This is a genomic window from Porphyromonas sp. oral taxon 278 str. W7784 (assembly GCF_000467855.2).
Taxonomy (GTDB): Bacteria; Bacteroidota; Bacteroidia; order Bacteroidales; family Porphyromonadaceae; genus Porphyromonas.
The window spans coordinates 124,108-181,778 of the sequence record NZ_KI259221.1 but is presented as its reverse complement, the minus strand read 5'-3'; the positions used below and the strand labels follow the sequence as shown (position 1 = coordinate 181,778).

The 57,671-nt window shown below is 55.3% G+C and carries 42 protein-coding genes and 3 tRNA genes (1 of these 45 running past the window's edge); 40 read left to right on the top strand and 5 right to left on the bottom strand.

Annotated features, from left to right (window positions below; translation table 11 throughout):
• The 10 genes from clpX to HMPREF1556_RS00715 form a co-directional block, all read left to right on the top strand.
• A protein-coding gene (gene clpX, locus HMPREF1556_RS00760; protein ID WP_021666252.1) for an ATP-dependent Clp protease ATP-binding subunit ClpX crosses the window boundary here: on the top strand, positions 1-845 show its 3' portion. 406 nt of this gene lie to the left of the window's left edge; only the last 845 of its 1,251 coding nucleotides appear in the window; its start codon lies beyond the left edge, outside the window; it ends in the stop codon at positions 843-845.
• A 105-nt stretch (positions 846-950) separates the two neighbouring features.
• Complete coding sequence (gene recQ / locus HMPREF1556_RS00755) at positions 951-3,128, top strand: DNA helicase RecQ (RefSeq protein WP_044125025.1); 2,178 nt, start codon at positions 951-953, stop codon at positions 3,126-3,128.
• 44 nt (positions 3,129-3,172) lie between these two features.
• On the top strand, positions 3,173-4,570 hold the full coding sequence (locus HMPREF1556_RS00750; RefSeq protein WP_021666250.1) for a peptidylprolyl isomerase: 1,398 nt from the start codon (positions 3,173-3,175) through the stop codon (positions 4,568-4,570).
• Positions 4,570-6,603, top strand: coding sequence for an OstA-like protein (locus HMPREF1556_RS00745; protein ID WP_021666249.1), 2,034 nt, complete (start codon positions 4,570-4,572; stop codon positions 6,601-6,603). Before HMPREF1556_RS00750 ends, HMPREF1556_RS00745 begins: the two co-directional genes overlap by 1 nt.
• Positions 6,600-6,854 carry a hypothetical protein gene (locus HMPREF1556_RS00740; protein ID WP_021666248.1) on the top strand — a complete coding sequence of 85 codons (255 nt, stop codon included), beginning with the start codon at positions 6,600-6,602 and terminating at the stop codon, positions 6,852-6,854. The genes HMPREF1556_RS00745 and HMPREF1556_RS00740 overlap by 4 nt, the downstream gene beginning before the upstream one ends.
• Complete coding sequence (gene mutL, locus HMPREF1556_RS00735; protein ID WP_021666247.1) at positions 6,851-8,782, top strand: DNA mismatch repair endonuclease MutL; 1,932 nt, start codon at positions 6,851-6,853, stop codon at positions 8,780-8,782. Before HMPREF1556_RS00740 ends, mutL begins: the two co-directional genes overlap by 4 nt.
• A 365-nt stretch (positions 8,783-9,147) precedes the next feature.
• Complete coding sequence (locus tag HMPREF1556_RS00730) at positions 9,148-11,184, top strand: transketolase (RefSeq protein ID WP_021666244.1); 2,037 nt, start codon at positions 9,148-9,150, stop codon at positions 11,182-11,184.
• 29 nt (positions 11,185-11,213) lie between these two features.
• Positions 11,214-11,651 carry a ribose 5-phosphate isomerase B gene (gene rpiB, locus HMPREF1556_RS00725; protein WP_021666243.1) on the top strand — a complete coding sequence of 146 codons (438 nt, stop codon included), beginning with the start codon at positions 11,214-11,216 and terminating at the stop codon, positions 11,649-11,651.
• A gap of 177 nt (positions 11,652-11,828) precedes the next feature.
• Positions 11,829-13,022, top strand: coding sequence for an AI-2E family transporter (locus HMPREF1556_RS00720; protein WP_021666242.1), 1,194 nt, complete (start codon positions 11,829-11,831; stop codon positions 13,020-13,022).
• Positions 13,023-14,282 (top strand): FtsX-like permease family protein, encoded by a 1,260-nt coding sequence (locus HMPREF1556_RS00715; RefSeq protein WP_021666241.1) that lies wholly within the window; start codon positions 13,023-13,025, stop codon positions 14,280-14,282.
• A 73-nt stretch (positions 14,283-14,355) separates the two neighbouring features.
• On the opposite strand, the gene HMPREF1556_RS00710 is transcribed toward HMPREF1556_RS00715, so the two are convergent.
• From HMPREF1556_RS00710 to HMPREF1556_RS00700, 3 genes are read right to left on the bottom strand one after another with little or no spacing between them, the layout of a single operon-like run.
• A complete protein-coding gene (locus HMPREF1556_RS00710) occupies positions 14,356-14,805 on the bottom strand; it encodes a DUF2141 domain-containing protein (protein WP_021666240.1) in 450 nt (149 codons plus the stop codon).
• Positions 14,806-14,844: 39 nt separating this feature from the next.
• Positions 14,845-16,959 (bottom strand): TonB-dependent siderophore receptor, encoded by a 2,115-nt coding sequence (locus tag HMPREF1556_RS00705; RefSeq protein WP_021666239.1) that lies wholly within the window; start codon positions 16,957-16,959, stop codon positions 14,845-14,847.
• Positions 16,960-17,016: 57 nt separating this feature from the next.
• Complete coding sequence (locus HMPREF1556_RS00700; RefSeq protein WP_021666238.1) at positions 17,017-17,436, bottom strand: DUF2141 domain-containing protein; 420 nt, start codon at positions 17,434-17,436, stop codon at positions 17,017-17,019.
• A gap of 546 nt (positions 17,437-17,982) precedes the next feature.
• Between HMPREF1556_RS00700 and argS the strand changes: the two genes are divergently transcribed.
• The 17 genes from argS (at position 17,983) to HMPREF1556_RS00615 (ending at position 40,882) form a co-directional block, all read left to right on the top strand.
• Complete coding sequence (gene argS / locus HMPREF1556_RS00695; RefSeq protein ID WP_021666236.1) at positions 17,983-19,779, top strand: arginine--tRNA ligase; 1,797 nt, start codon at positions 17,983-17,985, stop codon at positions 19,777-19,779.
• Positions 19,780-19,885: 106 nt separating this feature from the next.
• Complete coding sequence (locus HMPREF1556_RS00690; RefSeq protein ID WP_232299018.1) at positions 19,886-22,162, top strand: bifunctional (p)ppGpp synthetase/guanosine-3',5'-bis(diphosphate) 3'-pyrophosphohydrolase; 2,277 nt, start codon at positions 19,886-19,888, stop codon at positions 22,160-22,162.
• Between the two features lie 36 nt (positions 22,163-22,198).
• Positions 22,199-24,172, top strand: coding sequence for a fructose-bisphosphatase class III (locus HMPREF1556_RS00685; protein ID WP_021666234.1), 1,974 nt, complete (start codon positions 22,199-22,201; stop codon positions 24,170-24,172).
• 313 nt (positions 24,173-24,485) lie between these two features.
• A complete protein-coding gene (gene pta, locus HMPREF1556_RS00680) occupies positions 24,486-25,502 on the top strand; it encodes a phosphate acetyltransferase (RefSeq protein WP_021666233.1) in 1,017 nt (338 codons plus the stop codon).
• Positions 25,503-25,533: 31 nt separating this feature from the next.
• Complete coding sequence (locus HMPREF1556_RS00675; RefSeq protein WP_021666232.1) at positions 25,534-26,787, top strand: acetate/propionate family kinase; 1,254 nt, start codon at positions 25,534-25,536, stop codon at positions 26,785-26,787.
• A 195-nt stretch (positions 26,788-26,982) separates the two neighbouring features.
• On the top strand, positions 26,983-28,482 hold the full coding sequence (gene gltA, locus HMPREF1556_RS00670; RefSeq protein WP_021666231.1) for an NADPH-dependent glutamate synthase: 1,500 nt from the start codon (positions 26,983-26,985) through the stop codon (positions 28,480-28,482).
• A 147-nt stretch (positions 28,483-28,629) separates the two neighbouring features.
• Positions 28,630-28,702, top strand: a tRNA-Pro gene (locus HMPREF1556_RS00665).
• Positions 28,703-28,856: 154 nt separating this feature from the next.
• On the top strand, positions 28,857-29,462 hold the full coding sequence (locus HMPREF1556_RS00660) for a riboflavin synthase (protein WP_021666230.1): 606 nt from the start codon (positions 28,857-28,859) through the stop codon (positions 29,460-29,462).
• 12 nt (positions 29,463-29,474) lie between these two features.
• On the top strand, positions 29,475-30,740 hold the full coding sequence (locus HMPREF1556_RS00655; protein WP_021666229.1) for a type IX secretion system plug protein domain-containing protein: 1,266 nt from the start codon (positions 29,475-29,477) through the stop codon (positions 30,738-30,740).
• Between the two features lie 285 nt (positions 30,741-31,025).
• On the top strand, positions 31,026-32,813 hold the full coding sequence (gene lepA / locus HMPREF1556_RS00650; RefSeq protein ID WP_044125023.1) for a translation elongation factor 4: 1,788 nt from the start codon (positions 31,026-31,028) through the stop codon (positions 32,811-32,813).
• 15 nt (positions 32,814-32,828) lie between these two features.
• Complete coding sequence (dnaB, locus tag HMPREF1556_RS00645) at positions 32,829-34,400, top strand: replicative DNA helicase (RefSeq protein WP_021666227.1); 1,572 nt, start codon at positions 32,829-32,831, stop codon at positions 34,398-34,400.
• A 24-nt stretch (positions 34,401-34,424) separates the two neighbouring features.
• Positions 34,425-35,591 (top strand): Xaa-Pro peptidase family protein, encoded by a 1,167-nt coding sequence (locus HMPREF1556_RS00640; RefSeq protein WP_021666226.1) that lies wholly within the window; start codon positions 34,425-34,427, stop codon positions 35,589-35,591.
• A gap of 8 nt (positions 35,592-35,599) precedes the next feature.
• Positions 35,600-36,091, top strand: a complete 492-nt coding sequence (gene coaD / locus HMPREF1556_RS00635; protein ID WP_021666225.1) for a pantetheine-phosphate adenylyltransferase — start codon at positions 35,600-35,602, stop codon at positions 36,089-36,091.
• Positions 36,092-36,094: 3 nt separating this feature from the next.
• Complete coding sequence (locus HMPREF1556_RS00630; protein ID WP_021666224.1) at positions 36,095-36,427, top strand: translation initiation factor; 333 nt, start codon at positions 36,095-36,097, stop codon at positions 36,425-36,427.
• A 356-nt stretch (positions 36,428-36,783) separates the two neighbouring features.
• Positions 36,784-37,281 (top strand): HU family DNA-binding protein, encoded by a 498-nt coding sequence (locus HMPREF1556_RS00625; RefSeq protein WP_021666223.1) that lies wholly within the window; start codon positions 36,784-36,786, stop codon positions 37,279-37,281.
• A 239-nt stretch (positions 37,282-37,520) separates the two neighbouring features.
• On the top strand, positions 37,521-39,065 hold the full coding sequence (locus HMPREF1556_RS00620; RefSeq protein WP_021666222.1) for a DUF4301 family protein: 1,545 nt from the start codon (positions 37,521-37,523) through the stop codon (positions 39,063-39,065).
• Positions 39,066-39,097: 32 nt separating this feature from the next.
• The gene (locus tag HMPREF1556_RS00615) at positions 39,098-40,882 is read left to right on the top strand and encodes an aminopeptidase P family protein (protein ID WP_021666221.1); all 1,785 of its coding nucleotides are present in this window, start codon (positions 39,098-39,100) and stop codon (positions 40,880-40,882) included.
• A gap of 118 nt (positions 40,883-41,000) precedes the next feature.
• Here HMPREF1556_RS00615 and HMPREF1556_RS00610 read toward each other — a convergent pair whose 3' ends face one another.
• On the bottom strand, positions 41,001-41,690 hold the full coding sequence (locus HMPREF1556_RS00610) for a BT1926 family outer membrane beta-barrel protein (protein ID WP_021666220.1): 690 nt from the start codon (positions 41,688-41,690) through the stop codon (positions 41,001-41,003).
• Between the two features lie 470 nt (positions 41,691-42,160).
• Here HMPREF1556_RS00610 and HMPREF1556_RS00605 point away from each other — a divergent pair, with 470 nt between their 5' ends.
• From HMPREF1556_RS00605 to HMPREF1556_RS00590, 4 genes are read left to right on the top strand one after another with little or no spacing between them, the layout of a single operon-like run.
• Positions 42,161-43,075: a DUF4919 domain-containing protein gene (locus HMPREF1556_RS00605; protein WP_044125021.1), complete on the top strand. Its 915-nt coding sequence runs from the start codon at positions 42,161-42,163 to the stop codon at positions 43,073-43,075.
• Positions 43,076-43,097: 22 nt separating this feature from the next.
• The gene (gene recJ / locus HMPREF1556_RS00600; RefSeq protein ID WP_021666218.1) at positions 43,098-44,861 is read left to right on the top strand and encodes a single-stranded-DNA-specific exonuclease RecJ; all 1,764 of its coding nucleotides are present in this window, start codon (positions 43,098-43,100) and stop codon (positions 44,859-44,861) included.
• 9 nt (positions 44,862-44,870) lie between these two features.
• Complete coding sequence (locus HMPREF1556_RS00595; protein WP_021666217.1) at positions 44,871-46,964, top strand: ATP-dependent DNA helicase RecQ; 2,094 nt, start codon at positions 44,871-44,873, stop codon at positions 46,962-46,964.
• 33 nt (positions 46,965-46,997) lie between these two features.
• The gene (locus HMPREF1556_RS00590) at positions 46,998-47,651 is read left to right on the top strand and encodes an MBL fold metallo-hydrolase (RefSeq protein ID WP_021666216.1); all 654 of its coding nucleotides are present in this window, start codon (positions 46,998-47,000) and stop codon (positions 47,649-47,651) included.
• Between the two features lie 118 nt (positions 47,652-47,769).
• On the opposite strand, the gene HMPREF1556_RS00585 is transcribed toward HMPREF1556_RS00590, so the two are convergent.
• Complete coding sequence (locus HMPREF1556_RS00585; protein WP_021666215.1) at positions 47,770-49,008, bottom strand: hypothetical protein; 1,239 nt, start codon at positions 49,006-49,008, stop codon at positions 47,770-47,772.
• Positions 49,009-49,757: 749 nt separating this feature from the next.
• Here HMPREF1556_RS00585 and HMPREF1556_RS00580 point away from each other — a divergent pair.
• The 9 genes from HMPREF1556_RS00580 to HMPREF1556_RS00535 all read left to right on the top strand — a co-directional run bounded on the left by HMPREF1556_RS00580 (position 49,758) and on the right by HMPREF1556_RS00535 (position 57,666).
• Positions 49,758-49,832 (top strand) — tRNA-Val (locus tag HMPREF1556_RS00580).
• Between the two features lie 366 nt (positions 49,833-50,198).
• Positions 50,199-50,879 carry a CDP-alcohol phosphatidyltransferase family protein gene (locus HMPREF1556_RS00570; RefSeq protein ID WP_021666213.1) on the top strand — a complete coding sequence of 227 codons (681 nt, stop codon included), beginning with the start codon at positions 50,199-50,201 and terminating at the stop codon, positions 50,877-50,879.
• A gap of 7 nt (positions 50,880-50,886) precedes the next feature.
• Positions 50,887-51,312, top strand: coding sequence for a GtrA family protein (locus tag HMPREF1556_RS00565; protein ID WP_021666212.1), 426 nt, complete (start codon positions 50,887-50,889; stop codon positions 51,310-51,312).
• Positions 51,313-51,338: 26 nt separating this feature from the next.
• Positions 51,339-52,670, top strand: a complete 1,332-nt coding sequence (locus HMPREF1556_RS00560) for a glycoside hydrolase family 3 protein (protein ID WP_021666211.1) — start codon at positions 51,339-51,341, stop codon at positions 52,668-52,670.
• A gap of 13 nt (positions 52,671-52,683) precedes the next feature.
• Positions 52,684-54,087: a serine hydrolase gene (locus HMPREF1556_RS00555; protein ID WP_021666210.1), complete on the top strand. Its 1,404-nt coding sequence runs from the start codon at positions 52,684-52,686 to the stop codon at positions 54,085-54,087.
• A 30-nt stretch (positions 54,088-54,117) separates the two neighbouring features.
• Complete coding sequence (gene udk / locus HMPREF1556_RS00550) at positions 54,118-54,750, top strand: uridine kinase (protein ID WP_021666209.1); 633 nt, start codon at positions 54,118-54,120, stop codon at positions 54,748-54,750.
• A 48-nt stretch (positions 54,751-54,798) separates the two neighbouring features.
• Complete coding sequence (gene mnmE, locus HMPREF1556_RS00545; protein ID WP_021666208.1) at positions 54,799-56,223, top strand: tRNA uridine-5-carboxymethylaminomethyl(34) synthesis GTPase MnmE; 1,425 nt, start codon at positions 54,799-54,801, stop codon at positions 56,221-56,223.
• Positions 56,224-56,303: 80 nt separating this feature from the next.
• Positions 56,304-57,128, top strand: coding sequence for a TIR domain-containing protein (locus tag HMPREF1556_RS00540; RefSeq protein WP_021666207.1), 825 nt, complete (start codon positions 56,304-56,306; stop codon positions 57,126-57,128).
• Positions 57,129-57,581: 453 nt separating this feature from the next.
• Positions 57,582-57,666: transfer RNA gene (locus HMPREF1556_RS00535), tRNA-Ser, on the top strand.
• The last annotated feature ends 5 nt before the right edge of the window (positions 57,667-57,671 follow it).

Here is a 57,671-nt window from a genome sequence, read left to right as displayed (position 1 = left end):
CTCGTCTGCTGAAGGTGCCCTTCACGATCGTCGATGCTACTGTGCTGACGCAGGCTGGCTATGTGGGCGAGGATATCGAGAGTCTGCTGACACGCCTCCTGCAAGTAGCCGACTACGACGTCGCTGCCGCAGAGCGTGGGATCGTCTTCATCGATGAGATCGACAAGATCGCACGTAAGGGGGACAACCCTTCCATCACGCGCGACGTCAGTGGCGAAGGGGTCCAGCAGGGACTCCTCAAGCTCCTCGAAGGATCAATCGTCAACGTCCCCCCTCAGGGCGGACGTAAGCACCCCGACCAGAAGATGATCCAGGTAGACACCAAGCAGATCCTCTTCATCTGCGCCGGAGCCTTTGATGGCATCGAGCGCAAGATTGCTCATCGCCTCAATACCCGTGTCGTGGGCTACAACAGCCCTCGCTCTAAGATGGGTAAGTACGAGGAGGAAGAGCTCCTCAGATATGTAGACGCTCGTGACCTCAAGAGCTTCGGGCTCATCCCTGAGATCATAGGCCGTCTACCGATCATCACCTTCCTACACCCACTCCATCGGGATACCCTGAGGATGATCCTCACCGAGCCCAAGAATGCCCTGGTGCGTCAGTACACCAAGATCTTCGAGCTCGATGGTATCCACCTGACCTTCACCGACGAAGCGCTTGATGCCGTCGTCTCCAAGACGATGGAGCAGAAGCTCGGAGCACGTGGCCTCAGGGCGATCATGGAGCAGGTGATGGTAGAGCCCATGTATGAGCTCCCCTCCCAGGGGATCACGGAGTTCGTCGTGGATGCCTCCTATGTAGAGCAGCAGCTCCAGAAGGGGGGCGGCTTGATCCCTAACTAACCCCTCTCTCCAGAGAAAACCTATCATCCGTGTCATAGTCAATACCGCAGTCACTCCCTAGAGTGACAGACACAGCGAGTGGAGAGCACTAACGAAGCGTACGCCATGGGTAGTATCGACCTTACAAAAGCCCTTAAGAAGCACTTTGGCTTCGACCAGTTCAAGGGGAACCAGCGGGAGATCATCGAGAGTATCCTCGCAGGTCATGATACCTTTGTCCTCATGCCTACTGGCGGAGGGAAGAGTCTTTGCTATCAGCTCCCAGCCCTTCTGATGGAGGGTACGGCCGTGATCATCTCTCCACTGATCGCCCTGATGAAGAATCAGGTCGATGCCGTGCGTGGCTTCTGCGAAGAGGATACCATAGCTCACTTCCTCAACTCCTCCCTCTCACGGGCTAAGCTCGAGGAGGTCAAGGAGGACGTCCGACAGGGCAGGACGAAGCTCCTCTACGTAGCACCTGAGTCGCTCCACAAGAAGGAGAATGTCAAGCTCCTGAGTGAAGTGCCTATCTCCTTCTACGCTGTAGACGAGGCCCACTGTATCTCCGAATGGGGGCACGACTTCCGTCCCGAATATCGGCGCATCCGCTCCGTGGTGATGGAGATCGCTCCCCGCCCGATCATGGCCCTCACCGCTACGGCTACACCCAAGGTCCAGCATGACATCATGAAGAACCTAGGGATGGAGACAGCTGTTGTCTTCCAGAGTTCGTTCAACAGACCGAACCTCCTCTATAAGATACAGCCCAAGACTCCTGAGATGGAGCGGGAGATCGTCCGCTTCATCCTCAGCAACCCCAAGAAGAGTGGGATCGTCTACTGCATGCGCCGTACGCAGGTGATGAACTTCACCGAGGTGCTCCAGGCTAATGGGATCAAGGCCCTGCCCTACCATGCAGGGCTCGACACCAAGGAGCGTGCTGAGAACCAAGATGCCTTCATCGAAGAGCGTGTCGACGTCATCGTCGCTACCATCGCCTTCGGTATGGGTATAGACAAGCCCGATGTGCGCTACGTCATCCACTACGATATGCCTAAGAGTCTCGAGGGTTACTACCAAGAGACCGGGCGTGCCGGACGTGATGGTGGCGAGGGTATCTGTATCGCCTACTACGATCATGACGACCTAGAGAAGCTCGAGCGCTTCACCAAGGGTAAGTCCGTAGCAGACCAAGAGATAGCCCGAGCACTCCTACGTGAGACAGCTGACTATGCTGAGACTAATATCTGTCGCCGATCCTTCCTCCTCAACTACTTCGGGGAGCGATATGAGGCGGAGAACTGCGGTAACTGTGATAATTGTTTAGTACCTAAGAATAAAGTGGAAGCTAAAGAATTGCTAGTAAACCTCCTCGAGGTAGTAAGTACCCTCAAGGAGAAATTCAATACAGACTACGTCATCTCCATCCTTAGAGGAGAGACCAACTCTGATATCGAGTCCTTCCATCACGAAGAGCTGGACTGCTTCGGATCTGGACAAGATCATGAGGAGTCTACATGGACGACGATCGTCCGTCAGGCTCTAATCGCTGGCTACCTAGCCAAGGATGTCGAGAACTATGGACTACTCAAGCTTACCCCCGCAGGTAAGAAGTTCATGAAGAAGCCCACCAGCTTCAAGATCACCGACTCCGAGGAGGAGGGTGAGGATCAGCCTGCACCATCAGGTGGCGGAGGCTCGGGTGAGTCTACTGACCCCGTACTCTTCGCTATCATGAAGGATCTGCGTAAGAAGATGGGACAGCAGAATAATGTCCCTCCCTACGTTATCTTCCAGGATACCTCCCTTGAGGCTATGGCTACGCTCTACCCCATCACCATGGATGAGCTACAGAATATCCCTGGGGTAGGTGCGGGTAAGGCTGCACGCTACGGGCAGAAGTTCCTCGATGTCATCCGTCGCCATGTCGAAGAGAATGATATCGACCGCCCAGCAGATATACGTGTGCGTACCCGCCCAGATAAGTCGAAGCTGAAGATCAATATCATCCAGCAGATCGACCGCAAGGTAGCCCTCGATGATATCGCTATAGCCCTCGGGCTGGACTTCGATGTCCTCATCGGAGAGGTCGAGGCGATTGTCTACTCCGGTACGCGTATCAACATCAACTACTTCATCGAAGAAGTGATTGACGAAGACCGTATCGAGGATATCTACGAGTACTTCAAGGAGTCCACGACAGACGATATCAACGAAGCTCTCTCGGAGCTCGGTAATGACTACTCCGAAGAGGAAGTACGCCTGGTGCGCATCAAGTTCCTCTCCGAGCTAGCCAACTAAGCCCTACCTATGTACCCCCCTCTCCCCTAGATTCCCTTCCCTAGATGAAACGAAAGACAACAATAGTCCTCCTCAGTCTCTTTGCCCTCGGGTCCTTGACCCTAGCGCAGACCAAGCGAGGTGAGCCCCAGAAGAAGACCACTGTCGACGAGGTCGTATGGATGGTCGGTGACGAACCTATCCTACTATCGGATATAGAGTACCAGAAGCTCTTCGCACGTAGCCAGGGATTGACGATCAGCGGAGATCCCGACTGCGTCATCCCCGAGCAGATGGCGATACAGAAGCTCTTCCTCAACCAAGCTAAGATCGACAGCGTCCAGGCTAATGAGACTCAGGTAGCCCGTATGGTAGACATGTGGGTGCAGAATGTCATCTCGGAGCTGGGCTCTAAGGAGAAGCTCGAGGAGTACTTCAATAAGAAGCTCTCACAGATCCGTGAAGAGCGTACCCTGCAGGCTCGTAATGAAGCCATCGTCGAGATGATGAAGTCGAAGATCTCGCAGGGAGTACAGGTCACCCCCTCGGAGATCAGTGCCTTCTACAAGCAGCTTCCTAAGGACAGCCTTCCCTTCATCCCTAAGACCGTAGAGGTTCAGATCATCGCCCTACAGCCTCAGGTACCTCTGGCAGAGCTCGACCGAGTCAAGAGTACCCTTCGTGGCTATGCCGAGGATGTGAACTCCGGCAAGCGAGAGTTCTCTACCATCGCCCGCCTCTACTCCGAGGACAAGCGCACGGCTTCACGTGGGGGCGAATATGGCTTCGTCGGGAAGGCTTACCTTGATCCCGCCTTCGCCACCGCTGTCTTCAACCTCATGGACAAGACACGTGTCTCCCCCATCATCAAGACCGATGAGGGCTACCACATCGCTCAGCTCATCGAGAAGCGAGGGGATCTAGTGAACTTCCGTCACATCCTCCTTCGTCCTACCATCGAGGAGAAGGCGATCACCGAGGCTACTCTGCGTATCGACTCCGTTGCAAAGGCTATTCAGGAGGAGAAGATCACCTTTGAGGTCGCAGCTCAGCTCTATTCGGATGACAAGAACACGTACAACAACGGGGGGCTGATGACCAATACCTCCAACGAGAGCGAGTTCTCAGGGTCACCCAACTTCCGCTACGAAGATCTCCCCCAGGATATAGCTAAGGTAGCCTACGAGCTCAAGCAAGGTGAGATCTCCAAGCCCTTCGTCATGCATACCGACAAGGGGCTAGAGCAGGTGGCGATCATCCGCATCAAGGAGATCCATCCCGAGCACATGGCGAACATGAACAACGACTTCCGGCGCATCAAGGAGATGGCCCTTGCGAAGAAGCGCAAGCAGGTCATCGACGACTGGATCCGTGCCCGTCAGAAGCAGACGCACATCGAGATCAATGAGCGCTATCGAGACTGCACCTTCCAGTACCCCGATTGGATACACGAGGATAAGTAATGCCCTCAAGTAATAGACGCCTCAGCCTATCTGTAGCTCTCGCCCTCCTCGTGATGGGTGGGAGCTACCTCACTTCACGTGCCTCCTATCGTGGCTACACAGGTGGGACGGTAGCTACCCCTCAGACACAGACGAAGCCGGGGGCAAAGCCTGGGACACGTATCATCCTTGATCATGCGGACCTGCTCAGCTACGATGCCTCCCTCCAGCCTGGAGTACAGCGCCTCAAGGGGAGCGTAGTCCTCAAGCATGGCAATGCGACGATGACCTGCGACAGCGCCTACCTCAATGAGGACGCACAGGTCTTCGAAGCCTTCGGCGACGTGCATATGGTGCAGGGGGATACGGTGCACATGTATGCCCGCTACCTCTACTATGATGGCGTCTCGAAGCTCGCTCGCCTCCGTCACAACGTCCACCTAGCGAACAAGACCACCGACCTCTATACCGACAGCCTCGACTACGACCGCATCGCCGACATCGCCTACTACTTCGAGGGTGGGTCGATCTCCGATGCACAGAATACGCTGACCTCGGACTACGGTCAGTTCCTCCCCGCTACCAACGACGCCGAGTTCCGCTACAATGTCAAGCTCGTCAATGACAAGACGACGATGACCACAGAGCATCTCTTCTACAATACGCATACCCGTATCAGTAGCTACGAGGGCTCTACCCTGATCAAGTCGGACTCAGGACAGATCGTCTCCCAGCGAGGCATCTATGACGTCGGGCGAGATGTAGGTATCCTGCTGGATCGCTCGGAGGTATATTCGGGAGCGAGGACCCTCATCGGGGACTCGATCTACTACGATGGTCCGAGTAAGTTCGGCGAAGCATTCGGTCGGATGCAGCTCTCTGATACCGTGCAGAAGGCGATACTCTATGGCGACTACGGCTACTTTGATGACAAGCGCAACTATGCCTTCGCCACCTCCCGAGCTCATGCAGAGGAGTATTCGCAGAAGGATACCCTCTACGTCACGGCAGATACCCTAGAGCTCATCAGCCTTCCGATAAAGGGGAGGAGGCCCGTAGACAGCCTCAGCACAGACTCTACGGCTACGAGTAAGCTCGACACCATGCAGCGCTACCTCCGTGGCTACCGGCATGTACGTGTCTTCCGTCGAGATGCTCAGGCAGTAGCCGACTCCCTGAGCTATGTCTCGATGGACTCTACCCTATCCCTCTACGGCAAGCCCATCCTCTGGAGTGAGGAGCGGCAACTCTCGGGAGACACCACGCACTTCTACTTCCGAGGCAAGAAGCTCGACTATGTTGATGTCCTCGGGAGTGCACTCACCGTCGAGCACATCGATAGCGTGGACTTCTACAATCAGATGAGTGGCGACTCCCTGCGTGCCTACATACAGGACAGTACCGTCCGAGAGATCATCGTCCGAGGCAAGGTCGAATCCATCTACTATATGAAGGATGAAGGGACGAACGAGTACAACGGCCTCAATAGGATGTCGAGCTCGACGATGCATGTCTACCTCGACTCAGGGCGGGTCTCTAAGTCGATCTGGCTTGGCCCCGTCGAGGGGAAGGCTTATCCTCTGGCGATGGCCTCAGGCGCTGAGGTCAACCGCCTCGAGCGATTCGTCTGGGCTGCCGATAGGCGTCCCATGCGCAAGGAGGATATCACTACCGTCGGGGATTCGCTACCTCCGAGTGAGCAACGCTCTATTCCGCTGTCCGACCTCAAGCGATTTAGCGGAGCTAAGGCTGCGATGGTAGCCTACGAACCCTTCGAGCGTAAGGCTCGAGAAGAAGCCCAACGTACGGACTCGCTGATGGCGACCTACCGAGGGCTCGATCCTGCAGCGTATCGGGAGACTTACCGATGCGTACTACGACCTCTCCCCACGGATGGAGAGCATGATTCACCCCACACACTCATAGACACCTCATGGGTATACAGAGCTTTTTCAAGCAGAGAAGACCAAGACAGTTCGAGCACAAGCTCATCTACTGGGATCCTAAAAGGGAAGAACTCGCCAAGCGAGTCGAACGCATTAGGCGGGAAATGATCGAGGCTGGAGAGCTCGAGCCAGATTCAGCCCCAGAGCCTACCAGCGAAGGGACTTCGGGTAGCTCTTCTACACCGCCTAACTATGATGCTACGGAGCAGATCCGAGGAGCCTTCATACACTCGACTCGACACCTGAGCCGACAGCATCGACGGGGGATCACCTCGGCCGACCGCAGTCAGCGAATCATCCGCCTCATGATCGCCCTCTTAGCCCTAGGATTTGCCTTCTGGTATTTCTTCATTAGATGAGCGATATTATCCGTCTACTCCCCGAGTCCATTGCCAATCAGATAGCCGCAGGGGAGGTCGTACCCGCTCCAGCCTATCTGGTCAAGGAGCTCGTGGAGAACTCGATCGATGCTGGCGCTTCGCAGATCCAAGTCGAGATCGTAGGCGCTGGACGGCAGGCTGTATCCGTGACCGACGACGGCAAGGGGATGTCCCCTACGGATGCACGCATGGCTTTCGAGCGTCATGCTACCTCCAAGCTCCAGACCATCGACGACCTACAGCGTCTGACGACGATGGGCTTCCGTGGCGAAGCTCTGGCGGCGATCGCCTCCGTCTGTCAGGTGGAGCTACAGACCCGTATCGCTAGTCTCGATGTAGGCACAGAGCTCATCATCGAGGGGACGAGGGTCAAGTCGCAGTCGCCCGTAGCCTGTGCCGTAGGGACGACCCTCAAGGCGAAGAATATCTTCTACAACACCCCAGGTAGACGCAAGCACCTCGAGGCAAGGAAGGAAGCGACGGAACTGATGGAGATCTGGCGAGAGTTCGCCAAGGTCGCCCTAGCCAATCCGCAGATCGCCTTCTCGCTCCGTGGTGCAGGGAAGTACGACAAGACGCTCCCTGCCAGTTCGCTCAAGGAGCGTATCATCGGTATCGGGGGGCAGAAGCTCTCCAAGGCACTCATCCCCGTGAGCTACGAGAGTGCCTTCTGCACGATACGAGGCTTCATCGGCACACCCTCCTCAGCGCTGAAGAGCGGAGCACAGCAGTACTTCTTCGTCAATGATCGCTTCATCCGTCATCCCTACTTCCACAAGGCGATCAGCCTAGCCTACGAGAACTTCATCCCCGCAGGTACACAGCCCCATTACTTCCTCTTCTTCTCCATCCCAGCGGAGAATATCGATGTCAACATCCACCCACAGAAGACTGACGTTCGCTTCATTGATGAGAACACGATCTTCCAGGTGATCCTCAGCTTGGTGCGTGATGCCTTCAGCTCTCATGCCCTAGCCCCGATCATCGACTTCGAGGATGCTTCGCAGGTAGAGATCCCCGCCTATGCAGGGCGCAAGGATACGGTGCTTGATCTGGATGAACAGCTAGCCTCCCGCAGTCAGTTGGGGAGCGATCCTCTAGCCGAAGGGAGCACAGCTAGCTCTACCCCTTCCTTTGGAGGAGGAAGATTAGGCGTGCGCCTCTCCTCCTCGGGTCGAAGCTATCTGCCGAAGGAGCCCGAGGTGAACTGGGATGATCTCGGGGAGCACTTCGATAGCATGACCTTCGACAAGGAGGATCAGCGTCTCTTCGAAGAGGAGCCTCAGGAGCAGTCGACTCGTGGCATTCGCCTCTCTCAGGCAGGCAATCTCCGCACACGCCCCTCTACGCCCAGCTCTCGCCTACTCTATCAGAGTCGCTACATCGTCACGACACTGGGCGATGCACTGGCATTCGTAGATCTAGCCCGTGCCGTACTACGTATCACCTACGAGCAGTACCGAGCGGACATGACGGCGCATAGCTACCGAGTCGAGCAGCCCCTCTTCCCCGAAGTTCTGGAGTTTGCTCCACAGGAGCTCCCTACGGCGATACAGCTCATGGAAGAGCTGAGTCAAGTAGGATTTGACTTCGGCGATCTTGGAGACGGACACTATTCGATCGTCGAAGCTCCATCGTTCATCGCCAAGGATGCCGCTGGGTTCGTCCGACTCATCGTGGCCGACAGCATCGATACCCATCGGGAGGGCACGGAGTACGTCCACATGTTCCTCGCTGAGGTGGCTGCCGAGTCGGAGGCACTTCAGCGAGTCTTCCCTAAGGATGACGAAGGACTCACCGAACTCATGGATCAGCTTTTCTCCAGCAGTGATCCCTACTTCACGCCTTCGGGCAAAGCGATCATCACCCTCCTTACAGAGCCCATGGTCGCTAACTTCTTCAACTAGTCTACGAGCCCTCGCATGGATCATCTCCCTGCGGGGGCTTTCTTTTCCCCTTACCCCCAAGCCACTTCCCCGAGGGGGAGTTTCGCCCGCTCTGAGAAGGGGGGATCATGGGGCGCTCTTCTACCCCATTCATGGGGTACCTGACCGACCCATTCATGGGTCACCCGAGCGACCCATGAATGGGTTCCTCTTGGGAGGTATGAATGGGGGATCTTCTCCCCCATCATCGAGGAGACGGAGCGGAATCATCCGCCACGAGGGAGCGAGGTATCAGAGCCCCCTAAAATGTTGTATCTTTGAGTTGCCTTAGGCCTAGGACAACCGTTGTCCGATCCGAAGGGCAAGCAACAAATCACATCATCTACATGAACAACAATCAACTGATGACCCAGGCTGCGAACAACATTCGTATCCTAGCAGCCAGCATGGTCGAGCGAGCTAAGAGTGGCCACCCTGGTGGGGCTATGGGCGGAGCGGACTTTGTCAATGTCCTCTTCTCAGAGTTCCTCATCTTCGATCCAGATGCACCCGCTTGGTCTGGACGTGACCGCTTCTTCATGGACCCGGGGCACATGTCTCCGATGCTCTATGCCCAGCTCTCACTCCTGGGGAAGTACACGATGGACGAACTCAAGCAGTTCCGTCAGTGGGGAAGTCCTACTCCTGGACACCCCGAGGTCGATGTACTGCGTGGCGTAGAGAACACCTCTGGACCTCTGGGGCAAGGGCATACCTTCGCCGTCGGAGCTGCCATCGCTGCTAAGTTCCTCCAGCACCGCCTAGGCTGGGTCATGAGCCAGACGATCTACGCCTATATCTCCGATGGTGGTATCCAGGAGGAGATCTCTCAGGGGGCAGGTCGTATCGCAGGGCATCTGGGGCTGGACAACCTCATCATGTACTATGATGCCAATAATGTCCAGCTCTCTACGACCGTCGAAGAGGTCGACAGCGAAGATGTAGCTGCTAAGTACAAGGCTTGGGGTTGGCACGTCATCGAGATCGATGGTTGCTGTCCCGACCAGATCCGCACAGCGCTCAAGGAAGCTAAGGCTACCGTCGGCAAGCCCACCCTGATCATAGGCAAGACCGTCATGGGGCGTGGAGCTGTCGGACCTAATGGTGAGAACTACGAGAATCGCGTCAATACCCACGGCCAGCCTCTCTCAGCAGCCGGTGCATGCTTCGAAGGGACGGTGAAGAACCTCGGTGGTGATCCCAGCGAGCCCTTCCAGATCTTCCCCGAGGTACAGGCGCTCTATGATGCTCGTCTGAAGCACCTCCGTGAGCTGGCTGCTGCCCGTAAGAAGGAGGAGCAGACGTGGCGTGAAGACAACCCCGACCGTGCTAAGAAGCTCGATGAATGGTTCTCAGGCAAGACTCCCTCTGTCGACTGGAGTCAGGTCGAGCAGAAGCCTAACCAAGCTACCCGAGCTGCCTCTGCTACGGTGCTCAGTGCACTAGCTACTCAGGTAGAGAACATGATCGTAGCCTCCGCCGACCTCTCTAACTCCGATAAGACCGATGGCTTCCTCAAGAAGACCCGAGCTCTGAGCCGTGGGGACTTCAGTGGTGCCTTCCTCCAACCTGGGGTAGCTGAGCTGACGATGGCTTGTCTCTGCATCGGTATGGCCCTGCATGGTGGGGTCGTAGCTGCCTGTGGTACGTTCTTCGTCTTCTCCGACTACATGAAGCCAGCAGTGCGCATGGCCGCCCTCATGGAGCTCCCCGTGAAGTTCATCTGGTCACACGATGCCTTCCGTGTCGGTGAGGATGGACCTACCCATGAGCCTGTAGAGCAGGAAGCACAGATTCGCCTGATGGAGAAGCTCCAGAATCACCACGGCCGAGACAGCGTGCTTGTACTCCGCCCCTCCGATGTCGAGGAGACGACGGTGGCTTGGCGCATGGCTATGGAGAACGTCCATACACCTACGGCACTCATCCTCTCCCGTCAGAATATCAATGACCTACCCGCTCCCGCTGGAGAGAGCCGACGCACAGCTGCCGAGGCAGCTACACGTGGGGGCTATATCGTCCTTCGTGATGAGAAGCCCGAGGTCGTACTCATCGCTAACGGTAGCGAGGTCTCTACGCTCGTCGAGGGTGCTGAACTACTGCACAAGGAGGGTATCCGCCTACAGATCGTGGCTGTGCCCAGCGAAGGGCTCTTCCGCCGTCAGAGCAAGGAGTATCAGCAGGAAGTCCTACCCGAGGGGATCATCCGCTTTGGTCTCACGGCAGGTCTCCCCGTCAATCTCCTAGGACTGGTAGGTGACCATGGCTCTATCTGGGGTCTGAACTCCTTCGGCTTCTCCGCTCCCTACAAGGTGCTCGATGAGAAGCTAGGCTTCACTCCAGAGCATGTCTACCACGAGGTCAAAAAGCTCCTCGGTAAGTAATCCGTCCCTCCCCTAGTTCACTAGATGATATGAATCAGATAGGCATTTGCTCTGACCACGCTGGCTACGAGGTCAAGGAGCTTGTGAAAGCTCAGCTCATCGCCCGAGGCCTGTCGGTCAAGGACTTCGGCTGTTACTCCAGCGAGCGATGTGATTACCCCGACTTCGCCCATCCCATGGGTCGGGCGATCCAGCAGGGAGAGCTCTCCCGAGGGATCTCCGTCTGTGGCTCTGGCAATGGGATCTCCATGGTCCTGAACAAGTACCCTCGGGTACGTGCCGCCCTCTGCTGGGATGTCGAGCTAGCTAAGCTCGCCCGTGAGCACAACGATGCTAACGTACTCTCTCTGCCCGCTCGCTTCATCACGGAGCAACAGGCTGAGGAGATCGTCTCTGCCTTCCTCGATACAGCCTTCGAGGGCGGACGGCATCAGCCCCGTGTCGATAAGATCCCTATCCACGAATAGGGCGACGATTCGCTCCCATACACCCCTGGCTAAGTGACTGCGAGGGGTGACTGCATCAGGCTAGCCCTTGGGCTCCATACAGGTCCAAGGGCTAGCTATACCCTTCAGGCTGAGGCCTCGGTCTCAGCTCCACGCTCCCCTCTGGGATGAGACTCTCGTCCCTTAGTCCATCATCCAATGAAACAGTTCCTCGCCCGCCCGCTCACCTTCGACCGCATGTCTAGAGCCTTTCTCCTAGCAGTGCTGGTCATCCTCATCTTCTGGGCTCTTCAGGCGATATGGAGTATCATCCTACCCTTCCTACTTGCAGGGATCTTCGCCTATGTGGTGATGCCCTTGGTGCGCTTCTTCCAGTACACACTGCACTTGCGCTCCCGAGGGCTCTCTGTCCTGCTTACCCTCCTCCTGCTGGGAGCCCTCGTCACCCTCGGAGTCATCTTCGTCATCCCTTCGGTCAAGGCTGAGGTAGAGAAGACTCTGCAGGTCATCTCGGGCTATAGCGGCGGGCAGGATCTACTGACGATGCTCCTGCCGAAGAGCGTACGCAACTACCTGAGTGGTGGGATCAACTGGGGGAGCTTTTCTCAGCACCTCTCCTTCGAGAAGATCCTAGAGAATACCAAGCTCCTACTGGACCAGCTGGGTGGGATCATCAATGGCACGCTCTCCATCTTCTCTTGGGGCTTTGTCTTCCTCATTGGGATCATCTACTTCATCTTCATCCTGCTGGACTTCGAGAACCTAGGACGGGGCTTTATCGGCCTCTTCCCCAAGAGATCTCGCCCCACAGTGCATGCGATCTTCTCCGATCTAGATCGCTACATGAACAACTACTTCCGTGGCCAAGCCTTCGTAGCCATCAGCGTGGGACTCCTGCTCTCTGTGGGCTTCAACATCATCGGACTACCGCTGGCCACAGCTATGGGTATCTTCATTGGCATCCTGAACTTCATCCCCTACATGCAGGCGCTCGGTGTCATCCCCTTGGGGTTGGCCTGTCTACTCATGGCCGCCCAGACGGGTGAGAATGCTTTCGTCTGCCTCCTCCTCGGCTATGGTGTGCTAATGATCGTGCAGGTGATCCAGGATATGCTCATCGTCCCTCATATCATGGGACAGACGATGGGGATGCGCCCCTCGCTGATCCTCCTCGTGCTCTCTATCTGGGGCTACCTCTTGGGCTTCTTCGGGATGCTCATCGCTCTACCTGCGACGATGTTCATCTACTCCCTCTACATGCGCTACGTCCTGCAGGATGAGGACTACATCGAGAGACGTAAGCGAGATGAGGAGAAGCGTAGTGCTAAGAAGAAGCGCCGAGGTAAGACTCCTGCAGTGGAGGCAGTATCCACCCCAGAGACTGAGAAGTAGATGAGGCTCTTCTCTCCAGCTACGATCTTCCTGGCCAAGGGGCTATCCCGGGGCAAGGCACGCCAAGGGACGCGTCGCCTCTCCTCCATCCTTAGGCTGACGACCATCGGTGTGGCACTGAGCCTGAGCGTCATGCTCCTCTCGGTGACGATCATCCTAGGCTTCCACCGTCAGGTCCATGAGTTTGCCTTCAGTCAGACGGGACATATCAGTCTCAACGGCTACGGCAGTGACTGGAAGACCTCAACGACCCCGATACGTATCTCCCCCCGACTGCTCACCTACCTGAGAGGGCAAGCAGACATAGAGACCGCTACCCCACTCGTCCAGCAAGCGGGGCTACTCAAGACGGAAGACGACTTCTCAGGGATCCTGCTCTACGGGATCGACTCTAGCTTCCGTAGTCGCTACTTCGAGGAGAACATCCGTTCGGGCTCCTTCCCCTCCTTCTCTACCCCCAGTGGCGACCGTCCCCCGATCGTCCTCCCCTCGCACGTAGCCCGACGTATGGGCTATCAGGTGGGTGATCATATCCGCATCTACTTCTTCGGTGAGAAGATGCGGATACGCGTCTTCGAGCTCCAGGCGATCTACGAATCTACGGGCCTCGAGCTCTCCCCAGCACTCTGCCCGATCATGACCCTACAGAAGCTCAACCACTGGGATGAGCATACCTTCAGTCGCCTCTTGATCATGCTCCGTGAGCCTGAGAAGGCTGGGGCAGTCCTGGAGCATATCATCACCAGCCTTCAGGCTCGACCTGACCTCATCGGAGAGGAGAACTATGGGATGAACCTTGGCCAAGAGCTCCAGCCTGAGCTCTTCAATTGGCTCGCCTTCCTCGATACCAATGTCTATGCTCTACTCTCGCTCATGCTTCTAGTAGGAGGCTTTGCGATGATCACAGGGCTCATCATCATCGTGCTGGACAAGAGCCGGCAGATAGGTATCCTCAAGGCCCTCGGTGCTACGAACTCCCAGCTAAGACAGACCTTCCTCCTCATCGCTGCCCGCCTGATCCTCAAGGGAGTCCTCTGGGGGAACCTCCTCGCCCTCACACTTAGCCTCGTGCAGCGCCACTACAAGGTCATCAAGCTCAACCCTGCGAACTACTTCACCGATGCCGTACCCATCCACTTCGATCTCGGGCTATGGCTGGGGATCAATGTCGGGACCCTGCTGGTCATCCTCCTGATGGTCATAGTACCTGCCAGCCTAGTCAGTCGTATCCATCCTGCAGAGAGTATGCGCATTGATTAGCCCCTACTCATAGTCATAGTAAAAGCCCCTCTCCACCGAGCAGTGAAGAGGGGCTTTTGCTTTCGTGCTTCCTCTAGCGTAGGGTGATGTACTGGACATCCCCCGGCTTGAAGACGAAGGCGATATCCTTGAAGCTCGGGAGCCCATGTTCGGCAGGAGCATTGTTACTGAAGCCGTACTTCTCGGCGGGGACATAGCCATTGAAGTCGAGGGTCTTATTCCCATTGAGGTCCTGGAAGAGACTGATGCCATAGGAGCCTTCAGGGAGGTCGATGAGGATGGTCTTAGTGAGGGAGTCGACCTTGGCTATAGCCGTCTTGTAGGGGCTCTGAGGGTAGCTCTCTGCAGAACTATAGATAGCGATGAGGAGCTCTCCCTTGGGCTCAGCGATCCCGTCGACAGTGAGCGTTAGCGGGTGGGTAGGTGGTGTCTTCTTCTCTGCTGTGTCTTGAGCCTTGAGCGAAGTAGAGAGGAGCCCCAGCGTAAGCGTTAGGAGGGGCAGGATGCGTCTGAGGTGTCGCATGATCGTAGGAGAATTAAAGTGAGTTGAATAGGATGATCTTTAGGGAGTCTTCTTCTGCTTCCCCGAGAGGGTGATGAAGCAACCAATGTATAAGAAGCGGGAGTTGGGTGCCGTGATACGTGTCCCCTCAGTGGGGCTAAGCGGGTTGGGCTCGATCCCCCAGTAGTTCGTCGTCCCTAGGATGTTAGTACAGCCTAGGTGGAGGAGCACCTTGTTGGAGGCAATGTAGCTCCAGGAGAGATCTAGTCGAGAGCGCCCAGGGAGCTGTATGGGAGTGAGGTCGTAGCTATAGCCCTTTGCCCCAGCATCTATATAGAAGCTACAGCCAAGAAGACTCTTCAGCGCCCCCGACCAGTACTTAGCCGTGAGGCGGAAGGTATGGGGGCTCACGTAGCTGGGCGCTAGTGGGCGAAGGTAGCGATCATAGCTGAGGCGAGCTTGGGTATAAGAGTAGGAGGTCGAATAGTCGATAGCTCCGAGATGTCCCTTATGAAAGAGGGTAAGCCCGTAGGTCTCCCCTCCCCCGAGGTCGTCGAAGTGCTTGGGGTAGCCCTCAGATAGAGAGCGGGTGAGATGCTGGTAGCTCTTATAGAAGAGGGAGAGCTGTAGGAGGGGTGTCTTATCGCCATAGCTGTAGGAGAGCTGGGTGATCTCCGATCGGCTGCTCTTGAGCGCTGGCATGAAGCGGAGGATCTCCTTCTCAGGGAGCTGGGTGTAGCGCCCCCATGAGGCGGAGAAGACGTGTCTGCCATGTCGGTAGCCTGCATAGAGGCGGGGAGCGAGGCTCCATGCCTTGAGGAGGCTCGCATACTCACCTCGGAGCCCTGCGCTGAGGCTCAGCCCATGGCGTAGGTAGCTGACCTCGAGGAAGGAGACGGGTAGATGATTGGAGAAGTTCAGTTGGTATCGGTCTCCTCGGAGTTCGTAGGTCTCACGGTAGTCCCTCCAGCTGTAGTCCAGTCCACCGAGGATGGATAGGGGTTCACCGCTGTACTTCAGGGCAAGACGAGCTTCGGCATAGAGGTCATGATCTACGACGTGATCCTGTGGGGTGACTAGGGACGAGCCCGAGAAGTCGGAGTACTGAGTATGACCACCTAGCTCCAGCTGGCACGCCGTGCTTAGGCTACGCACATAGGTAAGACGACCATAATAGCGATCCTCTCTAAGGCGGCTATGGAATGTAGGTAGCGAAGCATTAGGTCTGTAACCTAGGCCCATGCCCGTATAGCTCAGCTGAGCCTTGAGCATCGCTTGGGGAAGATCATGCCAAAGGGAAGCGGTGAAGGAAGGACTATAGAAGCTCCGAGTGTAGTGGTAGGCGCTTGGCAAGACCCGATCATAGAGGGAGAGGTCGGTGTAGCTAGCTGAGAGCTCCACCTTCGTAGGGGAGGAAGGTGCTCCTAGCCCCCATGTGAAGCTGGGGCCGATATTACTGAGGCTTATTAAGCTCCCAGGCTTGACCTCCTTCGTATCCCTAGAGAGGATCTGGATCACGCCTGAGAGAGCTTGACCCATCGAAGCAGAATAGCCACCTGAGAGGAGGTTTATCTCCTTACACTCGCTGGGTGAGAGGATGCTTCGCACCGATGAATTCTTGGAACTGATGCTGTAGGGATTAGGTAGACGCAAGCCATCGATATAGACTTGGCTCTCATGAGGAGCACCGCCCTGCAGGCTGAGTCGCCCATCTGTATCGGAGCTCTGAGCGTCGGGATCCTCCATCAGCCCACCGAGGATATCGCCGAGGGCTCGTGGCGTGATGAGGATGTCGAAGGTCGTGAAGCGAGAGGTGAGTGGAGCATAGCCCGAGATCGGTTGGAGTCGTCGGCGGGAGACAGTGACACCCTCGATCGACCGCTGCGCCTCGATGAGGATGATTCGGTAGGCTTGAGGTGAGGGGCGAAGGAGCATCACCTTCGACTGGTAGCCTTCGGCAAGGAAGACCAGCGAGATACGCTCTATACTATCGGGGAGAGCGAGTAGGAATTCCCCACCCTTCCCCGTCTCGGTGAGCTGTCGCCCGGTGGCGTGGTCGAGGACCTGCACCTTCGGGAGTGGATCGTCGGAGCTGTTGGCGATCCGCCCTCGTAGCTCACGAGCTTCCTGAGCTTCGAGGGAGAAGGTGCTCCCCGAGAGGAGGAGCAAGATCATTAGAATAAGGGAACGGGGCATGTGTGCGATGGTGTTACGAGTTTCCGCCCAGTAGTGTTACTTGATCTTGATCCGCATCTCTGTGTCTTCATTGAGGATGAAGGAGGCAGGCTTGTAGCGGGGAGGGCCCATCTTGGGGCGGGCATCACGACTGAAGCCGCAGGGCTCGGTGGGCAGACGGAAGAAGTTACGATCCACCTTGCCATTGCTATTCAGATCCTGATAGATGACGACCGCATAGGTACCTGTCTCCAGCTCGATGACTACTCGCATGGTGAGGGCGTCAACGGGTGTAGTGAGTGTCTTAATGGGCTTCTTGAGGTAGTCCTCAGCGGAACTATAGACGGAGATCAAGAGGTTGCCTTTCTTCTCCTTCATCCCTACGATGTCGAGGCTGAGACGATGAGGCGTCTGTGCCCAGCCCGCTATGCTCGAGAGGAAGAGGGCGGAGAGGAGACCGAGATAGATTCGCTTCATAGGCAATCGAAGATGAGTCAAGCTCCTTCTCAAGGAGGCTTGTGCGTTATAGGATGATCTTACACCACAAAGGTAGCAAAAAGTAGGACTTAGTATGCCCGTGCTAAGGGACTGATACATCACCTCGAAATGCACCAAGGAAGATGCCCCCAAACTAGGGTGTCAGAGCGAACTTCCGACGGGCTATTTTTATCCCAGTCTACCCAGCTAGGTACCAGCGAGATAGCATAGGATGGAAAGAGCCCTACGGAACTGCGCAAAAGGGACCTACGGTAGGTCGTCATTGCGACCTACCGTAGGTCGTCGAGGCGACCCACAGTAGGTTTTTCTGGCGACCTACCGTAGGTAGCAAAAAGCACCCCTCGAGAGCTCCCCTACCCGCCTTCCCTCCGAGAGGGGAAAAAGCACCTCTCGGATGCGTCCAAATAGAACCTACTGCATGAGTAAACACTTAATAAATGCTACCTTTGTAGTCTATCTTGTGGGGAGCTCCTTGGGTCGCCCCACATATTATTAGCTATCACTCTATCGTATCAGATACCGATTATGTCGATCATACAGTCCTTGCAGCATGCCGCAGTAGAGGCCGTGAAGGCGCTCTATGGACAAGCCCCAGAAGTATCACAGATCCAGCTCCAGAAGACTCGTAGTGAGTTCGAAGGGCAGTGGACGCTCGTGACCTTCCCCCTGCTCAAGATCTCACGTAAGAACCCTGAGGTCACCGCCCAAGAGCTAGGTGCCTACCTCATGGAGCATAGTCCTCTAATCTCTGGTATCCAAGTCGTCAAGGGCTTCCTCAACCTCAGTATCGCTCCTTCGGCTTGGGTCGAAGACTTCAATGAGATCCGTGCTGATGAGACCTTCGGGCACAAGCAGGCGAGCGAGGATGCTCCCTTCGTGATGGTCGAATACTCTTCGCCCAATACCAACAAGCCACTGCACCTAGGGCACGTGCGCAATAACCTCCTTGGCTACAGTATCGCCCTCATCCTCGAAGCTTCGGGGAATAAGGTCTTCAAGACGAACATCGTCAACGACCGAGGCATACATATCTGTAAGTCTATGCTCGCTTGGCAACGCTGGGGCAATGGGGCTACCCCCGAGAGTACGGGGAAGAAGGGCGACCATCTGATCGGGGACTTCTATGTCCTCTTCGATAAGCACTTCAAGGAAGAGGTCTCCGCCCTCATGGCCGAAGGCAAGACGAAGGAAGAGGCCGAAGCAGCCTCTCCCCTCATGGCTGAGGCTCGTGCTATGCTCCGCAAGTGGGAGGAAGGTGACGAGGAGATCCGTAGCCTATGGCGCAAGATGAACTCTTGGGTCTATGAGGGCTTCGATGAGACCTACCACCGCATGGGGGTGAGCTTCGACAAGGTATACTATGAGTCGGAGACCTATCTCCTCGGTAAGGGAGAAGTCCTACGTGGCCTTAGCGAAGGGAAGTTCGTCCAGGATCCCGATGGCTCAGTGTGGGCCGACTTCACCGACGAAGGTCTTGACCGCAAGATCCTCCTACGCTCCGATGGTACCTCCGTCTACATCACCCAGGATATCGGCACAGCGAAGATGCGCTTCGATGAGTATCCGATCGACAAGATGGTCTACGTGGTAGGCAATGAACAGGAGTATCACTTCAAGGTACTCTCCCTCCTGCTGGATCGCCTAGGCTATGCCTTCGGTAAGGGGCTTGTACACTTCAGCTACGGCATGGTAGAGCTCCCTGAGGGTAAGATGAAGAGCCGTGAGGGTACGGTGGTCGATGCAGATGACCTCATGGATGAGATGATCGCTACAGCACGCTCTATCGCAGAGGAGCAGGGCAAGGCCAAGGATATGACTCCCGAAGAAGCTAGCGAGGTAGCTCGTCGTGTAGGTCTGGGCTCACTGAAGTACTTCATCCTCAAGGTAGACCCACGCAAGAATATGACCTTCAACCCCAAGGAGAGTATCGACTTCAATGGGAACACAGGGTCCTTCATCCAGTACACCTACGCCCGTATCCGTAGCGTCCTACGCAAGGCCACGGAGTCGGGTATCACCCTCCCCTCTTCCTTCGCTCCAGAGAGCCTAGAGCTCTCGACCAAGGAGCAGGAACTCATCGCGAAGGTCGCCGAGTACGCCGATGCAGTAGAGGAAGCCGCTCGTAGCTACAGCCCTGCTGTCATCGCTAACTACGTCTATGACCTCGTGAAGGAGTACAACCAGTTCTATCACGACTTCTCCATCCTCAGAGAGGAGTGCACGGAGCTAAGAGACTTCCGTCTAGCGCTCTCCGAAGTCGTAGCCCGCACGATCGCTTCGGGCTTCGCTCTGCTAGGGATCGAGATGCCTGAGCGCATGTGATCGGACTCGGAGTATCGTCACGATATTCATGGAGGCTATCTTGCGATAGGCAGGATAGCCTCCTAGTCTATAAGTTTATTTCGTACCTTTCGAAGCAGAGAGCCATATGGTATCAGTAGCAGCAGTATCGCCACCTATGTTTAGCCCTAGTCAAGAGCTCCAGATCTATAGTAGCAGTCGCTATCTCCTCGGGGTACTCCAGCCTCGTCTTGATAGAGCCTGTCGTCTCCAGGTGAGAGACTGGCTCGTAGAGGCGGTGCGTGCTGGTAGCTTCTCCCCAGAGGATGAGGGTCTACATAGTATACCTGACCTCATCGTACAGCTCGACGTAGCTTGTCTCATCTGCCGAGAGCTGGGCCTCAATGCGCACTCCATACTCTCCGTCCTCCTCTATCGTCCCTTCTGTAGCGGGCTGATCACGGCGAGCGATGTAAGCGTAGTATGCGGTGAAGAGGTCGTGCGCCTCCTTCAGCTACTCATGCGTACCTCGGAGCTCTACATGCGCAAGGAGGCGATCAGCTCGGAGAACTTCCACAACCTCCTGATCTCTATGGCCGAGGATATGCGTGTGGTACTCATCATCATCGCCTATCGTCTCTACCTACTACGCCATGCCTCGAAGATCTATACCGGCGAGGGGCGCAGGGCCTTGGCTTCGGAAGTCTCCTTCCTCTATGCCCCCATCGCCCATCGCCTTGGACTCTACAAGATCAAAGGCGAGATGGAGGACCTTTGTCTGAAGTACCTCCAGCCTAAGATCTATGGCTTCATCACTCGTAAGCTACGTGAGACGAAAGATGTCCGTGATGCTTACATAGCAGAGTTCATCCGCATCGTACGGGAGTCGCTGGAGAAGAACCTACAGGATGTTCCCTTTGAAATGAAGGGGCGGGTCAAGAGCGTCAGCTCCATCAGCAACAAGCTGAAGAAGCTACCCTTCGAAGATATCTATGATGTCTTCGCTATCCGCATCATCGTCGATGTTCCTCTGGAGCGTGAGCGCCAGGTCTGCTGGCAGATCTACTCGATCGTCGCCGATATGTACCGCCCTAATCCCGAGCGCCTCAAGGACTGGATCTCTATCCCGAAGAGTAATGGCTATGAGAGCCTACATACCACGGTGATGGGGCCTGGTAACCGCTGGGTAGAGGTGCAGATACGCACCAAGCGTATGGACGCTATCGCCGAGCAGGGTGTCGCCGCACACTGGCGCTACAAAGGGATACGTAGTGAGAGTGGGCTCGATGAATTCCTCGCCTCTGTGCGTGAAGCTCTAGAGACCGTCCGTGATGATGCTACGGGTGAGGAGGAGAAGCGCCAGACGCTAGAGTCTTCGCTCCTTACGCTGAAGGCTCAGGAGATCTACGTCTTCACTCCTAAGGGAGAGATCATCAAGCTCCCTCAGGGAGCTACACTCCTAGACTTCGCCTTCGCTATACATAGTCGGGTGGGAGCACGAGCCATCTCGGGGAAGGTCAATGGTAAGAATGTCTCCCTGCGTCATCCCCTAGCTAATGGCGATAGTGTAGAGATCCTCACCTCCCCACAGCAGACACCTAAGGCAGGCTGGCTATCGATCGTCGTCAGCCCTAAGGCTAAGGCCAAGATACGCCAGCTACTCCGTGCAGAGGAGCAGGCTGGTATCGGTGTAGCGAAGGAGATGATCCAGCGTCGCATCAAGAATCGTAAGCTCCCCTTCGAGGAGGCACCGTTCATACGCATCACGCAGCGTAAAGGCTACAAGAACCTCTCTGACTTCTATCGGAACCTTACCGATAATAAGGTAGACGTCCAGGACTTCCTCAACCTCTACGAACAGGAGTTAGCAGCTGCTACCCTCATCGAAGCACAGCCCTCCATCGGGTCGGCTCGCTCTGCCGAAGACTTCATCTATAGCTCGTCCGAATCCGAGGATAGCCCGATCAATTCCTCGGAGGTCCTTATCCTCGACAGAGGGCTCACGGGTGTGGCCTATAGCCTAGCACAGTGCTGTCGTCCGCTCTACGGCGATGAAGTCTTCGGCCTCGTGACGACCCGAGGGATCAAGGTGCACCGTATGAACTGCCCCAATGCCCCTGATATGTTCGCCCACTCCCCACATAAGATCATCTGTGCTAAGTGGAATGGTGAGAGCGGGAGCACACAGGTCGCCTCCCTCGAGGTCGTGGGTAGAGATGAGCTATCGATTGCTACCAACATCACCTCGCTCATACGCAAGGAGGCGGGGGTCAAGCTCCGTAGCTATTCGATCAATTCGCAGGATGGTCTCTTCCATGGCTCCTTCGTCCTCTACGTGGAGCGCCGTGAAGCCTTGACGATCCTACTCAAGAAGATACGTAGTGCCTCTGGCGTCAAGCACGCTGAGCTCGCTACAAGACAGTAAAGAAGAATTCAACTCAACACACAACTTAACGTTACTATGGACATTACCGAAAGAGAGCTGAAGTACCTAGGACTTCTCTCCAAGCAGTTCCCCAACGCTGCTACTGCCGCCTCAGAGATCATCAACCTACAGGCCATCCTCAACCTACCTAAGGGTACCGAGCACTTCCTCGCTGATATCCATGGCGAGTACGAAGCATTCATCCATGTGCTGAAGAATGCCTCGGGGACGATCCGTGTCAAGGTAGAGACGCTCTTCCTCGGGCAGATACGTGAGCAGGAGCTCCGCCAGCTCTGCACCCTGATCTATTACCCTAAGGAGAGCCTCGAGCGACTAAGCCAGCAGGAGCTGATCAGCCGTGACTGGTACAAGGTCACCCTCAATCAGCTGATCAAGGTCCTACAGCGTGTCAGTGAGAAGTACACCCGCTCCAAGGTGCGTAAGGCACTCCCACCTCAGTACAGCTACGTCACGCAGGAGCTAACGCATGAGGACAGCATGAACCCCAAGAAGTCCGCCTATATAGGCGCTATCCTTGACTCGATCATCGATACCGGGCAGGCAGATGACTTCATCATCGCTATCTGTGAGACGATCCAGAGACTTGCTATCGATCGTCTGCATATCGTAGGGGACGTCTTCGACCGTGGTCCTGGGGCACAGTTCATCATGGATAAGCTCCTGACCTATCACAATGTCGATGTACAGTGGGGGAATCATGATATGCTCTGGATGGGGGCTACTGTGGGCAATGCTGCCAGCATGGCCAACGCTATACGTATAGCCCTACGCTACGCCAATCTCTCTACCCTAGAGAGTGGCTATGGGATCAACATGCTCCCTCTAGCGCGTCTAGCGATGGAGGTCTATGGCAAGGATCCCTGTAAGCCCTTTGCTCCTAAGCTTGGGGACGCTGATGAGACCTACGATGAGAAGAGTATCCAGCTCATGGGACAGATGCACAAGGCCATCGCCATCATCCAGTTCAAGCTCGAGCATCAGATCATCGCCCGCCGTCCTGAGTACAAGATGGAGGATAGAGACCTCCTCCATCGTATCAATCGGGAGGATGGTACGATCACCCTACCCAACGGGAAGACCTACGCCCTCAAGGATACGTTCTTCCCCACCATTGATCCCAATGATCCCTACAAGCTCACCGATGCCGAGGCAGATGTCGTCGACAAGCTGATGCACTCCTTCCGTCACAGTGAGAAGCTCCTAAGACATATCAACTTCCTCTACAAGAAGGGCGGTATGTACCTTACCTACAATCACAACCTACTCTTCCACGCCTCCGTGCCGCTCAACGAGGACAAGACCTTCCGTAAGGTACGGGTGGGCAAGAAGATGTACACGGGTAAGGCTATGATGGACCGAGTCGATGAGTTCGTCCGTCTCGCCCACTGGTCTTCCGCAGATCAGCCCGAGCACAAGGAAGCCATCGACTACATGTGGTATCTCTGGTGTGGTCCAGACTCTCCCCTCTTCGACAAGTCGGCGATGACCACCTTCGAGCGCTACTTCATCGCAGAGAAGGAGACGCACCACGAGGAGAAGGGCTTCTACTACGTCTACCGCACTGAGAAGGAAGTCTGTGACATGATCCTCGAGGAGTTCGGACTGACAAGCTCCGAGTCTCACATCATCAATGGGCATGTCCCCGTCCGTGAGGTCAAGGGTGAGCACCCTGTACAGGCAGGAGGCAAGATCATGCTCATCGACGGAGGCTTCAGCCGTGCCTATCAGTCCAGCACCGGTATTGCAGGCTACACGCTGATCTTCAATTCTCAGGGACTACACCTAGTCAAGCACGAACCCTTCAGCTCCACGAAGGAGGCGATAGAGCATATGGAAGATATCTCCAGTACCTCGGTCGTCAAAGCCTACTCTACGGACCGCATCCTGGTGAGAGACACCGACCAAGGCTTGATCCTCGAGGATCAGATCGAAGAGCTGAAGAAGCTCCTCTATGCTTACCGCCACGGTCTGATCAAGGAGCGAGCATAATCCCTACTTCTATCCATCGAATCCAAAGCCCCTCCTCACTCCCCCGCATCTTGAAGGTATGAGGAGGGGCTTTGCTCTACCTAGAGATGAGGAGGCTATCCCTATGGGTACCTACTCAGGCTCATCTCTAGCTCCCTCTTAGCTACTTATCTCCTATCTATTGGTATCTAATATAGCTCTGAGAGGTCTTTGTATCAGCTCCTTAGCCGAGGAGCTAGATGAGACACCCTCATGACCCATCTATAGATAGTAGATATTGCTTAACTTTGGATCACATACATAATTAATACTCAACATCAAATCTCCCATCACTATGGACTTGATTCAAGACATTATCGATAGGGCTAAGGCGAATCCTCAGCATATCGTCTTCCCTGAAGGTACCGAAGAAAGGACACTCAAAGCTGCAGACCGTCTGCTCGCAGATGGAGTCGTACGCCTCACACTCATAGGCGCTCCCAGTGAGATCCGTGCACGGGCTCAGGAGCTGGGTCTAAGCCATATCGATAAGGCTAACCTCCTCGACCCTAAGAACCACGACAAGAAGCAGGCATATATCGACCTCCTACTCGACCTCCGTCGTAAGAAGGGTCTCACCGAAGAGAAGGCTGCCGTCCTCGTCGAAGATCCGCTCTATCTCGGCTGTCTGATGATCAAGGCTGGGGATGCTGATGGCGAACTAGCTGGGGCGATCAATGCCACGGGAGATGTACTCCGTCCAGCGCTACAGATCGTCAAGACTACTCCTGGTATCAGCTGTGTGAGTGGTATCTTCATGATGTTCCTCCCCAATGCTGACTACGGCGACAATGGGCTTCTACTCTTCGCAGACTGCGCCGTCATGCCTAATCCTACGGCTGCCGAACTAGCACAGATCGCAGTGGCCTCAGCAGGCTCAGCACGTGCTATCGCTGGTGTAGAGCCTCGTATCGCTATGCTCAGCTTCTCTACCAAGGGAAGTGCCCAGCACGAGATGGTAGACAAGGTCGTCGAGGCTACACGTATCGCTAAGGAGATGGCTCCCGACCTACAGCTCGATGGGGAGCTCCAGCTTGATGCCGCTCTTGTCTCCAAGGTGGCAGCCCTCAAGGCTCCAGGCAGTCCTGTCGCTGGTAAGGCAAATGTCCTCATCTTCCCCTCCCTCGAAGCGGGCAACATCGGCTACAAGCTCGTACAGCGCCTTGCCGGTGCAGAGGCTGTAGGTCCCGTCCTACAGGGGATGGCAGCTCCCGTCAATGACCTCAGCCGTGGTGCCTCCATCGATGATATCTACAAGATGGCAGCTATCACCGCTAACCAAGCCATTGCTCTCAAGGCCAATAAGGGCTAAGCTCTGTAATCCCTACTCTAAGTAACATCCTATGAAAATCCTAGTCCTCAACTGCGGTAGCTCCTCACTGAAGTTCGCCCTCATTGAGCTCCCCAACTATCAGGTCCTGACCTCAGGCAATGAAGAGCGTGTAGGCATCAATGACTCCTTCATCACCTTCCGCAACCTCGCTGGTGAGAAGGTAAAGCGCCACTACGACATCCCCAATCATACCCGTGGTGTGGAGATCATCCTCGACATCCTCAAGGAGGAAGGCTTCGTAGCCTCCTTCGATGAGATCGACGCTATTGGGCATCGACTGGTACACGGTGCTGAGCGCTTCGCTGAGAGTGTACGTATCTCCCCCGAGGTCGTCAGCATGCTCCATGAGTGCTCCCAGCTAGCTCCTCTGCACAATCCTGCGAACATCCTCGGTATCGAGGCTGTCACGAAGGTCCTGCCTCAGATCCCTCAAGTAGGGGTCTTCGATACGGCCTTCCACCAGACCATGCCCGAGCATGCTTACATGTATGCCCTCCCCTATGAGTTCTACGATAAATATCGCATCCGTCGCTATGGCTTCCACGGGACGAGCCACGACTATGTGAGTGCCAAGGGGGCAGAGCTCGCTGGTCTCGACCGCTCACAGATCAAGATCGTCACCGCCCATATCGGTAGCGGAGCCTCTATGGCTGCTGTCCTCAATGGCAAGTGTATCGATACCTCCATGGGGCTCACTCCCAGCGAAGGCTTGATCATGGGTACCCGTGCAGGGGATATCGATAGTGGGGTCATCGACTACATCCTATCCAAGAAGGACTTCGCCCCTGACTTCATCGCTCCCTATCTGAAGAACCCCACCCCAGGGAAGACACACTTCGACCCTGAGGATGTGACCTATCTCCTGACGAAGAAGAGTGGGGTCGCGGGGATCAGTACCCAAGGTCCGGATATGCGTGACGTCGATGCAGCAGCTAAGCAAGGTTCACACCGTGACCTGCTAGCGCTCGCGATGCATGCCTACCGTGTCAAGAAGTATGTCGGCGCCTACGCTGCTGCTCTTGGTGGGCTTGACCTCCTCGTCTTCACCGCTGGGGTCGGAGAGAATCGTGCTGCCCTACGCTCCGATGTATGCTCTGGACTTGAGTTCCTCGGTATCAAGCTGGATGAGCAGCTCAATAGCGAGACCTTCGGTGGGAAGAGCCAGGTCATCAGTGCCCCCGATAGCCGTGTCAAGGTCGTGGTCGTAGCTACCGATGAGGAGTACATGATCGCACGAGACACCTACGATATCCTGAGCAAGTAGCTCCACCCCTCGGAGGAGTATCCCTCCCCTCTATCAGCAGAGGCTATGATCTCCGGTCTTCGGACACGGGAGGTCATAGCCTCTTTTTATGGGGGATGTACTCATAGTTTCACCCCTTTCTATCTTTGCTTATCTTTGCTTCTGTATTTTATCACTTATTAAGCTGGGTAACACGATACAAGATTACTCGATATCATGACCAAGCAAGAGCTAATCAAAGAGCGGCGTAGTCAGGACTGGCGCACAGAGCTACGCAAGGCTCATCCCAACAAAGAGCGCATCCTCCATGAGCGCACAGCAATATCCGAGCTCCCTATCGAGGAGCGCATCACATCCTTCCACGAAGAGGTAGCCCTAGGCTACACACGAGAGGAGGCTATGGCCGAGGCTCGTCGCTGTCTCGACTGCCCCACCCCGGGCTGTGTCGAGGGCTGTCCCGTAGGCATACATATCCCCTCCTTCATCAAGCTTATAGAGAAGGGCGAGATGCTCCAGGCTCTAGACATCATCCGTGAGACTAGCTCGCTCCCCGCTGTATGTGGGCGTGTCTGTCCTCAGGAGAAGCAGTGCGAGAGCCAGTGCATCTATACCGTCAGCCTCAAGAAGCAGGCGGTATCCATCGGCAACCTCGAGCGCTATGTCGCCGACTACGAGCGTCTCCATCGAGACCGCAGTGTCAAGCCTCAGCGTCCCTCCCAGCCTCAGCGTGGACGTATCGCTGTCGTAGGCAGTGGCCCAGCAGGGCTATCCTTCGCCACCGACATGGCTAAGTGGGGCTACGACGTCACTGTCTACGAGGCGGAGAGCCAGCTCGGGGGAGTCCTCCGCTATGGGATCCCAGAGTTCTGCCTACCGAATAGTATCATCGAGGATGAGCTAGAGAAGATGCGTGACCTAGGCGTACACTTCGTGGCGAATACCATCGTGGGGAAGACGATCACCTACGAGGACCTCAAAGCCCAAGGGATGGAGGGCATCTTCATCGCCACAGGTGTGGGAGTAGCCAACTATATGGGTATTCCAGGTGAAGACCTCAAGGGCGTCTATACCGCCAGCGAATATCTAGCTAAGTACAACCTCATGAGCCCTGAAGAGCTCGCCGCCGAACTCCCTAGCCTTCGTGGCAAGCGTGTCGCTGTCATCGGCGGGGGGAATACCGCTATAGATGCTGTCCGTACGGCCATCCGTCTCGACTCGAAGCAAGCCGTCATCGTCTATCGCCGAAGCGAAGAGGAGATGCCCGCCCGTGCCGAAGAGATCAAGCACGCCCGTGAGGAGGGGACGGAGTTCCTCACCCTACACAATCCCGTAGAGTACCTAGGCGATGAGTCTGGGCGGGTCACAGCTATGCGCCTACAGCGTATGGAGCTAGGGGAGCCCGACGAGAGCGGTAGACGCCGTCCCGTGGCGATCCCCGGTGATATCATCACCATGCCCATCGATGAGGTGATCATCTGCATCGGCTACTCGGCTAATCCTCTAGTGACTAACTCCATGCCGGGGCTCGAAGTCAATAAGTGGGGCAATATCATCGTCGGAGACGACAAGCAGACCTCTATGTCGGACGTCTACGCCGGGGGGGATATCGTGCGTGGAGCAGCCACCGTCATCCTCGCCATGGGCGATGGACGCCGAGCGGCTACCGCCATGCACCAGAGGCTCTCTGGACGCATTGAGGAGGGAGCACTTGTATAGCGAGCTCCTCCCCTCACTATTGGATAGCTCCTCACTCGAGGGCAGGAGAGGGCGGCGATCCGCTAGATTCACACCTCTCACCCGCATCTAGTCAAGAGAATTTCCTTAACTTTGCGATGCCTCAGCATCCGAGATACTGAGTGCCATCGGGATGTAGCACAGTTGGTAGCGCGCCACGTTCGGGACGTGGAGGTCGGAAGTTCGAGTCTTCTCATCCCGACAGAAGATCAGGAAAGTAAGGTATCAGTCATCGTGGCTGATACCTTTTCTTTTCTTCGCTACTCTTCACTAGTGAAGAGTAGCGAGAAGCTAGTCGAGATGTCTTATCTTTGTTGTAGAGAAGTATTTCAACTAATAGCATCATATCATATACTATGTTTTCAGGAATCGTAGAAGCTTGCGGGCAGGTCGTCGCCCTAGAGCGTGAAGGAGAGAATCTGCACCTCACCCTCTCTTGTCCCTTTGCTCACGAGCTCAAGATCGACCAGAGTGTCGCCCACAACGGAGTATGCCTCACGGTCGTGGCTCATGACGAGCATACCTACACGGTGACGGCTATCCAGGAGACGCTCGATCGGTCCAACCTCGGGAAGCTCTCCATCGGGGATCGGGTCAACCTCGAGCGTAGCATGCTCCTCGGGGGTAGACTGGATGGGCACATCGTCCAGGGGCACGTAGACATGACGGCCGTCTGTACCTCTGTTGAAGAGGCTGATGGTAGCTGGCTCTACCGCTTCGAGCATGCCACGGATGCCGCCCTAGCTCGCAAGGGCTACATCACCGTAGAGAAGGGCTCAGTAGCCGTCAATGGGGTCAGCCTCACGGTCTGCAATTCGGAGAAGACCTCCTTCGGCGTGGCGATCATCCCCTACACACATGAGCACACGAACTTCAAGGATATCTGTGTGGGATCGGTCGTGAACCTCGAGTTCGACATCGTCGGGAAGTACCTCTGCAAGATGAACGAATACAGCCTCTAGCCCCTCAGACTCATGCGGTCTCGTACGCTATGGCTACTCCTCTGCACCCTCACCCTTGGTCTCCTCTCGGAGCTAAGAGCTGAGGGTGCTCCTCTTCTACCCGCAGAGCCTCAGCTCGGAGCGGTGACGATGCGCCTCGTCGGGAGGAGTACTGCGGAGCGCCCCCGCTTCTACTACCTCACCCTTGGCTCCTCAGAGCAGCTCCAGCTCGGCTTCGACCTCATAGCGGGCGAAGGCTCACGACTCTGCTATCGCATCCGGCACTATGATGCCGACTGGAGTCCCTCCTCGCTCCTTCCCGTAGAATATATTTCGGGCTTCGATGGCGCAGAGCTGGAGCTCCCCACGCCGAGCTCAGGGACGCTCGTCCCCTATGATCACTACACGCTCACGCTCCCCAATGAGCAGACCCAGCTCAAGCGATCGGGGAACTACCGCATCACCATCTATGACCCGACCTCACCCGAGGTAGCTCTCCTCGAAGTCCCCTTCGCTGTCGTCTCCCCCACCCTCAGCCTCTCCGCCAGCGTCTCGGGCGAGGCTTGGCAGGACTATCAGGGGAAGCACCAAGAGGTCGACCTACAGGTACAGGCGCCCTCGGGCCTATCCAGGAGGCTAGACCAAGAGCTACGCATCCTCGTCCTACAGAATGCCCGCTGGGACAACGCCGTGACCCTCACAGCCCCCTCGAGCTACCTACAGGGACGGCTGAGCTACGAAGGGCCTCAGGGGGCGCTCTTCCTCGGAGGCAATACCTACGCCAAGCTCGAGCACCTCTCCGACCGCATCCGAGGGCTAGGGGTAGCTGACAGCCACCCTACGGATGAGGGCTATGCGCTCCTACTCTACCCCCAGCGAAATAGATCCCTCCTTCCCTACAGCTATGAGCAGAGCTTCCAGGGGATACAGATCATCCGCTCAGACATGAGTTCTAGCCCCGAGACCGAGGGGGACTATCACTGGGTCACCTTCACTCTCGAGAGCCCTCGCCTCGAGGGTGGTCGGGTAGTCCTCGAGGGCGAGGCGTTCCGCTACCATTCACTCCAAGAGCGTACCCTGCGCTACGACGAAGCTACTCAGAGCTACACCACAACCCTTCCCCTCAAGGTCGGCTATCAGGAGTACCAGTACCTCTTCCTTCCCGAGGGCTCGTCGACGCTCCTCTCCGCCCCCACCGTCGGAGATCACTGGGAGACGAAGAACTACTACACCCTCCTAGCCTACTACCGCTCCCCCTCCGACCGAGCTGATCAGCTCCTCGGCGTGCTGGAGTTCTAGTGTCGATCGTAGCCCCTCATCTATCCGCACACCGAGCGTCTAGGCTTAGCTCTTCGGAGTGAGCCTAGACGCTCCTCTTTCATGAAGGATGACGGCTCGAAAGGCCCCCCATACATGGGTCGCCCGAGGGACCCATTCATGGGGTACCGCACCGACCCATTCATGGGTCACTGGGGCGACCCATGAATGGGCTCATCCGGCGGAGAGGTAGAGATACCAGCATCTAGGCATCTTAGCGGGGTAGATTGGGCAGACTTCGGGGGCTTTAGTATCTTTGCATCCAAGATGAAGCATATACGTAACTTTTGCATAATAGCCCATATTGACCATGGGAAGAGTACGCTAGCTGACCGCCTACTCGAGACGACACAGACGGTCTCGGGGAAGGACCTTCAGGAGCAGGTACTCGACAATATGGATCTCGAGCGTGAGCGAGGGATCACCATCAAGAGCCACGCTATCCAGATGAACTACCAGCTGGATGGTGAGGACTATGTCCTGAACCTCATCGACACCCCAGGGCACGTAGACTTCTCCTACGAAGTCTCCCGCTCTATCGCCGCCTGCGAAGGGGCACTACTCATCGTCGACGCAGCTCAGGGCATCCAAGCTCAGACCATCTCCAACCTCTACATGGCTCTGGAGCATGATCTAGAGATCATCCCCGTGATCAACAAGGTGGACCTCCCAAGTGCCATGCCCGAGGAAGTCGAAGATCAGATCATCGAGCTTCTCGGCTGTAAGCGTGAGGAGATCATCCGAGCCAGTGGCAAGACGGGGCTAGGTGTCGACGACATCCTCCGTGCCATCGTCGAGCGTATCCCTGCACCCAAGGGTGACCCCGAGGCTCCACTGCAGTGCTTAATCTTCGACTCCGTCTTCAACCCCTTCCGTGGGATCATCGCCTACTTCAAGGTCGTCAATGGTCGTATCCGCAAGGGGGATCATGTGAAGTTCATCGCCACAGGTAAGGAGTATGATGCCGACGAAGTCGGTGTCCTCCGCCTCGATATGGAGCCCCGCAAGGAGGTCTCTACAGGCGACGTCGGCTACATCATCTCTGGGATCAAGACCAGCCGTGAGGTCAAGGTCGGTGATACCATCACACACGTCGATGGGGGGGCTAAGGAAGCTATTGCGGGCTTCGAGGAGGTCAAGCCCATGGTCTTCGCAGGGCTCTACCCCATCGAGAGCGAAGACTTCGAGAACCTCCGTGCTTCACTAGAGAAGCTCCAGCTCAATGATGCCTCGCTGACCTTCCAGCCCGAGAGCTCCATCGCTCTAGGCTTTGGCTTCCGCTGTGGCTTCCTAGGTCTCCTGCACATGGAGATCATCCAGGAGCGTCTCGACCGAGAGTTTGGGATGAATGTCATCACCACTGTGCCCAACGTATCCTACAAGGTCTATGACAAGAAGGGCGAATGCAAGGAGGTACACAACCCCTCAGGACTACCCGACATCACCTCGATCGACCACATCGAAGAGCCCTATATCAGAGCTTCGGTGATCACCAACACAGCGTATATCGGCCCCATCATGACCCTCTGCCTCGGCAAGCGAGGTCAGCTGATCAAGCAGGAGTACATCTCGGGCGACCGCATCGAGATCTTCTTTGACCTCCCTCTTGGGGAGATCGTCATCGACTTCTACGACAAGCTCAAGAGTGTCTCCAAGGGCTATGCTTCCTTCGACTACCACCTCAGTGACTTCCGCCCCTCGAAGCTTGTTAAGCTCGACATCCTCCTCAATGGAGACCCCGTGGATGCGCTCTCGACACTGACGCACGTAGACAATAGTGTAGCCTTTGGTCGTCGCATGTGTGAGAAGCTCAAGGAACTCATTCCACGTCAGCAGTTCGACATCGCTATCCAGGCCGCTATCGGAGCTAAGGTCATTGCCCGTGAGACGATCAAGGCCGTGCGCAAGGACGTGACGGCTAAGTGCTATGGGGGCGACGTATCCCGTAAGCGTAAGCTCCTAGAGAAGCAGAAGGAGGGGAAGAAGCGTATGAAGCAGATCGGTACAGTAGAGGTCCCTCAGAAGGCCTTCCTCGCTGTCCTTAAGCTCGACTAACATCCCCCGTCCCCTATGCCGACCACTAAGCAAACCAAGCGAAGCCCTAAGAAGCCTCAGCCCGTCGTGCCTATGGAGCTCGATGGGCGTATACCCCCTCAAGCCCCGGACTTCGAGGAGGCCGTCCTCGGTGCTATCCTGCTGGAGAAGGACGCCTATGCTCGTGTCAGCGAGAAGATCCGCCCTGAGACCTTCTACGTCAAGGCGCATGAACTGATCTATACCGCCATGGTCACGCTGGCCATGGCACAGCAGCCCATCGACATGCTCACCGTCACCGAGGAGCTTCGTCGCATGGGAGTACTCGAGGAGGTAGGTGATGCTTCGTACATCGCTGGGCTCACGACCAAGGTCATGTCTACGGGTAGCCTAGAGGCACACGCAGACATCCTGTACAACAAGGCCCTCAGTCGCCGTCTCATCGGCATGGCCTCCACCACGCTCAAGGGTGCCTACGATGATATCATCGACATCCAAGAGCAGATCCAGCAGGCCGAGGGCTCACTCTTCGAGATCGCCCAGCAGAACTCTACCCGAGACTTCGTACCCATCAATCCGCTGGTCAAGGGGGCGATCAACGAGATGCAGGTCGCAGCTAACCGTGAGGAGGGGATCAGTGGTCTCACCACGGGCTTCCCCGACATCGACCAGATGACCTCGGGCTGGCAGAACTCCGACCTCATCATCATCGCTGCCCGCCCTGCTATGGGTAAGACGGCCTTCGTCGTCTCCATGGCTAAGTACATGGCCGTAGACCATGGGATCCCCGTAGCGCTCTTCAACCTCGAAATGAGCGCCGTCCAGCTCGTCAAGCGCTTCCTCTCCAATGTCTGTGAGATCGATGGGCAGAAGATCAAGAGCGGACGGCTCAGTGAGGAGGAGTGGACACGACTCAACAATCGTATCGGTACGCTTGAGGGCGCTCCCCTCTACATCAATGATACGCCCTCCCTCTCGGTCTTCGAGCTTCGTACCAAGGCACGACGCCTGGTGCGTGAGCATCAGGTCAAGATCATCATCATCGACTACCTGCAGCTGATGAATGCTAGCGGGATGAGCTTCGGCAACCGTGAGCAGGAGGTCAGTACGATCTCCCGATCGCTTAAGATGCTCGCCAAGGAGCTCAACATCCCCATCATCGCCCTCTCACAGCTCAACCGTGGCGTGGAGAATCGTGTGCAGGGCGGAGATGCTAATAGCAAGCGCCCTCAGCTCTCTGACCTGCGTGAGTCGGGAGCTATCGAGCAGGACGCCGACATCGTATGCTTCATCCATCGCCCTGAGTACTACAAGATCACGGTAGACCCCGAGTCGGGCGAATCCCTCCGTGGTGTAGGCGAATTCATCATCGCCAAGCATCGTAACGGGCCCGTAGGAGATGTGCGCCTTGCCTTCAAGGCAGACTATGCCCGCTTTGCCCCTAAGGGAGAGCTTGCACAGCTTACTCAGGAGGAAGGGTCTCCTCGTGGAGGTCGCCTCGGTAGAGCGGCTAAGGGGGTAGCTCCTCAGCCCACAGGTGCACCCTCCCCCACCGAACAGATCGACCCGCTGAGTGGCCCTATCCAGCGTAACGATCCCCCATTCTAACTTTCATACCATCTGATCACCACCATGCGATCACTCCATCCGGACTATCAGCTCCGTGTAGAGAAGCTCCAGCAGCTCCTCAGTCGACAGGGGATAGAAGCCCTCGTCATAGCCTCTAATGTCGGCCTCCTCTACCTCTCTGGGCAGGTCTTCTCTGGACTTATCTTCGTCCCTCAGACGGGAGAGGCCCAGTTCTTCGTGCGTCGCCCTCAGACGGAGCCCGAGACAGATACCCTGCACCACATCCGCAAGATAGAGCAACTCACCGACTACATCGATACCGCTAAGATCGCCTCCGTAGCGCTTGAGCTCGATGAGCAGAGCTATGGAGACATCCAGCGTCAGAAGAAGCTTTTCCCAACAGCCGAACTACATAATGGCACAGCCCTCCTACGTGAGGCTCGCATGGTGAAGACTCCGCTGGAGATCGAGCAGATACGCGAGGGTGCTCAGCATCATATCGCTACCTACGCCGTGATCCCATCACTCTATCGTGAGGGGATGACCGACCGAGATCTACAGATCGAGATCGAGCGGGAGATGCGTCGTAGAGGGTCGATCGGTCTCTTCCGTTGCTTCGGCTCGGCCATGGAGATCTTCATGGGTAGCCTCCTCACGGGAGATAATGCAGGCGCTCCTTCGCCCTATGACTTCGCTCTAGGAGGTGCTGGCTCAGAGGCCCTTCCCCTAGGGGCTAATGGCACTCCCCTACGCCCTGGGATGGCTGTCATGATCGACATGGCGGGGAACTACGGTGTCTATTGCTCCGACATGACCCGCACCTATTCGATCGGAGAGCTTCCCGAGGAGGCTTATCGTCTGCACGAGCTTAGCCGACGGATGCATCGTGAGATCATCCAGCAGGCAGGTCCAGGCACCTCCTGCGCCAGTATCTATAATGACTGCCTCGCCGCTGTCAAAGAGGCTGGAGCTGAGAGCTACTTCATGGGTACGGAGCTACAGGCACAGTTCGTCGGTCACGGGCTGGGACTACAGATCAATGAGCTCCCCGTCCTCATGGGACGAAGCAAGGACACGCTCCAGCTGGGAATGGTCGTAGCCTTCGAGCCTAAGTTCGTCCTCCCTCATATCGGAGCCGTAGGGATAGAGAATACCTATCTCGTCACTGAGACAGGGATCGAGAACCTCACCCCTGCCCCCGAGGAGATCATCGACCTCTCCAAGCACTAAGGACGACGATGAAGCGAATAGCACTCTATGCTGGGTCCTTTGACCCCTTCACCCGAGGGCATGCCGACATCGTAGCTCGAGGGCTCGACCTCTTCGATGAGGTCATCGTCGCCATCGGTACAAATGAGTCGAAGCGCAACCTCTTCACTGCCGAGGAGCGCCTGGAGCAGATCTCCCGCTTCTACGCCCATGAGCCTCGTGTCCGGGTCGTCACCTACACGGGGCTGACGGTCTCCCTAGCACAGGAGCTCCAGGTACAGGCACTCCTACGTGGCGTGCGTAGTAGCACGGACATGGAGTACGAGCGTACCCTGGCGGACCTGAATCGCCATATAGCGGATATGGAGACAGTCCTCCTGCCCGCCTCCCAGCGATTTACCCACATCAGTTCGACCGTAGTACGTGAGCTCCTCCACTATGGGGGAGACGTCTCTGCCTTCCTTCCCGAGGGCTTCTCTCTGGAGGTCTGTAGCCCTCACTCCACCACCACCCAAGCCTAGCCTATGTCCGACTGGAAGAAGCGCCTCGGCGTGCTGTACAGCACGAACCCCGACTACGAGTACACGACAGAGAGTGAGGAGGAGCTCCCTACCCTCGCTCCCGAGCATCAGAAGCTCCGCCTCTCCCTCTCACGTAAGCAGCGTGGAGGTAAGGAGGTCACCCTCGTCACAGGCTTTGTCGGGACGACGGCCGATCTAGAGGCTCTGGGCAAGACCCTACGTCAGCGCTGTGGCGTGGGTGGCTCTGCCAAGGACGGTGAGATCATCATCCAGGGCGACCAGCGCCCCAAGCTCCTCTCCATCCTCCATAGCCTCGGCTACCGCCAAGCCAGGTAAGCCTCCTTCGTCCCCCGGACTAGATCCTAGCCTGGGACATCCCACCACCACTCGAGCCCGAGTCCCCTAGTCCTAAGCTAGAGGGCTCGGGCTCGCTCCATTCTATCTATATAGGTACACGCACGAGGAGATGGTACGCTAGAGCTCCCCCACCTGCCAGCACTAGAATCGAGCACACCCCATCATCCCTCCAACCCCTCCTCCACCTTAGTTAAGGACCATTAGCGACACATTAGGACACAAACGGGACTTTTAGGACTCCGCCCCCAGATCACCCCACTACCTTTGTCCCAGGGAAAAGGCAAGAGCGCCACTTCCCATTCTTTACTAACTCTAACTCTTTATTGTGATCTACTATGGCACTGAAATTCAAGATCGCCAAGCGTAAGCTTTACCTTGGCAAGCGTAAGGGACAGACCGTCTACTATGCGATCCAGGAAGAACATCCGCACACTACCTGGGATGAAGTCGAAGGACGTATCACCAGCAGTACCGGCATCTCCCGTGCTGACCTCCGAGCCGCCGTCATCGCCCTGCACGACATCGTCCGTGTAGAGCTCAAGGCTGGGCGCTCCATCGATCTGGCCGACCTAGGGAGCTTCAAGGCTACTGCCTCGGGTAAGATGATGGACAACTTCGCAGCGGTATCCGCCGACACCATCCAGCATGCAAGTATCCGCTTCTACCCCAAGCAGAAGCTCTGGAGTATCACCAAGGAGCTGAGCTACGAGGTCGAGAAGGAGGAGCATCACCCAAGCTCTAAGAAGAAGGCTAAGAAGCCTAGTAAGCCCAAGGGCGAAGGCGGTGGCAATCCTCCCTCTGGAGGTGGCGAATCGGGCCATGTAGGAGCCTAAGCTCTTCCCCTCACCCCTTCTAGCTACTCCTCATCCTCTAGCCTAGTGCTTAGGGGATGAGGAGCCCTTTTATGGAGCAGGCTCTATCACTGTAGACCTAGGTAGAAAAATCTCTCCAAGAGCTAGGATAAACCTCGAGGATTGACTAACTTTACGGGGATCATTCGCTAGGTGTAGCCCGCCCATCATGGGGCTACTCCCAGCCCTAAGAATGGGTTAGCTCACAAATACTACAGCCTATGGACAGCCAACTTTTCACCCCAGAGGATCTCTCCGAGCTACAGGAGAGGGGGATCAGCCTCGAAGAAGCCACCCAACAGGTCGAGGAGATCAGACGGGGCTTCCCCTATCTAGAGATCTTAGCCTCCGCATCGCTCGAGCAGGGGATCCTCCATGTCGAGCACAGCGAGGAGGTACGCTATATGGACCTATGGGAGGAATATCTCCTCTCGGGCAAGGCCTCTGTGTACAAGATGGTACCCGCCTCAGGTGCTGCCTCACGCATGTTCAAGATGCTCTTTGCCTTCCTCGATGCTCCCTATACGGCGCCTGAGAAGCCTGCCGAAGAGCTCTTCTTCAGCAAGATCAGTCAGTTTGCCTTCTATGAGCGACTGAACGAGGCCTGCCTGCGCAATAACTGGAAGAGCATCCCTAAGCTCATCGCCGCCGGTGAGTACAAGGCGATCGTGGAGAACCTCCTCCTACCCAAAGGACTTGGCTATGGAAGTAAGCCTAAGGCTCTACTCCTCTTCCATAACTACAAGGAGGGAGCTCGCACCTCTGCCGAGGAGCATCTCGTCGAGGGGGCTCTCTACGCTAAGGATCGAGAGGGAGATGTACGCCTACACTTCACCGTCTCACCCGAGCACCGCAAGGAGTTTGAGGCACTCGTCACTGCCCTACAGCCCAGCTATGAGGATCACTATGGGGTGCGCTATGATATCAGCTTCAGTGAACAGCTCGCCTCGACAGATACCCTAGCTCTTCGCCCTGATGGAGAGCTCTTCCGCACCAATGAGGGACACCTTCTCTTCCGTCCTGGGGGGCACGGCGCCTTGATTCACAATCTAGGCAAGCTCCCGGCAGATGTCGTCTTCATCAAGAACATTGACAATGTCGTCCCCGACCCCTACAAGGGCTCTACGGTGATGTACAAGAAGTTTCTCGGCGGGGTACTCATAGCCCTACGCAACCAGATCTTTGGTTACCTCCGCCTCCTAGACAAGGGGAAGCCCTCTCACGCACAGATCGAGGAGATCCTCACCTTCCTACACGATCAGCTCTCGATCACGATCCCCAAGGATCTCAACAAGGAGGACAGCAGTGCGATCACCTGGATACAGGCCAAGCTTAACCGTCCCATACGTGTCTGCGGGATGGTGCGCAATGTGGGTGAGCCCGGCGGAGGTCCCTTCATCATCCGAGAGATCGATGGCAGTAGCTCGCTACAGATCCTAGAGAGCTCCCAGATCAACATGAAGGAGGAGAGCCAGAGAGCCTTCTTCGAGGCTGGAGGCTACTTCAACCCCGTAGACCTCGTCTGCTCGATACGAGACTACCGAGGGCAGAACTTCGACCTCACGCAGTACGTCAACCCCAAGACCGCCTTCGTCTCGCAGAAGAGCCTCAATGGGCGGGAACTCCTAGCCCTCGAGCTCCCTGGGCTGTGGAACGGCGCTATGCATGACTGGAATACGGCCTTCGTCGAAGTGCCTCTAGATACCTTCAATCCGGTGAAGGAAGTCAACGACCTCCTTCGCACAGAGCACCAGAATCCCGCATAGGACTCAGACTATCATCACAAACATCAATATCTATGTCTACAATCAAAGAACGCTTGGCACTCCTACGCCAAGAGATGAAGGCCAATGGTCTCTCGGCCTACATCATCACCTCATCGGACGCCCACCTCAGTGAGTACACCCCACTCAGATGGCAGGGTCGAAAATGGATCAGTGGCTTCCTCGGCTCGGCTGGGACGGCTGTCATCACCCTCGACCGTGCTGGGCTATGGACCGACTCACGCTACTTCCTCCAGGCTGCAGAGCAGCTCGAGGGCTCGACCTTCGAGCTCTTCAAGATGGGGATCCCCGGCGTGCCTTCTATCGAAGCTTTCCTAGCGCAAGAGCTCCCCGCAGGATCTGTCGTCGGAGCAGACGGCCTATGCCTATCCTTCGCCGAGGCAGATGATACCCAGCGCAAGCTCGCCAACTACGGTATCGAGTATCGCCTCAGCCAAGATCTCCTCGAGAAGGTATGGGCTGATCGTCCAGAGCTCCCCACGAAGCCCCTCTTCCTCCATCCAGAGGAGTACGCAGGAGCAAGTGCTGCTGAACGCATCGAGTCGGTACGTGCCGAGCTCCACGCCCAAGGGGCTAACGCAACCATCATCACGATGATCGATGAGCTCGCCTGGGTCTTCAATGTCCGTGGTAATGATGTCCTCTTCAACCCCGTAGCCGTCGCCTTCGGTTACATCGGGGAGAAGGAGGCTGTGATCTTCGTTCGTCCAGAGAAGGTCCCCGATGAAGTAAGGGCCTATCTCGTAAAGAATGGAGTGACGATCAAGGACTACACCGATCTGGATAGCTTCGTAGCCTCTCTGGGTGCTGATGTCCGCCTACTCGTCGACACCAAGCGTATCACCTACCACATATATTCGCTCATCCCCGCACACTGTCGCAAGATCGAGGGGGTGTCTGTCCTCACCCACCTCAAGTCGATCAAGAACGCCACTGAGCTTGCTAATCTCCGCAAGGTGATGGCTCGTGATGCTGTGGCACTGACCCGCTTCTTCAAGTGGCTCGAGGAGGCACTAGGCCGTGGTGAGACCTTCACTGAGTACGAGCTGGGCATCCGACTCAATGAGTTCAGAGCGAAGGATAAGCTCTTCTACGGGGATAGCTTCGGCACGATCTGTGGCTACCTAGGCAATGGTGCCATCGTCCACTACAGCGCACATCCTGAGACCTCCGCTACCGTCCGTGGTGAGGGAGTTCTTCTCCTCGACAGCGGTGGCCAGTATCTGGATGGTACGACGGACATCACACGCACCATCTCTCTGAGTGCACCATCCGACAAGCTCCGCACGGACTATACCCTCGTGCTGAAGGGGCATATCCAGCTTGCCCTCGTACAGTACCTCGAAGGAACTCGTGGTAGTCAGCTCGACATCCTCGCTCGTCATGCTCTCTGGCAGTCTGGGCTCAACTATGGCCACGGGACAGGGCATGGTGTCGGCTTCTTCCTCAACGTACACGAAGGGCCGCAGAACATCCGCACCGAGGTCAACCCCACTCCCCTAGAGCTCGGTATGATCACGAGTAACGAGCCTGGGCTCTACCGATCTGGTGAATACGGGATCCGTATCGAGAACCTCGTCGTCACCGAGCTACGTGAAGAGACTGAGTTCGGTCGCTTCTTCGGCTTCGAGACCGTGACACTCTGCTATCTGGACAATGCCCTTGTGAAGAAGGAGCTCCTCACCCAGGAAGAGATCGCTTGGTACAATGCCTACCAGGAGCGAGTCTACCAGACCGTCTCTCCCCTCCTCACCAGAGAAGAAGCCGACTGGCTACGATCCAAGACCCTTCCTCTCTAAGAGCAGGCGCTAGCCTACACAATGAAAATCCCCCCTTGAGCTCGATGCTCAAGGGGGGATTTTTAGCTTAGAAACCTCCTCGTGGGGAGGGTATCTAGATCATGTCGTTGGGACGTGCTTAGAAGACGAAACCGATCTTGAAGCCAGCCTTCACACCCGTAGCGAATTCGGAGGCGGAAGAGGTAGCCTTAGATTCGTTGACGGTGGTATTCCCGTTGTTCTGGACGATCGTCGTAGAGCCCTTACCGAGGGAGGTAGTCTTCAGGTCAAGACCTGCTTCTACACCCAGGTAGACGTGGGGAGCTACATAGTAGTCAGCACCCAGCAGTAGCGTACCACCGAAGAGGAAGCGTGGAGCATCCTTGGTCGTGGTCGTAGAGGTCTTCGTAACGGTCTTTTCAGAGCCAGAGACAGACCCGATAGCGAGCTCTGCACCTATATAGGGAGAGAGGCGATCCGTACCACCGAAGTGATGTTCGAGACCGAGACCTAGAGTAAAGGTATTCGACTTCTTGACGGCTTCACTCACAGGATCAGAGTTCTTGTCAGTAGTGCTTGCATTGTTGAGACCGAGGGTAGCACGTAGGGCGAGGTTATCCATGAGGAAATAGCGACCCTTGAGTACAGCAGTGTTGAGACCGAGGTTGCTAACTGGGCCGACAGGAGAGGTCGTTGTGTTGAAAATCCCGTTAGCGAAAAGGGTGAAGTCAGTCGTCACCTGACCAGCAAGTGGCTTGAGCTCTGATTGAGCCTGCGCTGATACGAGCGCTGTAGCTGCAAGAGCTACGGTCATTAGAATCTTCTTCATTGTTCAGTTGTGTTTATCTGAATCTCCAGGATGTGTTTGCCAAGGAGACGAAGCAAAGGTAGGGAAAAAGAATAAGGTGTAAAACAATATGAATCACAGGGAGAGAGCGTTACTAGATTTACATGGGGCTTCGTAGCGAATCACCCTCCCCTAAGCTAGACTTCTTTGACTGGGTGTAGATAGAGGCTCATCTCATACGCTACCTGCTCAGTATGATATAGTTGCCTCCCCCTCCCATCTTACACGAGACATCACCGAATGCTACTTGCCAAAGGGAGTCCGCTATATTTAGGTTATCTTTGTCTAGAATGGAAGGTGGAACTATCCCGAGTCAGCATCTGCCCCTCCTTAAGGGGAATCGAGACAAAGACTTCATAAGTTTCCGCCCCTAGGAATAAACGCTCGCCCTCATTAGCACTCCATATATCCGGAGTCATCCTCGATAGTAATGAGGCCAAGTTTTAATAGATATGAGACCCATCCGAACCAAGATATCACTCCTTCTAGCAGCACTGAGCCTCTCGCTCAGCCTGCCTACAGAGGGAATAGCAAGTAGCCGTAAGAAGCCGAAGACTTCGGTGAAGGCAAAGAGTACAGGTAGCAAGTCCTCCTCGAAGAAGGAGCGCTCCTCATCGTCTAAGAGAGGTAGCAAGCATAGCTCCTCCCGCAGAGGGAAGAGTACCTATAATATACGCTCTCGTGCACGCTACCGTAACTATGCGCCATCAGTCCCTACGGAGGAGCAACTCGAGCAGATGCGCCAGGACAGCATACGCCTACGCACTGGAGGTACTACCCCGACCCAGAGAGTCAGTGAGAAGGTTGCCCTGCCGAATGAGCTACTGACGACACGCTTCCGACGAGCCGACTCGACGCTCACACGTAGCGAGATCAGAGAACTCTACTTCACCGTGGACGAACGTGAGGATACCGCCCCCTTCCTCAGCAAGATCGAGACCGAGGCGGATCGTCTGATCGAAGCCCGTAGCTTCGCTGAGGCACTGAAGACCGTACAGCAGGGACTCTGGCGTACCCCAACACACATCAGTCTAATCAAGCGTGCCTGCGACCTAGCTCTCCACCAAAAGAGTCCTAAGTTCAACACCTACATGTATCAGCTCGTCGAGCTTCTCAGCATGCTCGCCCATACGGGCGACGGCTCGAGCCTAGACAAGGCGATCCAGGTACGATCACTCTCCGATGCTCTGCTCTTCGAACTCCACTGGAATGAGACGCCCCGGGAGGAGATCGTAGAGACCAAGGAGCAAAGTGCTAAGGGTAGGGACTACATCCTCATCGAGGTGAAGGACGACAAGGGTAAGGTAAAGACGCACTACTACGTCATCTATCCCCCCAAGGCTAAGACCACCTCATCCACCAAATAGCATATAGTTAAGGAGACGCGACATGCCTAAAGCATGGGAAATCAGAAGATACTCTGCCGAAGATGAAGGGCTAGCTAATACCTTAGCCACCCAACTGGGACTCTATCCTGCTATCGGTAGACTCCTCGTTGACCGAGGCATCCGAAGCAAAGAGCAGGCTCAGGACTTCTTCGCTCCTTCACTAGAGCAGCTTCATGATCCATTCCTCCTGGAGGATATGGACAGGGCCGTGGTGCGTCTGAATAAAGCCGTGGAGCGAGGTGAACATATCCTCATCTACGGGGACTATGATGTCGACGGCACCACATCGGTAGCCCTACTCTACCGCTACCTTCGCTCGCACTGCCTTTCGGCTGAGTATCTCCACTATTACATACCTGATCGCTATGATGAGGGCTATGGGATCACGCCCACAGGTGTCGATCACGCCGCTAGCCTAGGCGTAAGTCTCATCATCTCCGTCGATACAGGCATCAAGGCGGTTAAGGAGATCGCCTACGCTCAAGAGCGTGGGATAGACTTCATCGTCTGCGATCACCACACACCTGACGAGGCGCTCCCTTCGGCCCTGGCCATCCTCAACCCCAAACGTAGAGACAACCGATATCCCTTCACCGAGCTATCGGGCTGTGGAGTGGCCTTCAAGCTCGTGCAGGGACTGGCTCAGCATCGGGGGCTCCCCTTTGAGACACTCCTTCCTCTGCTGGAACTCCTCGTGCTAAGTATCGCACAGGACCGAGTCTCCATACTTGGGGAGAACCGCATCTTCACCTACCACGGACTTCAGCAAATCAATACACGCCCCTCGGTCGCTATCACCTATCTGATGCGTCTAGGGAAGATCCAGCCAGGTCGTGTCGATATGGCTAGTATCTACTATGAGCTGGGACCAAGGATCAATGCAGCAGGGCGCATGGCCCATGGCGCTGAGTCGGTCAAGCTCTTGATCGCAGAGGACCATGAGACGGCAGAGGCACAGAGTCAGATCCTCGATACTTACAATCGACAGCGTCAGGATCTCGACCAGCTAGTTACCCGCCAAGCGATCGAACTTATCGAGCAAGAGCAAACGCTCCTACAGCAACCCATCCTCATCCTCTATCGTCCCGAGTGGAACAAGGGCGTGATGGGCATCGTGGCTGCACGTCTAGCCGACCGATATCATCGCCCCGTCATCATCCTCTCTCGTAGTGGAAACTTCCTCGCTGGCTCTGGTCGCTCCTCTGGTGGCTTTGATCTCTACCAGGCAATACAGTCATGTAGCGACTGCTTAGAGAATTTCGGGGGTCACATCTTCGCTGCAGGCCTGACGATCCGAGAGGATCGTCTCGAGGAATTCCGTAGTCGTATGGAGGCCTATGCTACGGGGGCGGAGCACAGACCACAGCGTACCTCTCCCGTACTGACGATAGATGCCGAGCTGAGACCCTCTGATATCTCCCGAGCGCTACTGAGACAGATCGAACTCCTTTACCCATTTGGTACAGATAATGAGCGTCCACTCTTCCTCGTCAGAGGGATGAGAGATGCTGGAGGAAGCCGTCCCGTGGGGAAGGCTCAGCAGCACCTGAGCCTCCGCATGACTGATAGCTACCAGCGGATACGCCCTATCCATGGCTTTGCTCTCGGCTTAGCTCGCTATGCACCAGATATCACGAGGCACTGTGCCTTCGCACTCTGCTTCGAACTTGAAGAGAATAATTTCTATCCTCAGAGCTTCCTACAGCTCCGAGTCAAGGATCTCTGCCTGGAGTCTGAACTGCCCGGGCGCCTCGAGGATAAGTAATGATCGCCCATGCTCCCTTCAGATACCGAAGCAGAAGATATAGAAAGCCTCCTCGATCCTCCTCTTCTCGGAGATGATGATGGCTTCCTCGAGTATCACCAGCATTGGCCAGAGGATCTCTTTGACCAATCAGTAGCCTCCCTTCCTCCGCTACATCCAGGGCGTGACCCGCATCCTGGCGTCCCTGATCAAGAACTTACGCCCGAAGAAGTACTGCTACGCTACTGGAGCTACGAGTCATTCCGTCCGCTACAGAGTGAGATCGTCCATGCCGCCCTGAGTGGTAGGGATACTCTTGGGCTGATGCCGACGGGTGGTGGTAAGAGTATCACCTTCCAGGTACCAGGACTCATGCTCCCCGGTATCACGCTAGTCATCACGCCACTAATCTCCCTGATGAAGGACCAAGTGGATCATCTCCGGGCTCGTGGCATCAGAGCCACAGCCATTCATTCGGGGATGTCGCAGGAGAAGATGCAGATTGCCCTGGACAATTGCCTCTATGGGCGGTACAAGTTCCTATACATCTCCCCCGAGCGTGTTGGTAGTGAGCGTTTCCAGACGTGGCTACGTGAGCTCTCGGTCTCGCTAATCGTCATCGACGAATGCCACTGTGTCTGCCAGTGGGGCTATGACTTCCGTCCCTCTTATCTAGAGCTTCCCAAGCTCCGTGAACTTCTACCCGAGGTGCCCATCCTTGCACTCACGGCTACTGCTACGGTAGAGGTGGTAGCAGATATCGTACGTGTCCTCTGCTTCCGTCCTGACTACGCCTTCTATCAGACGAGTTTCCTCCGCCCCAATATCTCCTATTCGATCCGTCGCAGTGATGACAAGCCTGCGATGATGCTTCATATCCTGGAGCGAGTATCAGGACCAGCCATTATTTATTGCAGGAATAGACTCCTCACACAGACCGTAGCTGAGGAGCTCTTGGCAAAAGGAATCAGCGCTACTTACTACCATGCAGCGCTGACCTATACGGAGCGTGAGATGCGACAAGCTCGCTGGATGCGGGGCGAAGTACGTGTGATGGTCGCCACGAATGCCTTCGGGATGGGGATCGATAAGGCTGATGTGCGCCTCGTCATCCATCTCACGATGCCCTCTTCTCTGGAAGAATACTTCCAAGAAGCTGGACGTGCAGGGCGTGATGGCGAGCGTGCCTACGCCGTAGCGATCATCAATGGACAAGACTCTACGACACTACAGCGTCGACTGCAGGATACCTTCCCGGAGAAGGAGTATATTCGCCTCGTCTATGACCAGATCTGTAACTTCCTCTCTATCGGTGAAGGCGAAGGACTAGGTCGTACCTACGACTTCGATCTCGAGCTATTCATCCGCCGCTTCCATATGCGCCCCATCCAGACACGGCATGCTATCGACATCATGCAGCTATCTGGCTGGCTAGAGTACCGTGATGACGATAGTCGATCCGTGCTACGCTTCCTCATCCCCAGCAGAGATCTCTATCAGCCACATATAGGACCGGATCGACTTATCCGTGCGCTACTGCGAAGTTACACAGGACTCTTCTCCGACTACACGACCATCAGCGAGCATGATCTCGCACTTCTCTCGGGCTATACAGAAGATGAGGTCTACGGCTTCCTCACAGCGCTCTCCCGCCAAGGGATCATCCACTACATTCCTAAGAAAGCGCTCCCCCGACTTCACTTCCTCATCCGCAGAGAGGACAGCCAACTTCTTCGTATCCCCTATGCAGCCTACCAGGAGCGTAGGGATAAGATGAGCGATCGTATCTCGGCCGTCCGCTCCTATATAGAGGAAGAAGAGGTCTGTCGATCACGTATGCTCCTAGCCTACTTCGGTGAAGTGGAGAGCCATCCCTGTGGACTCTGCGACGTATGTCTGAGTAAGCACCCCACTGGTCTCAATCAATATCTGATCGATGCAGTAGGCGAAGAGCTCGAGCGTGCCTTCCTCTCCACCGATCTGGAGAGCTATCCAGTGAGCCAACTGATCGATGCGCTCCCTTATGCTCCCCTTGATCTCATACAGGCACTACGCTATTGGGCGGGTGAACTGCAGGGTCAACTCGAGCTCGATGGCCCCTATCTGCGCCGATATATCCATTAATTCCTCCCCCGATACTAAATCAACCAATCATATATGCTTAAGATCCAGCAATTCGTCTTCGGCCCCGTCCAAGAGAATACGTATATCCTCTACGATGAAGCAAGCCGTGAAGCGGCTATCGTAGATCCAGGATGCATGCGCCACTCCGAAGAAGATCGGGTGCGTGACTTCATCGAGGAGCATGAGCTAACTCCTGTGATGCTCCTCTGTACTCACCAGCACTTCGACCACGTCTGGGGTGCAGCCTTCGTCCTACGGCAATGGCCTCATATCAAAGCCTATGGTAATCGGATTGACTTTGAGAAGCTACCTCTACCCTCAGAGCAATTGAAAGGCTACGGCATTCCCCTTCCTCTGGAGGACGTCCCTATGGAGCGCTACACTCTAGTACAGCAAGACGACCTCATCAGACTGGGTGGTGAGGAGCTCAGAGTCCTGTTCGTCCCAGGGCATGCTCCTGGACATATCGCCTTCTATGCAGGAGAGTCGGACATTCTTCTCTCAGGAGATACGCTCCTACAGGGTACGATTGGGCGCACGGACTTCTGGTACGGCGACTATGATCAGCTGGTCGAGGCCATCAAGTCTCAGTATATGACGCTGCCCGATGAGACGATCGTCTTCAGCGGTCACGGCCCCGAGACGACCATTGGCTTTGAGAGAAGGAAGAATCCATTCCTTCAGTAGAGAGCGTACTGCCTGATGCTAGCGAATCAGGTAACACTCTTCTCTCCGTCGAATGATAAGGGCTGGCACCACAAGTGGGTGCCAGCCCTTATCATTTGTCAAGCGATCGACGTCCGCCCTAGCGATAGTCGATGTAGAATGGATCACTAACTCCGAAGTACTCATAGTGTCCACTATACCTATTAGCTTGAGGAAGCCATTTCTCACCCATGGAGCACGGGAGCGCTTGGTAGCGACCATCCTTGGTCTTCACGATCACTAACCCATTGACGACACGGTATGATTCTCCCTTCGATGAAGTACCATTAGACCAGTCATCACTGACGATCAGCATCTTGACGATATGATCCTTCGACCACACCCTCCGCATGATCCGCTCATAGTGTGCGAGCATATCGGGTCGGTTCATCTTACCAGCCTTGCGCATAGGATGTACACGCTCGCGTCGCTCACGTGCCTCGTCTTGGATCTTCTTGATCTGTGCATTGGTGCGTTGCTGCTGCTCATTCTTCATTTCTTCCAGTGTCCTTGGCTCGGGATATATGGATCGGTATTCCTGATCCATAGAGGCATAGATCTCCTTGAGGGAAGCCACGATCGTCTGTACCTGAGGATTGGAGTCCTGTAGGCTACCACTGACGAGGTCATTAGATAGCCTCTTCACCGCTTGGAATAGATAGTACTTCTTCATATTCATGCTAAGGCCTGGAGTCTGTAGGTAAGTAGTGAGCCTCCTAAGTAGCTCTTCTCCGCTCAGCAGCGAGCGGGTGACGGAGCCATTGAAGGGAGCCAGTAGTATCCGATCGACTGCAGCTGTCACCTTCTGATATTCCAGCGCCCACGCATCAAAGCGAAAGCCCCGAACTTGCTCCCGTTTGGGATTATTCATTAGTTGCATGAGGTACAGCGCAGCTTTATTATCATCGGACCAAGCCATGGTCTCGAAGTCTCGCTGTTCTACAGCTTTCTTCAGCCTCAGTAAGTAATAGGCAAACGTCTCATACTGAGCTTGGGTATCCAGTGTCTGGTCAAGGGCACCACCATTATCCCGCTGTCGGGCTTGAGCATAAAAGCTATCGGGGGTCAACTCTCCGATCTGCACTTGCCTCATGATCGTCAGCGGATCGCCTCCATCAGGTGTAGGAGTCTGCTTCTGTGCTTGATCTACTGCTCCCTTAGCCTGTGACGGGGTGCGATCTAACTGGTTTTTCACATCGTCAGACACTTCTTTGACGACCTTCTCAGCCTTAGATTTCACCGTCTTGACCAAGTTGCCCAATTGGGCATGAGCTGGCATTAGACCGAGGGCTAGGGCAAAGCTAAGTGCGCCCAGCCTTCTCATTAGTTTCGTTTCCATAGCAAATAGTAATTATGTTAGACATGTATTCATCATCTCTAGACGGCACAGTGCTGAGAGCGATCAGGTCAGTTAGCTCTCGATTGCGAACCAAGGGGCTCCCAGCGACGCACATCTCGGGGCAGGTCTCAAGGCATCCACCCCAGCTCTGCACCGGAAGAACCGAAGATACAGCTTGGAGCGAGGCGTTCGTTCACCTTCAGGTCGAAGGGAATTTAGCTTACACGAGCTAGGGCTTGGTGGGGTAACTAATCGGGAAGATATTGATTGCTTACAGCACAAAGCTATATTATTCCCCCGAGACATACCACACCACCCTCCAGCATCCTCTGAAATTAACCCCATGGTAGGCGAAGAGGCACACCGATCTACTTGCCTATTCCCTCGAAGAATATTTGCCCTGAGGTGACTCCGGCAAGGGTGCTCCGAGGGCACTATCCCGCTCGAAGGCGCATCATAAGCCGCCATCGGAGCGCTCATCACAGGTAAATTCGCAGAAGAATACCAGTAATTTTCTCAGCCTGCACAGCTACTCACCTAGCCTCGAATAGCATACCTATCCGGAGGCTTCAGATCACCTCCTTAGGTACTCATGCTCAGCGACCTTACTACTTCAAGTGGTCGGTCTCCTCCCTACGGAATATTCCTTCCCCGAGAGGGCTTGTCACGGGGATTTTTGCTTGCCAGAATCGCACCGATATTTGGTGAATCAGAATAAATGCTTACCTTTGCAGTGTCAAAAACGACATGAATCTTTAGCTCAGTTGGTTTAGAGCACTACCTTGACAGGGTAGGGGTCGGCGGTTCGAGTCCGCCAAGGTTCACCGAAATTGTCTCATGGTGTAATGGTAGCACAACAGATTCTGGTCCTGTTTGTTAAGGTTCGAGTCCTTATGAGACAACAAGAAGGAGCGCTAGTCGCTCCTTTTTTTATACCCTTTTGTCTGTGATGAGCGTTCTAGGATAGCGATAGTTCTCCAGCTTTTACTATGAGATACGGCGACGATACTCCGCAAGAATACCTGCCTCTCCGAGAGGAAACCATGGTATGAAAATAAGGGTTAACTTTGTGGATAGGGACATCGAGAGTTGGCCCTCAGGTAGGAGGCGTCTTCATCATACGCACCCCACCCTATCCTCCACTGAATAGGTAGCTGAGCCTTAGCGCTCCAGCTCATAGAATTACGGTTATGTCTGACACTAAGAAGGCGATAAGCCAAGATCGCAAGCGAACGAATATCCTCCACGATCAAGAGATCGCCCTCATCGCTTATCTAGTAGAGCGGATCCCCCGATGGGTGACTTCGAATATGCTCACCTCTCTTGGGCTTGCGGGTAACCTGCTAGTTGCGCTCCTCATGTGTGTCGCCTCGGTCTACGGATCATGGTGGCTACTGCTCACTCCCCTAGCATTCTTCATCAACTGGTTCGGAGACTCGCTGGACGGACGCCTAGCATACTACCGTAAGAAGCCACGCAAATGGTTCGGATTTTGCCTAGATATCGTCGTAGACTGGATAGGAATCATCGCCATTGGACTGGGATACTACACCTACGTTCAGCCAGAGTGGAAGATCATTGGCTTCATCTTCGTCGTGCTCTACGGAGCAGAGATGATCATCTCACAGCTACGCTACAAGGTGACAGATAAGTACTCCATCGACTCGGGCCTACTCGGACCCACGGAAGTACGTATCATCCTGGCCATCCTCTTCTGCATGGACTTCTTCATCCCTGGGAGCATCCACTGGATCGGTCTTGCAGTATCGATCGTACTGCTCTTCTCCTTCATCTCCGACTTCCGTCAGCTCCTAGCTCTTGCTGATGAGCGTGACATAGCTCTACGCAACCAGCAGCAACAAGCTTCCTAGAGCACCCATGTCCTTGCTCCAGCGTCTTCGCCGGCTCATCCTCAACTTTTCCCAAGCCCAGATATCGGCTGGGGCTGGATCCGTAGTAGACTACGGTCTGATGGTCCTCTCAGTCGAGGTCTTCCACTGGGATCTCTTCTGGGCTGTAGCCTGTGGCGGAGTCGTCGGTGCTATCATCAACTTCTCGCTCAATCGCTATTGGACCTTCCGAGATAAGCAGCATGCCTACCGCCATGGGCTGAAGATGCAGCTCCTGAAGTTCGCAGCGACCGTCACAGGTAGCATCTTACTCAAGTACCTTGGCACGTATGCACTAGAGCACGGACTCGGTATCGACTACAAGATCGGTAAGCTCATCAGCGATCTCTTCGTGTCCGTCCTCTTCAACTATACCCTACAGCGCTTCTGGGTCTTCCGCAAGGCCAAATCCTAACGACTACTCATCTCCCCATCACCCTCATGATAGCTCGCCCCACCCTATACCGCACGCTCCTCGGACTCATGCTCAGCTGTGGTCTCACCTTCGATGCCTACACCTCGCCCCAAGCGAAGATCACGACGCCGAGGGCTAAGCAGGCCGACGAACTCATCATATTCAGGGGGATCAACCAAGCCGAGATGAACCGCTGGGTAGATAGTGTCTACCAGTCGCTTGACCTAGAGGCTCGGGTCGGACAGCTCATCATGCCGATCATCTATCCTAAGCCCGAGGACAAGACTGCCCTCATTCGGCGCATGAAGCAGGAGCAATGGGGTGGCATACTCTTTCAGAAGGGACTGCTCGCTGACCAGCGGGAGCTGACGATCAGCCTACAGCAGGAGAGCCAAGTACCTCTACTCATCGCCCTGGATGGCGAATGGGGACTCTACATGAGACTGAAGGACGCTCCCCGCTATCCACGAAATAAGGGACTGGGTAACTACCAAGATCTAGACCTCATCAAGGCCTATGGCGCTGAAGTGGCACGCCAATGCCAGCTGATGGGCATACATATCAACTTCGCCCCCGTAGTAGACGTCAACATCAATCCTAAGAATCCTGTCATCGGTACCCGTAGCTTCGGCGATACTCCTCAGCGTGTCGCCGAGTGCGCTGTGGCTTATGGCGAGGGGCTTGAGCTGGGAGGTGTGCTCTCGGTAGCGAAGCATTTCCCTGGTCATGGCGATACATCCGAGGACTCGCATAAGACACTGCCGACCGTCTCTGCAACAAGAGAACGGATGGATCGTGTCGAGCTCTACCCCTTCCGAAGCTATCGAGACGCAGGACTTGGCGGTGTGATGACAGCGCATCTACGTGTACCCGCCTACGACGCTACAGGTAAAGCGGCCTCGCTCAGCGAACGAATCACGGCGGATCTTCTTCGCCGTGAGCTCGGATTCCGAGGACTTGTCTTCACCGATGCCCTAGAGATGCGAGGCGCTCAAGTGAGCGGAGGGAGCTCCGTGGCCGTCGAAGCACTCAAGGCGGGTAATGATGTGCTCCTCGGTCCATCGCAACCGCAGCAGGCTCGTAAGGATATCCTCCAAGCGATCCGCCGTGGTGAGGTCAGCCTTGCTTCGGTAGAGGAGAAGTGCCGTCGTATACTTGCCTTCAAGTTCGCCCTGATCATCAAGAAGAAAGCGAAAGAAGCCAGCCCCGCTGACGTAAAGGAGCTCATCTGGACTAAGGAAGAAGAGGCTCTACGCACACGACTCTGGCAGGTCTCTACGGCCACTGGCGAAGGTGCTGACCCGACAGCTAAGACCACGGCTATACAGACCACCAATCCATCTAAGGCTCGTCGCTAATCTCCTCTCGTCCATGCGCTCCCGTAGTCTCGTTACACTCCTCGTCTCACTTACCCTCGGTCAGCTATCCGTCAGGGCTCAGCTCCAGCCCGATAGCCTCCAGCAGGAGGAGATCCAGACGCCTGTTCCCCACCTACTATCACCAGACTCGATCCCCAAGTCAGCGCTCCTTCGGATCGATAGTCTCGCTAAATGGGGCATCACACAAGGTGCTTACCCTGGGTGTCAGCTATTTGCCTTCTACCGGGGAGAAGTCATCTACGACAAAGCTTTCGGGACACTCACCTCGCTCACAGGCGCTAAGAGCGAACCCGTGACAACACATACCCTCTACGATCTAGCCTCTGTCACCAAGGCCGCTGCGACCACTCCCGCTCTGATGCTCCTAGTAGCCGAGGGCAAGGTGAAGCTCGACGCTCCCCTACTTAGCTATCTCCCCGAGACGAAGGAGTCACTGCTGGGGATGGTGACACTGAGACAGCTCCTGCACCATCAGTCAGGTCTTCCCGCTGGGATCAATTTCTACACCGATCTCATCGACGAATCGAGCTACGAGGGTTCATTGATCCGCTACAAGTACTTCGCTGGTGGCGTCCCCCTTGTCGGGAAAGCTTGGGGCAATCCGAACTTCAGCTTCCGTGAGGAATATATCTCGGACAAGCCCACCGAACAGCATACCCTGCGCTTCGGACAGAAGAAATACCTCGCTCCTTCCTTCAAAGACCGAATGATGGAGCGCATCCTCCTAGCTCGAGTCTCATCAAACAAGGCCTACCGCTATAGTGATCTCAACTTTATCCTCCTACAGCAGGTCATCGAGCGTGTCACAGGAGAGCCCCTTGATCGCTATGTCCAGGAGCGCATCTACAAGCCCATACGGGCTCGTCTCTACTTCAATCCCCTCGAGCATGGCGTGAAGCCCCATGCCATTGCCCCCTCCCAGCAGGACAATTTCCTCCGGCGTGAGATCCTACGTGGTACCGTCGACGACGAGGCTGCAGCCTGCCTCGGCGGTGTCTCTGGTAATGCCGGGCTCTTCGGCTCTGCTAGCGAACTGGCTAAGGTCTGTCAGCTCCTCCTCCAGCACGGAGCATGGGGCGAGAAGCAAGTAATACCTACCGCTACCGTTCGCCTCTTCACCGAGACCAATGGCGCTGGAGGCATCAGAGCATTAGGCTTCGACAAGCCCCGCTCTACAGGTGGTCCGACGGGGATCTACGCATCATCCCGCACCTACGGTCATCTTGGCTTCACCGGGACATGCTTCTGGGTCGACCCCGAGTACGACCTCGTCTTCGTCTTCCTCTCCAATCGCACCTACCCCTCTCGTCAGAATACGACCCTCATCCGTGAGCGACTCCGCCAGCGTCTTCAGGACCTCGTCTACGAAGCTATCGGAGCAACCACGCCTAGATAATCACAAGCATTCATCCATCAAGCTACAGCAATGAATCAAGCAAATAGCACATCCACGACGATCATCGGAGTAGCTGGGGGCTCAGCCTCTGGTAAGTCTACGCTCGTTCGCAAGCTCCAGGAAGCTTTTGTAGAAGAGCACGTCACTACTCTCTGTCACGACTTCTACTACAAGGCGCATGATGAGCTCAGTCTAGAAGAGCGTGCCAAGCTCAACTACGACCATCCGCACTCGTTCGACACCGATATGATGATCGAGCATATCCGTCAGCTCAAGCAGGGGAAGACCATTCAGCGCCCCGTCTATTCCTTCACCGACCACAATCGTCTCCCACAGACCGTGCTCGTTCATCCTGCCAAGGTGATCATCCTCGATGGTATCTTGATCCTCGAGAACAAGGAACTTCGTGAACTCATGGACGTGAAGGTCTTCGTCGATACGGATGATGACGTACGTCTGGCACGTCGTCTCGTGCGTGATGTCCAGGAGCGTGGCCGAGACATGAGCTCCGTACTGAAGCAATATTTTTCTACCGTCAAGCCGATGCATCGTGACTTCGTCGAGCCTTCGAAGCGCTACGCCGACATCATCATTCCAGAGGGTGGGATGAATCCCGTTGCCCTCTCGCTCCTTGTGGAGAACATCCATTCGATCTTACGGTAATTTCCTTCGCCTTCTCCTGTAATTAGCTTCATCGCTTCAATACCATTCATGCAGCATATCCCGTACAGTAGCGACACGATATGTGCCGTAGCCACAGCTCCCGGTAGTGGAGGCATCGCCGTCATCCGTGTATCGGGGAGCGAAGCTATCGGTATCGTCGATCAGATCTTCCACTCTCGAGAGCTTCGTACCCTGGAGCGGGCCAAGGATCGGACGGCCTACTTCGGGCACTTTCAGCATGAAGGGAAGGTCATCGACGAAGGACTGGTCACCTGCTTCCGCTCTCCTGGCTCCTACACTGGCGAAGATGTCGTCGAGCTCTCCTGTCACGGCTCGCTCTTCATCCAGCAGGCACTGCTGGAGGCACTCACAGATCAGGGCTGTCATATGGCAGCTCCGGGCGAATATACCCGTCGGGCCTACCTCAATGGCAAGATGGATCTCAGCCGAGCAGAGGCTGTGGCCGATCTCATCGCCTCAGAGTCGGAAGCACAACACCGCATGGCGCTCACGCAGATGAAGGGGGGCTATAGTGCTGAATTCCGTTCGCTTCGGGAGCGTCTCATTCACCTCACCTCGCTGATGGAGCTAGAGCTAGACTTCAGTGAAGAAGATGTGAACTTCGCCGACCGCACACAGCTACTCAGCTTACTTGACGAACTGACCAGCAAGATCGAACAACTCACCGACAGCTTCCGTCTCGGTAATGCGATCAAGAAGGGTATCCCCGTGGCGATCGCAGGAGCGACCAACGTCGGTAAGAGTACTCTGCTCAACGCCCTGCTTGGTGAAGAGCGTGCGATCGTAAGTGATATCCATGGGACGACCCGTGATACGATCGAAGATGTACTGAATATCGAGGGAATACTCTTCCGCTTCATCGACACGGCCGGACTGCGTACGACTTCGGACGCCATCGAAGCGCTGGGCATCGAACGAAGCTACAGCAAGATCGCTTCTGCCCACATCGTGCTCCTCGTGGTCGATGTGACTCGCCTCGGAGAGGGCAGTTACCTCGATTCTCTCAGCGAAGTACTCCCCCACCTAGCGGAGAAGCCCCTCCTCGTCCTACTCAACAAGACCGACCTCATCGGGGAAGAAGCGCTCGACACACTCATCACGAGCTCTCCATTCTTCAAGTCACTCCCTTCTGAAACATCGCTCCTTCCCATCTCCGCACGGGCACAGACAGGGCTCGAAGGCTTACGCAAGGCGCTTATTGATTCGCTAGCTCTCCCCCACCTCACGCCATCTGACCTCGTCGTCAGCAATGCTCGCCATCACGCCCTTCTGAAGGAAGCGCTCACAGGGCTACGACTTGTTCGTCAGGGTCTAATGGATGGTCTCTCCACGGACCTCTTGACACCCGATCTTCGTCGGGCGATCACGTCCATCGGAGAAGTCACCGGTAGCGAGATCACCAGCGACTCCATCCTCCACAATATCTTCGCCCACTTCTGCATCGGCAAGTAAGTCGCCTCTTGCAGTACTTCACTTCGCCCTATCCTTGTATCTGTTTCTCCTATAATTACCCCCAAATAAGATAAGAGCTTATGCCATACTATCACGTTTACATTGAGAGCGATGATCCCAGAGCTCAGTGCTTTGAGCTAGATAAGACTGATCTATCGGAACTCAAAGAAGATGTAATTCTACCTTATCTTAAAGGCGATCAGTTTTACTTTGATGGATATCTCCTTAGAGGGACGAAAGTAGAGCGTATCCTCATCATGAAATCAGAAATCTCATATGAGGAATATGTTAAACTAAGAAAACAACGATCAAGGTATCCCGTTTTCAGATCAGATATACTTGCGAGATCTGAATACTTTAATAACATTACTGGAGAGATACTCAAGGAGTGCCAAAGTCTTCTTAAGGAAGCTACGTCTAAATCAGAAGTACCAACAGCGGAGAAATCTAAGGCCCCTATGGATAAATCAAAAGTCTTCATCGTGCATGGGCATGATGGAGAGGCAAAGCAAGCGGTTGCTAGGTTCATAGAGAAATTGGGTCTTGAGGCAATTATCCTGCATGAGCAAGCAAATGCAGGGAATACCATCATTGAGAAGATCGAAGAGTACACCAATGTCGGCTTTGGCATTGTGCTCTATACTCCTTGCGACTTGGGCGCATCTCAAGAGAAGAAAGACGAGCTGAAGCCTCGGGCAAGACAGAATGTAGTCTTCGAACACGGCTATCTCATGGGGAAAATTGGGCGGGAGAATGTCTGTGCCCTCCTCAAAGGCGATATTGAGACGCCCAATGATATCTCAGGTGTCGTCTACATTAAGATGGATGAAGGGGATGGTTGGAAGTTAGCCGTCGCCAAGGAAATGAAAAAGAGTGGCTATGACGTAGATCTGAACAAGATATAGAGGTAGTCTCCTCGTTCTCCTGAGGGAACGAGGCGCCCCAAGCAAAGCATCCCAGCAAAAGCTATATAGCTTTCGTCGTATTCCTATATAGCACTCTAGGAATAAGTACATCCGCATTCGACAGACGCTTGGAGAAGGCTCAGAAAATCACTATAGCAGGGCCCCTAGTAGCCTCTATCATGGATCCCCCATTTACGACCCATCATGGGTTCCTCCTGTGACCTATGATGGGTTACTTCGATACCCCATGATAGATCACCACAGATCTACCAGAACAGCCTTCTATCTCCTCTACTAAAAGTAATCCCATAAGACAACTCCTAAATGCAAGACATTAGAAAGTATCATATAGAGAAGCACCCCATCCCTACTTGGTGTATTGGGTGAAAAGCACTATCTTTGCACCAGTTTCAAGGCAAAGGTATTACCCAAGCTTCATGAAGCTAGACCAACGGAGAGATGGCAGAGTGGTCGAATGTGGCGGTCTCGAAATCCGTTGTACCGCAAGGTACCGGGGGTTCGAATCCCTCTCTCTCCGCAAAG

Coding starts and splice junctions, on each gene's coding strand:
- recQ (WP_044125025.1), top strand. CDS start 951: ATGGGTAGTATCGACCTTACAAAAGCCCTTAAGAAGCACTTTGGCTTC.
- HMPREF1556_RS00750 (WP_021666250.1), top strand. CDS start 3,173: ATGAAACGAAAGACAACAATAGTCCTCCTCAGTCTCTTTGCCCTCGGG.
- HMPREF1556_RS00745 (WP_021666249.1), top strand. CDS start 4,570: ATGCCCTCAAGTAATAGACGCCTCAGCCTATCTGTAGCTCTCGCCCTC.
- HMPREF1556_RS00740 (WP_021666248.1), top strand. CDS start 6,600: ATGATCGAGGCTGGAGAGCTCGAGCCAGATTCAGCCCCAGAGCCTACC.
- mutL (WP_021666247.1), top strand. CDS start 6,851: ATGAGCGATATTATCCGTCTACTCCCCGAGTCCATTGCCAATCAGATA.
- HMPREF1556_RS00730 (WP_021666244.1), top strand. CDS start 9,148: ATGAACAACAATCAACTGATGACCCAGGCTGCGAACAACATTCGTATC.
- rpiB (WP_021666243.1), top strand. CDS start 11,214: ATGAATCAGATAGGCATTTGCTCTGACCACGCTGGCTACGAGGTCAAG.
- HMPREF1556_RS00720 (WP_021666242.1), top strand. CDS start 11,829: ATGAAACAGTTCCTCGCCCGCCCGCTCACCTTCGACCGCATGTCTAGA.
- HMPREF1556_RS00715 (WP_021666241.1), top strand. CDS start 13,023: ATGAGGCTCTTCTCTCCAGCTACGATCTTCCTGGCCAAGGGGCTATCC.
- HMPREF1556_RS00710 (WP_021666240.1), bottom strand. CDS start 14,805: ATGCGACACCTCAGACGCATCCTGCCCCTCCTAACGCTTACGCTGGGG.
- HMPREF1556_RS00705 (WP_021666239.1), bottom strand. CDS start 16,959: ATGATCTTGCTCCTCCTCTCGGGGAGCACCTTCTCCCTCGAAGCTCAG.
- HMPREF1556_RS00700 (WP_021666238.1), bottom strand. CDS start 17,436: ATGAAGCGAATCTATCTCGGTCTCCTCTCCGCCCTCTTCCTCTCGAGC.
- argS (WP_021666236.1), top strand. CDS start 17,983: ATGTCGATCATACAGTCCTTGCAGCATGCCGCAGTAGAGGCCGTGAAG.
- HMPREF1556_RS00690 (WP_232299018.1), top strand. CDS start 19,886: ATGGTATCAGTAGCAGCAGTATCGCCACCTATGTTTAGCCCTAGTCAA.
- HMPREF1556_RS00685 (WP_021666234.1), top strand. CDS start 22,199: ATGGACATTACCGAAAGAGAGCTGAAGTACCTAGGACTTCTCTCCAAG.
- pta (WP_021666233.1), top strand. CDS start 24,486: ATGGACTTGATTCAAGACATTATCGATAGGGCTAAGGCGAATCCTCAG.
- HMPREF1556_RS00675 (WP_021666232.1), top strand. CDS start 25,534: ATGAAAATCCTAGTCCTCAACTGCGGTAGCTCCTCACTGAAGTTCGCC.
- gltA (WP_021666231.1), top strand. CDS start 26,983: ATGACCAAGCAAGAGCTAATCAAAGAGCGGCGTAGTCAGGACTGGCGC.
- HMPREF1556_RS00660 (WP_021666230.1), top strand. CDS start 28,857: ATGTTTTCAGGAATCGTAGAAGCTTGCGGGCAGGTCGTCGCCCTAGAG.
- HMPREF1556_RS00655 (WP_021666229.1), top strand. CDS start 29,475: ATGCGGTCTCGTACGCTATGGCTACTCCTCTGCACCCTCACCCTTGGT.
- lepA (WP_044125023.1), top strand. CDS start 31,026: ATGAAGCATATACGTAACTTTTGCATAATAGCCCATATTGACCATGGG.
- dnaB (WP_021666227.1), top strand. CDS start 32,829: ATGCCGACCACTAAGCAAACCAAGCGAAGCCCTAAGAAGCCTCAGCCC.
- HMPREF1556_RS00640 (WP_021666226.1), top strand. CDS start 34,425: ATGCGATCACTCCATCCGGACTATCAGCTCCGTGTAGAGAAGCTCCAG.
- coaD (WP_021666225.1), top strand. CDS start 35,600: ATGAAGCGAATAGCACTCTATGCTGGGTCCTTTGACCCCTTCACCCGA.
- HMPREF1556_RS00630 (WP_021666224.1), top strand. CDS start 36,095: ATGTCCGACTGGAAGAAGCGCCTCGGCGTGCTGTACAGCACGAACCCC.
- HMPREF1556_RS00625 (WP_021666223.1), top strand. CDS start 36,784: ATGGCACTGAAATTCAAGATCGCCAAGCGTAAGCTTTACCTTGGCAAG.
- HMPREF1556_RS00620 (WP_021666222.1), top strand. CDS start 37,521: ATGGACAGCCAACTTTTCACCCCAGAGGATCTCTCCGAGCTACAGGAG.
- HMPREF1556_RS00615 (WP_021666221.1), top strand. CDS start 39,098: ATGTCTACAATCAAAGAACGCTTGGCACTCCTACGCCAAGAGATGAAG.
- HMPREF1556_RS00610 (WP_021666220.1), bottom strand. CDS start 41,690: ATGAAGAAGATTCTAATGACCGTAGCTCTTGCAGCTACAGCGCTCGTA.
- HMPREF1556_RS00605 (WP_044125021.1), top strand. CDS start 42,161: ATGAGACCCATCCGAACCAAGATATCACTCCTTCTAGCAGCACTGAGC.
- recJ (WP_021666218.1), top strand. CDS start 43,098: ATGCCTAAAGCATGGGAAATCAGAAGATACTCTGCCGAAGATGAAGGG.
- HMPREF1556_RS00595 (WP_021666217.1), top strand. CDS start 44,871: ATGCTCCCTTCAGATACCGAAGCAGAAGATATAGAAAGCCTCCTCGAT.
- HMPREF1556_RS00590 (WP_021666216.1), top strand. CDS start 46,998: ATGCTTAAGATCCAGCAATTCGTCTTCGGCCCCGTCCAAGAGAATACG.
- HMPREF1556_RS00585 (WP_021666215.1), bottom strand. CDS start 49,008: ATGGAAACGAAACTAATGAGAAGGCTGGGCGCACTTAGCTTTGCCCTA.
- HMPREF1556_RS00570 (WP_021666213.1), top strand. CDS start 50,199: ATGTCTGACACTAAGAAGGCGATAAGCCAAGATCGCAAGCGAACGAAT.
- HMPREF1556_RS00565 (WP_021666212.1), top strand. CDS start 50,887: ATGTCCTTGCTCCAGCGTCTTCGCCGGCTCATCCTCAACTTTTCCCAA.
- HMPREF1556_RS00560 (WP_021666211.1), top strand. CDS start 51,339: ATGATAGCTCGCCCCACCCTATACCGCACGCTCCTCGGACTCATGCTC.
- HMPREF1556_RS00555 (WP_021666210.1), top strand. CDS start 52,684: ATGCGCTCCCGTAGTCTCGTTACACTCCTCGTCTCACTTACCCTCGGT.
- udk (WP_021666209.1), top strand. CDS start 54,118: ATGAATCAAGCAAATAGCACATCCACGACGATCATCGGAGTAGCTGGG.
- mnmE (WP_021666208.1), top strand. CDS start 54,799: ATGCAGCATATCCCGTACAGTAGCGACACGATATGTGCCGTAGCCACA.
- HMPREF1556_RS00540 (WP_021666207.1), top strand. CDS start 56,304: ATGCCATACTATCACGTTTACATTGAGAGCGATGATCCCAGAGCTCAG.